At 52.6% G+C, this 57671-nt stretch carries 49 protein-coding genes and 5 tRNA genes (1 of these 54 cut by a window edge); 31 read left to right on the top strand and 23 right to left on the bottom strand.

Annotated elements, in window-relative coordinates:
- Positions 1-45 precede the first annotated feature (45 nt).
- The 5 genes from rhaD to L6H98_RS11440 all read left to right on the top strand — a co-directional run bounded on the left by rhaD (position 46) and on the right by L6H98_RS11440 (position 6761).
- On the top strand, positions 46-897 hold the full coding sequence (gene rhaD, locus L6H98_RS11460) for a rhamnulose-1-phosphate aldolase (protein ID WP_236415168.1): 852 nt from the start codon (positions 46-48) through the stop codon (positions 895-897).
- A 329-nt stretch (positions 898-1226) separates the two neighbouring features.
- Positions 1227-3044, top strand: a complete 1818-nt coding sequence (locus tag L6H98_RS11455) for an APC family permease (protein WP_236415166.1) — start codon at positions 1227-1229, stop codon at positions 3042-3044.
- Between the two features lie 302 nt (positions 3045-3346).
- Positions 3347-4312, top strand: coding sequence for a sugar ABC transporter permease (locus L6H98_RS11450; RefSeq protein WP_236415165.1), 966 nt, complete (start codon positions 3347-3349; stop codon positions 4310-4312).
- Entirely contained in the window at positions 4309-5133 is an 825-nt protein-coding gene (locus L6H98_RS11445) for a carbohydrate ABC transporter permease (protein WP_236415164.1), read from the top strand. The genes L6H98_RS11450 and L6H98_RS11445 overlap by 4 nt, the downstream gene beginning before the upstream one ends.
- 242 nt (positions 5134-5375) lie before the next feature.
- Positions 5376-6761, top strand: a complete 1386-nt coding sequence (locus L6H98_RS11440; RefSeq protein WP_236415163.1) for an ABC transporter substrate-binding protein — start codon at positions 5376-5378, stop codon at positions 6759-6761.
- A gap of 241 nt (positions 6762-7002) precedes the next feature.
- On the opposite strand, the gene L6H98_RS11435 is transcribed toward L6H98_RS11440, so the two are convergent.
- The gene (locus tag L6H98_RS11435) at positions 7003-9606 is read right to left on the bottom strand and encodes a glycine betaine ABC transporter substrate-binding protein (RefSeq protein WP_236415162.1); all 2604 of its coding nucleotides are present in this window, start codon (positions 9604-9606) and stop codon (positions 7003-7005) included.
- Positions 9603-10802, bottom strand: a complete 1200-nt coding sequence (locus L6H98_RS11430) for a glycine betaine/L-proline ABC transporter ATP-binding protein (RefSeq protein WP_236415161.1) — start codon at positions 10800-10802, stop codon at positions 9603-9605. Before L6H98_RS11430 ends, L6H98_RS11435 begins: the two co-directional genes overlap by 4 nt.
- 493 nt (positions 10803-11295) lie before the next feature.
- Here L6H98_RS11430 and L6H98_RS11425 point away from each other — a divergent pair, with 493 nt between their 5' ends.
- A complete protein-coding gene (locus L6H98_RS11425) occupies positions 11296-11871 on the top strand; it encodes a GbsR/MarR family transcriptional regulator (RefSeq protein ID WP_236415160.1) in 576 nt (191 codons plus the stop codon).
- Between the two features lie 49 nt (positions 11872-11920).
- Here the strand turns inward: L6H98_RS11425 and L6H98_RS11420 are convergent, their stop codons facing one another.
- Positions 11921-13537: a helix-turn-helix domain-containing protein gene (locus L6H98_RS11420; protein WP_236415159.1), complete on the bottom strand. Its 1617-nt coding sequence runs from the start codon at positions 13535-13537 to the stop codon at positions 11921-11923.
- Positions 13538-13696: 159 nt separating this feature from the next.
- Positions 13697-14983, bottom strand: a complete 1287-nt coding sequence (locus L6H98_RS11415; protein ID WP_236415158.1) for a DUF5050 domain-containing protein — start codon at positions 14981-14983, stop codon at positions 13697-13699.
- Between the two features lie 239 nt (positions 14984-15222).
- On the opposite strand from L6H98_RS11415, the gene L6H98_RS11410 reads away from it, so the two are divergent.
- Complete coding sequence (locus L6H98_RS11410; RefSeq protein WP_236415156.1) at positions 15223-16236, top strand: Gfo/Idh/MocA family oxidoreductase; 1014 nt, start codon at positions 15223-15225, stop codon at positions 16234-16236.
- A gap of 34 nt (positions 16237-16270) precedes the next feature.
- The gene (locus L6H98_RS11405) at positions 16271-17254 is read left to right on the top strand and encodes a Gfo/Idh/MocA family oxidoreductase (RefSeq protein ID WP_236415399.1); all 984 of its coding nucleotides are present in this window, start codon (positions 16271-16273) and stop codon (positions 17252-17254) included.
- Here the strand turns inward: L6H98_RS11405 and L6H98_RS11400 are convergent.
- The 3 genes from L6H98_RS11400 to L6H98_RS11390 form a co-directional block, all read right to left on the bottom strand.
- Positions 17245-18039 carry a MurR/RpiR family transcriptional regulator gene (locus tag L6H98_RS11400; RefSeq protein WP_236415154.1) on the bottom strand — a complete coding sequence of 265 codons (795 nt, stop codon included), beginning with the start codon at positions 18037-18039 and terminating at the stop codon, positions 17245-17247. The genes L6H98_RS11405 and L6H98_RS11400 overlap by 10 nt on opposite strands.
- A 113-nt stretch (positions 18040-18152) precedes the next feature.
- Entirely contained in the window at positions 18153-18998 is an 846-nt protein-coding gene (locus L6H98_RS11395; RefSeq protein ID WP_236415152.1) for an ABC transporter permease subunit, read from the bottom strand.
- Positions 18991-19902, bottom strand: coding sequence for an ABC transporter ATP-binding protein (locus L6H98_RS11390; protein ID WP_236415150.1), 912 nt, complete (start codon positions 19900-19902; stop codon positions 18991-18993). The genes L6H98_RS11395 and L6H98_RS11390 overlap by 8 nt, the downstream gene beginning before the upstream one ends.
- Positions 19903-20285: 383 nt before the next feature.
- Between L6H98_RS11390 and L6H98_RS11385 the strand changes: the two genes are divergently transcribed.
- Positions 20286-22118 (top strand): HSP90 family protein, encoded by a 1833-nt coding sequence (locus L6H98_RS11385; protein ID WP_236415397.1) that lies wholly within the window; start codon positions 20286-20288, stop codon positions 22116-22118.
- Between the two features lie 7 nt (positions 22119-22125).
- The gene (locus tag L6H98_RS11380) at positions 22126-23187 is read left to right on the top strand and encodes a hypothetical protein (protein WP_236415148.1); all 1062 of its coding nucleotides are present in this window, start codon (positions 22126-22128) and stop codon (positions 23185-23187) included.
- A 165-nt stretch (positions 23188-23352) separates the two neighbouring features.
- Here the strand turns inward: L6H98_RS11380 and L6H98_RS11375 are convergent, their stop codons facing one another.
- Both L6H98_RS11375 and L6H98_RS11370 read right to left on the bottom strand, forming a co-directional pair.
- Complete coding sequence (locus L6H98_RS11375) at positions 23353-25500, bottom strand: beta-lactamase family protein (RefSeq protein WP_236415146.1); 2148 nt, start codon at positions 25498-25500, stop codon at positions 23353-23355.
- A gap of 150 nt (positions 25501-25650) precedes the next feature.
- On the bottom strand, positions 25651-26916 hold the full coding sequence (locus L6H98_RS11370) for an MFS transporter (RefSeq protein ID WP_236415145.1): 1266 nt from the start codon (positions 26914-26916) through the stop codon (positions 25651-25653).
- Between the two features lie 136 nt (positions 26917-27052).
- On the opposite strand from L6H98_RS11370, the gene L6H98_RS11365 reads away from it, so the two are divergent.
- Positions 27053-28885, top strand: a complete 1833-nt coding sequence (locus L6H98_RS11365) for an ABC transporter substrate-binding protein (protein ID WP_236415144.1) — start codon at positions 27053-27055, stop codon at positions 28883-28885.
- A gap of 132 nt (positions 28886-29017) precedes the next feature.
- On the opposite strand, the gene L6H98_RS11360 is transcribed toward L6H98_RS11365, so the two are convergent.
- Positions 29018-30520 (bottom strand): serine hydrolase, encoded by a 1503-nt coding sequence (locus L6H98_RS11360; RefSeq protein ID WP_236415143.1) that lies wholly within the window; start codon positions 30518-30520, stop codon positions 29018-29020.
- A gap of 241 nt (positions 30521-30761) precedes the next feature.
- On the opposite strand from L6H98_RS11360, the gene L6H98_RS11355 reads away from it, so the two are divergent.
- From L6H98_RS11355 to L6H98_RS11330, 6 genes are all read left to right on the top strand, one after another.
- Positions 30762-31994, top strand: a complete 1233-nt coding sequence (locus L6H98_RS11355; RefSeq protein ID WP_236415142.1) for a DUF4367 domain-containing protein — start codon at positions 30762-30764, stop codon at positions 31992-31994.
- A gap of 521 nt (positions 31995-32515) precedes the next feature.
- The gene (gene alr / locus L6H98_RS11350; RefSeq protein ID WP_236415141.1) at positions 32516-33703 is read left to right on the top strand and encodes an alanine racemase; all 1188 of its coding nucleotides are present in this window, start codon (positions 32516-32518) and stop codon (positions 33701-33703) included.
- A 267-nt stretch (positions 33704-33970) separates the two neighbouring features.
- A complete protein-coding gene (locus L6H98_RS11345; RefSeq protein WP_290371439.1) occupies positions 33971-34252 on the top strand; it encodes a ribbon-helix-helix protein, CopG family in 282 nt (93 codons plus the stop codon).
- Between the two features lie 3 nt (positions 34253-34255).
- The gene (locus tag L6H98_RS11340; RefSeq protein ID WP_236415139.1) at positions 34256-34606 is read left to right on the top strand and encodes a type II toxin-antitoxin system PemK/MazF family toxin; all 351 of its coding nucleotides are present in this window, start codon (positions 34256-34258) and stop codon (positions 34604-34606) included.
- A gap of 197 nt (positions 34607-34803) precedes the next feature.
- On the top strand, positions 34804-36993 hold the full coding sequence (locus L6H98_RS11335) for an alpha-galactosidase (RefSeq protein WP_236415138.1): 2190 nt from the start codon (positions 34804-34806) through the stop codon (positions 36991-36993).
- Between the two features lie 295 nt (positions 36994-37288).
- A complete protein-coding gene (locus tag L6H98_RS11330) occupies positions 37289-39490 on the top strand; it encodes a Tex family protein (RefSeq protein ID WP_236415395.1) in 2202 nt (733 codons plus the stop codon).
- A 124-nt stretch (positions 39491-39614) separates the two neighbouring features.
- Here the strand turns inward: L6H98_RS11330 and cmpA are convergent, their stop codons facing one another.
- Together cmpA and L6H98_RS11320 are read right to left on the bottom strand one after the other, a co-directional pair.
- Complete coding sequence (cmpA, locus tag L6H98_RS11325) at positions 39615-39761, bottom strand: cortex morphogenetic protein CmpA (protein ID WP_236415136.1); 147 nt, start codon at positions 39759-39761, stop codon at positions 39615-39617.
- Positions 39762-40028: 267 nt separating this feature from the next.
- Positions 40029-40385 (bottom strand): hydrolase/acyltransferase, encoded by a 357-nt coding sequence (locus tag L6H98_RS11320; protein WP_236415134.1) that lies wholly within the window; start codon positions 40383-40385, stop codon positions 40029-40031.
- Positions 40386-40502: 117 nt separating this feature from the next.
- Here L6H98_RS11320 and L6H98_RS11315 point away from each other — a divergent pair, with 117 nt between their 5' ends.
- The 3 genes from L6H98_RS11315 (at position 40503) to L6H98_RS11305 (ending at position 41285) form a co-directional block, all read left to right on the top strand.
- Positions 40503-40970: a SprT family protein gene (locus L6H98_RS11315; protein ID WP_236415132.1), complete on the top strand. Its 468-nt coding sequence runs from the start codon at positions 40503-40505 to the stop codon at positions 40968-40970.
- A 143-nt stretch (positions 40971-41113) separates the two neighbouring features.
- Positions 41114-41189, top strand: a tRNA-Asn gene (locus tag L6H98_RS11310).
- Between the two features lie 7 nt (positions 41190-41196).
- Positions 41197-41285, top strand: a tRNA-Ser gene (locus L6H98_RS11305).
- Positions 41286-41410: 125 nt separating this feature from the next.
- On the opposite strand, the gene L6H98_RS11300 is transcribed toward L6H98_RS11305, so the two are convergent.
- Positions 41411-42103, bottom strand: a complete 693-nt coding sequence (locus tag L6H98_RS11300) for a metalloregulator ArsR/SmtB family transcription factor (protein WP_236415394.1) — start codon at positions 42101-42103, stop codon at positions 41411-41413.
- Between the two features lie 156 nt (positions 42104-42259).
- Here L6H98_RS11300 and L6H98_RS11295 point away from each other — a divergent pair, with 156 nt between their 5' ends.
- Both L6H98_RS11295 and L6H98_RS11290 read left to right on the top strand, forming a co-directional pair.
- Positions 42260-42910: a flavin reductase family protein gene (locus L6H98_RS11295; RefSeq protein WP_236415393.1), complete on the top strand. Its 651-nt coding sequence runs from the start codon at positions 42260-42262 to the stop codon at positions 42908-42910.
- A gap of 170 nt (positions 42911-43080) precedes the next feature.
- Positions 43081-43752 carry an MgtC/SapB family protein gene (locus L6H98_RS11290; RefSeq protein WP_236415130.1) on the top strand — a complete coding sequence of 224 codons (672 nt, stop codon included), beginning with the start codon at positions 43081-43083 and terminating at the stop codon, positions 43750-43752.
- Between the two features lie 13 nt (positions 43753-43765).
- Here the strand turns inward: L6H98_RS11290 and L6H98_RS11285 are convergent, their stop codons facing one another.
- Positions 43766-44653 carry a Cof-type HAD-IIB family hydrolase gene (locus L6H98_RS11285; protein ID WP_236415129.1) on the bottom strand — a complete coding sequence of 296 codons (888 nt, stop codon included), beginning with the start codon at positions 44651-44653 and terminating at the stop codon, positions 43766-43768.
- 2 nt (positions 44654-44655) lie between these two features.
- Positions 44656-45432 carry a DeoR/GlpR family DNA-binding transcription regulator gene (locus L6H98_RS11280; protein ID WP_236415128.1) on the bottom strand — a complete coding sequence of 259 codons (777 nt, stop codon included), beginning with the start codon at positions 45430-45432 and terminating at the stop codon, positions 44656-44658.
- A gap of 281 nt (positions 45433-45713) precedes the next feature.
- Here L6H98_RS11280 and L6H98_RS11275 point away from each other — a divergent pair.
- From L6H98_RS11275 to L6H98_RS11260, 4 genes are all read left to right on the top strand, one after another.
- Positions 45714-45785: transfer RNA gene (locus L6H98_RS11275), tRNA-Glu, on the top strand.
- Between the two features lie 180 nt (positions 45786-45965).
- Positions 45966-46041: transfer RNA gene (locus L6H98_RS11270), tRNA-Lys, on the top strand.
- A 17-nt stretch (positions 46042-46058) separates the two neighbouring features.
- A tRNA-Leu gene (locus L6H98_RS11265) sits at positions 46059-46141 on the top strand.
- Positions 46142-46337: 196 nt separating this feature from the next.
- Positions 46338-46754 (top strand): helix-turn-helix transcriptional regulator, encoded by a 417-nt coding sequence (locus L6H98_RS11260; RefSeq protein ID WP_236415127.1) that lies wholly within the window; start codon positions 46338-46340, stop codon positions 46752-46754.
- Positions 46755-46859: 105 nt separating this feature from the next.
- On the opposite strand, the gene L6H98_RS11255 is transcribed toward L6H98_RS11260, so the two are convergent.
- The 6 genes from L6H98_RS11255 to L6H98_RS11230 form a co-directional block, all read right to left on the bottom strand.
- Complete coding sequence (locus tag L6H98_RS11255; RefSeq protein ID WP_236415126.1) at positions 46860-47795, bottom strand: urease accessory protein UreD; 936 nt, start codon at positions 47793-47795, stop codon at positions 46860-46862.
- A complete protein-coding gene (gene ureG / locus L6H98_RS11250; protein ID WP_236415125.1) occupies positions 47734-48456 on the bottom strand; it encodes an urease accessory protein UreG in 723 nt (240 codons plus the stop codon). Before ureG ends, L6H98_RS11255 begins: the two co-directional genes overlap by 62 nt.
- A 40-nt stretch (positions 48457-48496) precedes the next feature.
- A complete protein-coding gene (locus L6H98_RS11245; RefSeq protein WP_236415124.1) occupies positions 48497-49192 on the bottom strand; it encodes an urease accessory UreF family protein in 696 nt (231 codons plus the stop codon).
- Positions 49193-49263: 71 nt separating this feature from the next.
- The gene (ureC, locus tag L6H98_RS11240) at positions 49264-50982 is read right to left on the bottom strand and encodes an urease subunit alpha (protein WP_236415123.1); all 1719 of its coding nucleotides are present in this window, start codon (positions 50980-50982) and stop codon (positions 49264-49266) included.
- Positions 50979-51365, bottom strand: a complete 387-nt coding sequence (locus tag L6H98_RS11235) for an urease subunit beta (protein WP_236415121.1) — start codon at positions 51363-51365, stop codon at positions 50979-50981. The genes ureC and L6H98_RS11235 overlap by 4 nt, the downstream gene beginning before the upstream one ends.
- Before the next feature lie 18 nt (positions 51366-51383).
- On the bottom strand, positions 51384-51686 hold the full coding sequence (locus L6H98_RS11230; RefSeq protein WP_236415119.1) for an urease subunit gamma: 303 nt from the start codon (positions 51684-51686) through the stop codon (positions 51384-51386).
- Positions 51687-51943: 257 nt separating this feature from the next.
- Between L6H98_RS11230 and urtA the strand changes: the two genes are divergently transcribed.
- The 5 genes from urtA to urtE all read left to right on the top strand — a co-directional run bounded on the left by urtA (position 51944) and on the right by urtE (position 56804).
- The gene (urtA, locus tag L6H98_RS11225) at positions 51944-53194 is read left to right on the top strand and encodes an urea ABC transporter substrate-binding protein (RefSeq protein ID WP_236415118.1); all 1251 of its coding nucleotides are present in this window, start codon (positions 51944-51946) and stop codon (positions 53192-53194) included.
- Between the two features lie 147 nt (positions 53195-53341).
- Positions 53342-54247, top strand: a complete 906-nt coding sequence (urtB, locus tag L6H98_RS11220; RefSeq protein ID WP_236415116.1) for an urea ABC transporter permease subunit UrtB — start codon at positions 53342-53344, stop codon at positions 54245-54247.
- A 20-nt stretch (positions 54248-54267) separates the two neighbouring features.
- A complete protein-coding gene (urtC, locus tag L6H98_RS11215) occupies positions 54268-55359 on the top strand; it encodes an urea ABC transporter permease subunit UrtC (RefSeq protein ID WP_236415114.1) in 1092 nt (363 codons plus the stop codon).
- Positions 55322-56131, top strand: coding sequence for an urea ABC transporter ATP-binding protein UrtD (gene urtD / locus L6H98_RS11210; RefSeq protein ID WP_236415112.1), 810 nt, complete (start codon positions 55322-55324; stop codon positions 56129-56131). Before urtC ends, urtD begins: the two co-directional genes overlap by 38 nt.
- Positions 56109-56804, top strand: coding sequence for an urea ABC transporter ATP-binding subunit UrtE (urtE, locus tag L6H98_RS11205; RefSeq protein ID WP_236415110.1), 696 nt, complete (start codon positions 56109-56111; stop codon positions 56802-56804). Before urtD ends, urtE begins: the two co-directional genes overlap by 23 nt.
- Before the next feature lie 25 nt (positions 56805-56829).
- On the opposite strand, the gene L6H98_RS11200 is transcribed toward urtE, so the two are convergent.
- Positions 56830-57486 carry a hypothetical protein gene (locus tag L6H98_RS11200; RefSeq protein WP_236415109.1) on the bottom strand — a complete coding sequence of 219 codons (657 nt, stop codon included), beginning with the start codon at positions 57484-57486 and terminating at the stop codon, positions 56830-56832.
- A gap of 62 nt (positions 57487-57548) precedes the next feature.
- Positions 57549-57671 carry the 3' portion of an XRE family transcriptional regulator gene (locus L6H98_RS11195; protein ID WP_236415107.1) on the bottom strand. It continues 81 nt past the right edge of the window, so the window shows 123 of its 204 coding nt (coding positions 82-204); its start codon lies beyond the right edge, outside the window; it ends in the stop codon at positions 57549-57551.

The raw sequence follows: 57671 nt of genomic DNA, 5'->3' as shown, positions 1-57671 counted from the left end.
TGCCGTGAATTTTCATTCGATGAACAAATAAAGGAGAGAACGATCATGAACATGATCTTTAAGCATGACCCCGCGCAAGTTGCCGGCTGGGACATTCCATTTGTCCGCGAAATGGCGGAAATTACGCAGCATATGTGGAAAAACGGCTGGGATGAACGCAATGGGGGCAATGTCAGCTATTTACTTGATGAGGAAGAAGTAGCCAGGTATGTCGATATCCATCAGGTGCTTCGCACGATCAAACCGGCTTTTTCGGTCGAAGAATTGGCAGGAAAATATTTTATCGTTACCGCTTCGGGCAAATATTTCAAAAACGTGCTTGCCGATCCCGAAAGCAATCTTGGACTGCTGCGCGTATCGCAGGATGGACAGCAGCTGGAAGTGCTGTGGGGCTTCAAGTCAGGAGCAAACCCGACGAGCGAATTGCCGACGCACTTTATGAGCCATATCGAGAGATTGAAGGCAGACCCGAATCATCGGGTCGTCATGCACAACCATGCAACCAACGTGCTTGCAATGACTTTTATCCATGAGCTTGACGAGAGCCGATTCACCAGAACGCTGTGGCAGATGTGTACCGAATGTGTGGTGGTATTCCCGGATGGCGTCGGCATCATCCCTTGGATGGTACCTGGTTCGAACGAGATCGGCCAGGCGACTGCGGAAAAAATGAAACAATTTCACGCCGTCATTTGGCCGCAGCATGGCATCTTTGGTACAGGCACAACGATTGACGAAGCGTTTGGTTTGATTGAAACGATCGAGAAGGCGGCACAGGTATACATGCTTGTCGCAGGCCATGAGATCAAACAACGCATCACGGATGAACAGCTTGCCAACCTTGCGAAGGCTTTTGGGGTTACGCCTCGGCCGGGCATTTTGAATGTGGCCCTGTAATCCTCGAGGAACTCGTCTGAACGAAAATTCAGGCGTTCTTCAGCACTCGAACAGCATAGATTTTTCCAGAATGGCAAACAATACGCTAGGATGGTCTTCGGTGAACGCAAAAGCCGAAGGCCATTTTTCATTTTCAGGCAAGCAAACGTCGTTTTGGTCCAAAAAACTCTGATTTGTGCATAAAGAACGGCTTTGTTATTCATTATTGAATCGTAGAATGCATTATCGCGCGCTGGCGAATCCCGGGTGAAATGACATATTGTCATCGGCACGGCGATTTTGCATAATAACAATGCTCCACACATGAAAGACGGAAGGAAGTCATGATTATGTTTGGCAAAATGAAAAGAGTCCTGATCGGCAAACCGATGAAATCCACTGAATTGGATGCGGAAAAGCTCGGGAAATGGAAGGCGCTCGCCATCCTTTCCTCCGATGCGCTGTCTTCCGTAGCCTACGGCACGGAACAGATTTTGCTGGTGTTGATTGCGGCCGGATTCGCCGCCTTATGGTATTCGGTGCCTATTTCCCTGGCTGTTCTCGGACTGCTCGTCATATTGATTTTTTCATATCGCCAAACCATATTTGCATATCCAACGGGCGGCGGCGCCTATATTGTGGCCAAGGATAATCTGGGCACAACGCCGAGCCTGATTGCAGGGGGATCGCTGCTTGTCGATTACATCCTGACGGTGGCCGTCAGCTCGTCCGCAGGCACGGACGCCATTACGTCGGCATTTCCTGCGCTGCATGATTACAGCGTGATCATCGCGCTGGTCATGATTTTGTTTTTGACGATCATGAATTTGCGCGGGGTTACGGAATCGGCCTCGGTACTGGCTCTCCCGATCTATCTGTTTATTTTCTCCATCGCGATATTGATCATCTCGGGGGGCATCAAATATTTTACGGGCGGGGTTCATGCGGCCGCTCCCGAGTTTGGAAACACGTTATCCCATGTGAGCCTGTTTCTGCTGCTGAAGGCGTTCAGCTCGGGCTGCTCAGCCTTGACCGGCGTGGAGGCAGTCAGCAATGCCATCCCGAACTTCAAACAGCCTGCCGAGAAGAACGCCGCCGGCACGCTTATGCTTATGGGATGTATACTGGGGGCCATGTTCATTGGCATCACCTTGCTAGCTTTTGCTTACGGAGTGAAGCCTGACCCCAAAGCAACGGTTATTTCCCAAATCGCCGAATCTACATTTGGACGGGGAACGATGTATTTTATCATTCAGGGTGTGACTGCGCTCATCTTGTTCCTGGCGGCGAATACGGCATATTCCGCTTTTCCGCTGCTGTCCTTCATGATGGCCAAGGATAAATATATGCCGCATGCGTTCATGGTCCGGGGCGACCGGTTGGGCTTTTCGAACGGCATCATTTTTCTCAGCGTCATGTCCGCCTTGCTCGTCGTTGGGTTCAAAGGCAACACGGAAAGCCTGATTCCGCTGTATGCGGTCGGCGTATTCATTCCGTTTACGCTGTCGCAGCTTGGCATGATGATCCGCTGGATCAAAGTCAAACCAAAGGGCTGGGGCGTCAAACTACTGGTCAATACGATCGGCATGCTGACCACGCTTTCCATCACGCTGATTTTTATTTTCACCAAATTCACGCAAACCTGGTTCATCTTCATTTTCCTGCCCCTGGTGGTGTACGTGTTCATGCGCATTCATCGCCACTATTGCAACATTGCGGACGAATTGCGAATCAACATTGCGGAGGAGAAACCGATCCCGAAAGGTAACACCATCGTGATTCCGGTAGCCGGCATTACGCGCGTGGTCATGAACACGATTAGTTACGCAAAGACGATGTCGGATAACGTGGTGGCGCTGTACATTGGCTTTGACGATGAAGCGATTCGCAAAATGGAGCGGAAGTGGGAAGAATGGAACCCCGGCGTACGGTTGGTCGTGGTCAAATCCAGATATCGCAGCATCATGGGCCCGCTTAAAAAATTCATTGATACGGTGGAATGGAAAACGGCAGAAACGGACCACATCACCATTCTGATCCCGCAATTCATTACAAAGCATTGGTGGCAAAACGTGCTTCACAACCAGACCAGTTTCATGATTCGCGCATACCTGATTAATTACAAGGATGTGATCGTAACGACAGTGCCATATCATCTTCATCGATAAACATGAGTGATGTCGTAGTTTGTAAAAACGGTTCATTCGGATTCGACCTTGCTGATTTATCTTCCATTTACAATGCAAAACCGCTCCGGCTCTGCTTATTCAGAGCTGGCGCGGTTTTTTGTTCATGTCCGCAGAACACATATGTCCTTATTTTATCCATGATTTAGTAAATGTTACAGTTAGTCGTTAACATGAACTTGATTTAGAAGAAATTGTCCGGTGACATTTTCCTTTTAGACTAAAAAGCGGGGTTATAAGCTTAACTTCATATCGAAAGGAAAATCAAGGGGGAAGACCATCCGATGAGTGAGCTTGACAAACGGATCAGCTTGCCAACGTCCAGATCACGCGTTTCCGAGGCAGCAGAACAGCGGCGCACGGCTTCGCTCCGCGTGCAACGAATGCGTGAGAACCTGCTGGCTTATGGTTTCTTGGCGCCATCGCTGCTTCTGTTTGCGGTGTTTCTGTTTTATCCGATGTTCAAGTCCGTGTATTTGAGCCTTCATTCCACGGATCCGACCGGGCAGATTGCAGCATTTGTCGGGTTGGACAACTTCAAGGCCGTGTTTCAGTCGGGATTGTTCTTTCAAGGAATGAAAGTAACGCTGTTGTTTGTTCTGTTGACCGTACCGACAGGCATTTTTGCTGCACTTGTTCTGGCGGCTCTTACGCACAACCGCTTTAAGGGCATGCGCATGTTTCAATTCGTTTTTTCGCTCCCGGTAGTACTGTCCGTAGGTTCGTCTGCGGTCATCTGGAAGTTTCTGTTTCACCCGACGCTTGGCATGCTTAACTACCTTCTTGGCAAGGCAGGCATCGAACCGATTCCGTGGTTAACCAGCCCGGACTGGGCGTTGTTCTCCATTTCCATCATGACCATCTGGATGAACCTGGGCTTCAACTACATTATCATTTCCAGCGGATTGCAGGGCATTCCGGACGAGATCTACGAAAGCGCCAAGATCGATGGGGCCGGAGCGCTGCTCACGTTTAGGAAAATATCGATGCCGCTGCTGTCGCCCACGCTGTTTTTCGTGACTGTAGTATCGATGATCGGTGCGTTCCAATCGTTTGGCCAGATCAACATTCTGACCCGTGGCGGTCCGATGGACAGTACCAACGTATTCGTATATTCGATTTATCAAGAAGCCTTTATCAATTTCCGTTTCGGGACAGGCAGTGCTCAAGCGCTCATTTTGTTTGCCGTGATCATGCTGCTGACGCTGATCCAGTTCAAGTGGGTGGAAAGGAAGGTGCATTACCAATGAAAGCGTCGTGGACGACCAGAACGCTGCTGTACATCGTGTTGACCATCTGCGCTGCGTTGGTGCTGTATCCCGTCATGTACACCTTTTTCATGGCCATCATGAGCCCGGAGGATGCCAGTGCGTATCCGCCGCACATCATTCCGCAATCTGTGGATTTGTCCAGTTTCGCCGAAGTGTTCGAGATCGTGCCGATCGGTTCGTTTATCGGAAACACGTTTCTCGTCTCCGGTGTTACGATGCTGGGACAGCTCGTTACGGCGAGCATGGCGGCTTATGCTTTTGCCAAAATGCAATTCAGGGGCAAAAACATCATGTTCAGCCTGTTCGTGGCCACCATGATGATTCCGTGGGAAGTGACGATGATCCCCAACTATCTGACGGTCCGCAGCTGGGGCTGGCTGGATTCGTACCAAGGATTGACCGTGCCGTTTCTGGCTACGGCGTTTGGCACGTTTCTGCTCAGACAGTTTTTCATGCAGCTGCCGAAAGAATTGTTCGAAGCGGCCAGAATGGATGGATGCGGCCATGTTCGTTATTTCATTTCCCATGTGCTTCCCTTATCGCGTCCGGCACTTGGCACGCTGGCAATCTACTCGTTTCTGAACATGTATAACTCATATTTGTGGCCATTGCTTGTCACGAACACTCCGGAAATGCGCACCGCGCAAATCGGGATCTCCATGCTGGAATTTCAGGAATCGACGTCATGGAATCTGGTGTTTGCAGGAACGGCATTGGTCATTCTCCCATCGTTATTGCTGTTGATTTTTGGCTTGAAGCAGCTGGTACGCGGAATGGCCGCCGGTGCGCTCAAGGGTTAATAAAAATAAAAAAATGGGACGTTCAAAAAGGTGCGGCTATAAGCCAGGAGTAGTGGAGAAAACGAGATCGATTCTGAAGAAGCGCGAGCGTTCGTCTTTGTCTCCGAATTTCATGCCGAAGCAGAAAATAAATCAGGGAAATCTGGAGACAACAGCGATCGGAAGAACGATTTCGATTCGGAACGTCTACTCGTGCTGGCTTCCAAGCTTTGATTTTGAACGGGCCCAAAAGGAGAGAGAACATGAACAAGAACGTACGTATGAAAAAAAGAGGAACGTTTGCACTCATGCTTGCAGCACTCATGTTGGTCATTTCCGCATGCGGAGGAAAAACGGATACAGCCACCACCTCCGGAGGTGCCCAAGTGGATACGGTTGCGGCATCTAACAACGAGCCGATTCAATTGACCTGGTGGCATTCCATGTCGGGTTCAGGGGAGAAGGCGATCAACCAGCTCGCCTCCGATTTCAACGCCAGCCATCCGGACATTCAGGTCAAAGCGATTTATCAGGGCAAATACGATGAAAGCTTGAACAAACTCAAAGCGTCGTTGGGGTCGGACAGCGGTCCGGACATTATCCAGGTGTATGAGATCGGCAGCAAATTCATGATCGATTCCGGCATGATCACGCCGGTGCAGCAGTTCATCGACAAGGAAAACTTCGATCTGTCCAAGCTGGAACCCAATATCATTCGCTATTACACCATTGATGGCAAGTTGAATGCGATGCCGTTTAATACGTCCAACCCGATTCTGTATTACAACAAGGATGCCTTCAAAGCAGCCGGATTGGACCCGGAAAATCCTCCAAAAACATACGAAGAGTTCGAACAGGCGGCCAAAGCGCTGTCCCAGAACGGCAAGCCCGGAGCTTCCATGGCGATCTACGGCTGGTTCATGGAGCAGTATTTTGCCAACCAGAATGCAGATTATGTTAACAACGGCAACGGCAGAAGCGAAGCTGCAACCGAATCTTTGCTGAATTCCGAAGCTGGTGTAAAAACATTGACTTGGTGGAAAAAAATGATCGATGACAAAACGCTGGCCAACCTCGGGCGCAGCACGGATGATACGTCAGCGGCCTTTGCCGCGGAGCAGATCGGCATGACGCTGGACTCAACGGCTTCCTTGCGTGGTATTGTGGAGAAGGTTGGAGGCAAATTTGAACTGGGAACAGGCTTCCTGCCGCGCCCATCTGATGTAAAAGAAGGCGGCGTTGTCGTTGGCGGAGCCAGCCTGTACATCATGAACAACAAATCCGAAGCCCAGCAGCAAGCGGCATGGGAGTTCATCAAGTATTTGGCAACACCTGAAGTGCAAGCGAACTGGAGCGTGGCGACAGGATACTTCCCCATTACGACAGCAGCCTACGACCAGCAAGTATTAAAGGATAATATGGCGAAGTACCCGCAATTCCAGACAGCAGTCGACCAACTTCACGCTTCCGTGGATTCGACGGCAACTTCCGGCGCGGTGATGGGCGTTTTCCCCGAAGCCCGTCAAATTGTCGAAGGCGCGATCGAAGCCGTGTTGAACGGTCAAGGCACACCTCAGGAAGCATTGGATACGGCGGCGAAGCAGATTACGGAGAAGATTGCACAGTACAACGCAACGGTGAAAAAATAAGCAGATTGGAAAGAAGGATGGATGTGGCAGGCAACAACAGGTTTAATCCGCTTGCGGGGGCAGCGCGTGCGGAAGTGGTTACGCTGCTGATGTCTGCAGCAGAAATGCAGAATTAACCGTAAGTGAATTTAGAATGTACCGATATAAAGTCGAACGATGCAAAACAAGCTGCTCCTGAATAGGAGCAGCTTGTTTGCGTAATCAACGAAGAATATATGCATAATGGCTTCCACATAGCGGACTATTGTTTCAAATCTTCAATGGAACTGATGTTCATATAGCTTGGAACGACGAGGCCCGTACGGACGCCGGTCATGTTGGTGCCAAGATCGTCCAACTGGTCTTTGTACTTGGCCCAGTAATCGGCATGCGTCAGCGGCAGCCAGGCTGCCGGGGAAGCGTCCACGTCCCCGGTGGCAACCCCGGTCCACATCGGTCCAGGCTCTACTTGCAGTGCGGTGACTTTATAGCCCAGATCGTTTTCCAAAACGTATTTCAACAGATTGGTGCTGGCGATTTCCGAATCCCATGCAACATATCCAAGGCGGAACGTATCCCCCTTGACGGGAGTCAACCCTTTGGTCCATTCGGCGATTTGCTCAGGATGTTTGCCGGCATAATCCTTTGCTGCTTGCTCAGGTGTGGTGCCGTCCTGGATCGCAATCATCATTTCGCCCATTTGGTCTGACGTCCAATTGAAGCGGGACAGGAATTCGTAGGCAACCGGATGATCGTCCTTCAGGCCTTTGCGGGCAATCGTATGAATTTCTTCAGCATCCCCGTACACTTTATCCGGATCATCCAAATATTTCAGATCATATTGATTGAACATCCAGTGCGGCGTCCAACCGGTAACGATAATCGGCTCCTCGTTTTTGTAGGCTTTATCCAGCGTCGCCGTCATAGCGGCACCGGAGCCTTCAACCAGATTCCAACCGGTCAGCCCGTACGTTTCGATCGCGCTGGCGGTAGACTTCATGATGCCTGCTCCCGGATCGATACCGATAATCTGATGGCTGACTGCATCTCCTACATTCGCTGCTATGTCCGCATTGGCAGGAGCGGAGGCGGAGCCGGACGAAGCGGCTCCTGTCTCCAGATCTTCAATCGAATTGACATCGGTCATATACGATGGGACGACAAGGCCGGTACGGACGCCAGTCATGTTGGCGCCAAGGTCGTCGACCTGGTCTTTGTAACGCGCCCAATAATCGGCATGGGTGAGCGGCAGCCATGCGGCAGGCGAAGCATCGACATCTCCGGAAGCAACGCCGGTCCACATCGGTCCTGCTTCGACTTGAAGCGCATTGACTTTATAGCCGAGTTTGTTTTCCATGACGTATTTCAGCAAATTGGTGCTCGCGATTTCGGAATCCCAAGCGACGTAACTCAGTTTGAACGAATCTCCATTTACCGGAGCAAGGCCTTTCGTCCACTCATTAATTTGATCGGCATGTTTCTCTGCATAATCTTGCGCCGCTTGCTCGGGAGATGTGCCATTCTGAATGGCAATCATCATTTCGCCCATTTGGTCCGAGGTCCAATTGAAGCGGGTCAGGAATTCATAGGCAACCGGATGATCATCCTTCAGGCCTTTGCGGGCAATGGTATGAATTTCCTCGGCATCGCCAAACGATTTTTTCGGATCTTCCAAGTACTTCAGGTCGTATTTATTGAACATCCAGTGCGGTGTCCAACCGGTAATAATGAGCGGTTCTTTGTTTTTATACGCTTTGTCGAGCGTGGCCGTCATGGCAGCACCCGATCCCTCAACCAGCGTCCAGTCGGACAAGTGGTAATCCTCGATCGCTTTGTTCGCGGATTTCATGATGCCTGCCCCAGGGTCGATACCGATAATTTGGTAATTAACCTCGTTACCAACCGTGTTAGCCGATGTATTCCCCCCGGCAGACGTATTTCCACCAACGAAATATTGGGAGAATCCGGCAATGAGCACGACCGCTGCGGCAGCTACCGTTATCCACGCTTTTTGCTTCGACGATACGCGGGAAGACTTCTTCCGGCCAGGCATAAACAGGTTTTGTGTAAATCGGTCCAGCACGATGGCCAGCACCACGACGGCAAGCCCGGCTTCGAAACCTTTACCGATCTGAAGCTGCGTCACGGCCCGGTATACCTCTGCACCGATGCCTTGCGCACCGATCATCGAGGCGATCACGACCATGGACAGCGACAGCATGATCGTTTGGTTGACCCCCGACATCAGCGTAGGCAGTGCCAGCGGAAGCTGCACCTTGAACAGCTTTTGCCCGGAGGTGGAACCGAACGCATCGGCCGCTTCCACCAGTTCGCCAGATACTTGGTTGATCCCCAGATGGGTCAAACGAATCGTTGGCGGAATGGCGAAAATGACTGAAGCGATAACCCCTGGAACGACGCCCAGGCTAAAGAACGTAACAGCAGGCAGCAGGTAAACGAAGGCAGGCATCGTCTGCATGAAATCCAGCAGCGGAGTGATGATGCGTGCCGCCGTTTTGCTGTATGCCAGCCATATTCCGATCGGAACGCCCAACAGGATCGAGATCAGGCCCGAGGTAATGACAAGCCCCAGAGTGTCCATCGATTGGGTCCAATACCCGAGGTTTTCGATCAGCAAGAAACCGATGATGGTGAAAAGGGTAAGCGGCAGACGGCCTACCAGATAGGCCAATACGGCCAAGATGGCAATGAACAGCAGCGGATGCGGGAGCAAAAACAATCCCGAAAAGAAATCGACAACCGCTCCGATTACCGTCGATATGACATTGAACAGGCCGGAGAGCGAATCGCTCATCCAGTCGACAATGGCTTCAATCCACGATGCCAGTGGAATTTTCGGTATCATTCTCCGGGCACCTCCTCTTTCGTTACTTCACCGCTCAACGCACCAAGCAGGGCTCCCCGAACGATGACGCCTTGCAAGCGGCCGTTTTCGTTCACGACGGCAAGAGGCACCTGGGAAGAGCTTGTAATTTCAAACAGCTCGTGAATCAACGTTTCCGGCGCAACCTGCGGCCCGTCGGTAATCAGAATATCATTGAGCGTTTTGTTTTCGCGCATGGCACGCGAAGCGTCCTCCGCGGTAATGACGCCGAGCAGCTTTTTCGCTCGGTCAATGACGAACAGGTTGGAAATGCCTCGTTCGCGCATCAATTCGAGTGCAACGCGCGGACCGCGGTCCGGCGTAATCGTTTCGGGTCTGCGCATGACGTGGGCAGCCGTGAGGACTTTGGACAGATCCACGTCTTCGACGAAGCGGGCCACATACGAGTTGGCCGGTTGAATCATGATTTCTTCCGGAGTACCGATCTGTACGACGGCGCCGTCTTTCATGAGGGCAATCCGATCGCCGATGCGCAGCGCTTCGTCCAAGTCATGGGTGATAAAGATGATCGTTTTTTTCATTTTATCCTGAAGCTCAATCAATTCATCCTGCATATCCCGGCGAATCAATGGATCGAGTGCGCTGAACGCTTCATCCATGAGCAGTACTTCCGGATCGTTAGCGAGTGCGCGAGCCAGACCGACACGCTGCTGCATGCCGCCGCTCAACTCATCGGGCATTTTGTCTTCCCAGCCCTTAAGGCCAACCAGCTCCAATGAGGTTTTGGCTTTCTCGCGGCGTACGCTTTTGTCCACCTTTTGGACTTCAAGGCCGTACTCCACGTTTTCCAGCACGGTGCGATGAGGGAAGAGCGCGAATTTCTGAAATACCATGCTGATCGTCTTCCGGCGTACTTCGCGAAGCTGTTCCTTGTTCATTTTGCGCAAATCCTTGCCATGAACGAGAATCTCTCCCGACGTCGGTTCGATCAGACGGTTAAACATGCGAACCAGGGTGGATTTACCACTCCCGGACAGTCCCATAATGACGAAAATCTCTCCTTGGTTAATCTCCATGTTGACCCGGTTTACACCAACCGTAATTTGTTTCTCTTTAGCCAACTTTTCCTTGCCCCAACCTTGTTCAAGCAGTTGCAATCCTTGTTCGGTGTGGGGACCAAACAGTTTGCTTACGTTCCTTACTTCAAGTATGGTCAATTGCCTTCACCCCTTCTGATGTGTTGTGCACTTCGAATGGCCTGCAGCTATACGCAAGCCCATACACTTGCGAGCCTAGCCACGAAATCCGGTTTTGCTTTGGCTTCCCGTCTTTCTGGGTAACGTTAATATTCTAACAAATAAACAAACTGTATATCAAACGAACAAACAGTACATAATGTTTGTACAGTAAAAACTGTACAAAGTTTCTCTCCGAAATGCTCCCTGATGCTCATTATTATGGCAAATAAGGCTTCTTTACATTTGATAAGGCAACTCCTACAATAGACAATGAGCTGAATCTAAGCTTTTTTTGGGGTTATACAATAGTCATGGGCACAGCAATATGGAAATCTGCCCTTAACATGCATTCGGTATTGTTGCTTCTGGCATATAGAATGTCCTGTCGAATGCATTCCCATGTAAGCTGGATGATTTCCGACATTGCATTGATTTTGCCAAGACTGGAATGTTCAGAATGGAGGTTGCAAGCATGAGCTTGGACCATTTGCAAGAAGAACAGCAGGCAACCGTTCTTAAAATTCGTAAGCGCGTCATTGAAGCCATCGGGCGCAACATGGATTTATACGGCGTTACGCTGTCCACGGGACACTTGTATGGATTGCTTTTTTTTGCAGACAAACCGATGACCCTTGATGATATGGGCCGAGAAATGGAAATGAGCAAAACGAGCATGAGCACCGGCGTACGGAATCTGCTGGATCTGAAAATGGTAAACAAAGTGTGGAGCAAAGGTTCGCGAAAAGATTTGTATGAGGTCGAATATGATTGGTATCAAACATTTACGGATTATTTCGTCATTAAATGGAGAAAAGCGGTCGAGAGCAACCTGCAGGTGTTTCGCAAGTCGATCGAGGAATTGAACCGGCTCGCGGATACGCTGAACGAAGAGACGGATGCGGAGCTTCTGCGTATTCTGGAACAGGACAGGGGCAAAATGCTGCAAGCGGAAGCTTATTATAAATGGTTGGATCGCCTGATTGATGCCATGGAGGATGAAGAGATATATAAGCTGGTTCCGCGTGAGGAAGTCAAAGATCGGTCCTAGCGCACACGAAAAAGGCACTTTCCGTTCAAAGGAGAGTGCCTTTTTTCATTTAATAGGCCTGAAAGAGTGCTACATGACGGTCAGCCAATTGTTCAAGTTCGTTTAGAATTTGCTGGCGGCCCGAAGGGGTTCGGCTCATTCGCATCCAGTCCTGGATCTCGTGTACGCTCCCCTGAAGAACGGCTGGAGATCGGTTCCAGGCTGCGGTTTGCTTTAAGCGTCTGAGCATTTTCTCGCTGCCCGCCTGTTCAGGAGAGCGGAGCAGCAGCAAATGGTCTGTGTCCAGCAAAGGAATACTGTCGGCCGTGTATTCAACCCATGAATGAATGTTGGGCTGGGTTAAGCTTGCAGGCTGCAGGCAAAGCTGATGATACAGCAGTTCGTTTAGCGGGTGGCGCAGGCCACCCAGGATTCGAATGCAATAGGGCGTGATTTGCAGCAACGTTACACGTTCCCTGCCGAAATGCTGGCGGAGCCTTTTGCTCACATCCAGTGCGCGAAATTCCAATTGTTTGAGATTTTGCAGCGCTCGTTCTTCTTGCCCCGCCAATTCGGCGATACGCCAGTGGGTTTCCTTCCAATCCAGTGCCGGGTCGATGAACACGGTAGGCGCGATCATTTTCAGTCGATCCCGAAAGAAGCTGTGGTTATGGTCTGCGATGATCAGATCGGGTTTGGTCCGACGCAATCGATCAAGCAGCCCAATAAGCTGACGAGATTGATCGACGTCGCCTTGTTCCCGTTCCTTTGAGACGCCGAGGGCTGCTGCCGCTTCCAGTCCAAGGGAGGAAAGATGATCCTGGAGATGGCTGGTGGAGACCGTGGCTATCTTCAATTGTCTCCTCTTCATATATAAACTTGGTGCCATGCCGAAGCTCTGCTTGAATTTGCGGCTGAAATAATATTCATTGCCATAGCCTACGGACTCGGCCACGTCCTTGATGGTCTGTTTGTCCTGGCTCAATAATCGTTTGGCCTCGTCGATCCGCATCCGGTTCAGGTAGTCGGTGGGAGAAATGCCTTTGGCCTTCTTGAAGCTGCGCGAGTAGGAGCTGGCGGTCAATCCTGCCATTTTGGCCAGTTGATCCATGCTGATTCCTTCGCTCATATATCGTTGCATATATGCAATGCTGCGTTCCAAGGAAAGATCAACCTTCTCAAGGTTGTCTTCCAAACGGTGTTCCGACAAGTGCTGCAGCAATTCATGCAGTTGGCTGTGGACGCTGATGCAGTGCTCTTGTTGCCGTGTCCCGCGATAAGCTTCATGGAGCCGAATGAAACGCTGCACGGATTGGGACTCATGACGCACGCGCAGCCTCCCGGTCGGCCAGTGAATCGGAAACTCGGGATGGGGGAGCATATGCCATTCACCGCGTACCTGCTTCAGCCTTACGGTGTTCATGCTCAGCAAAATGCACTCCATCGGAGTACGGGAAGCTGCTTCAATCGTTGTGCCTCTTTCCAGGAAAAACAAATGGTTGGCCTGAACCGTATGTACCTTATCATTCAATACCAGAAGACCTTCTCCTTGCAAAACAAGGCAGAGCATGGGCCGGGTTACGGCTTGTTCGCGCAAACGGAAATTCTCCCCACGGCGTACACGGCACATGGATGAGAGAAGCGGCAGTGATGAGGTTTTGGAAAAGAAGGGAAACTGTTCAGTCATACGGACCATCCTTTGATTTCATTTTCTTAATGATAACAATTATCATTCTCAAATGGAAGGCGTTTTTTAGTTTTATTGCCGAACTTAGCCCCGGAAAAACAAAAATACCCTGAACACGGATGGTTCAGGGTATCCTTCATGGATCGAGATCAGCCTTCTTTAGTTAGGCGTTGCCAACAAAATGCGGTCGGCGTACACTTCGCTGAGCACTTTTTTGCCAGTGCCGTTCGCTTGCACATGGTAAAGACGGAACTGATCATCGGCATTCAAGTAAAATACGCCTGGAACTTCGTTGCCGAATTGATAATAATCCCATTCTTCCCCGGCCAGCTTGGTGACTTTGAGCGCCGTATTTACGGCGTAAATGCCATTATAGTTGGAGATGTAGGCCAGCGTTGGCGAAGCGTTCGTCAGTTGTGAACCGAGAGAGTTCACGCCGCTGAGGTTGAGGTTGGCCGTTTTGGTGACTTTGCTGGCCGATACCGTTTTGCCGTAGGCTTTTTTGTCCGCATCGATAATGATGACTTTGTCCGTACCGACCATCGTTGTTTCACGCACGCTTTTGCTGTGGAGCTGCATCGTTTTACCCGCCGTGGTCAGTGCAAAGGCTTTGCCTGTAGCATAGTTGTAATCCTTGTTGCTGTCCAGCTTGATGCCTTTGTTGTAAACGTAAAGATTGCCTGCCCAACCGCCGGAATAAGCGGCATTAACGTCCAGCTTCGCCTTCGGATTGACGGCTTTGCCTTTGCCGGTGCTGTAGTTGACGGAATACATAACGACGGCGTTGGTCGAGTAGACCGTTTCGTACTCATCGGTATTGACCATCATAAGCAGTGCGTTTTTGGTTGAGTTGATGAAATAGCTGTCTTCCACGGCGCCCGCTGCAATGGATTGAACGGAACCGCTGCCGTTTGTAGCTTTGGAAGCAACGTACGTTTTGCCGTTAATTACTGCATTGTAGTAGACTCTGCCTTTGCTTACATATAACAGAGGGAAGTCCGTATTCGCCCGGTCGGCGATTTTTTGGACCGTGGATGGAGCGCTGTTTCCGTTGGTACGGTAGATGGCACCCTTGGAATCAAGATAATAAATGAAGCCGTTATCCGTAGCGTAGTCGAGCACATCCTCAGCAAAAGTTTCGCTCTCGTCCTGCGAGCCGTCATTTTTCACCCGGTGCAGCGTCGTGGACGTTGCAGTTTCCGTGTAATAGAGGTAGGAGCCGGCTGCTTGAAGCCCGGATCCTTTAAAGTCGAGCAATACTTCCGTCGTGCCGGAACCGTCTCCGGATACTTTGTAGAGCACGCCATCCGAATCGTAATATACCGTTGATTGGCTAAGGGATGCCGCTTGCGCTTTACCTCCACTTACCAGTGCTGCTGTGGCAAACAGGGAAACCATCAGCACGGCACACATCGTTCGTTGCAGTCGCAAAGACCATTTTTTCATAGACCCATCTTCACCCTTCGTTCGCAATGTATGTATATAATACCTTAAAATATATCGGTAATCTATGGAAAAAATGTTAGAGCAACGCGGGAAATGTTTTTGGAATGAAATTCGATTTCATTCTGTTGGACACATATAGAGAATCTATGCACGCTGCGGCCAATACCTTCCGAAAGCATTCCCCGAACCGACCCCGTGCTGGTACCATGGCGATATCAAGCGAATAAGGAGTGAAGCGAATGATGAATATCGCCATGATTGGGTTCGGAAACGCGGTCGTAAACTACCATTTGCCTTACTTGGCAGGGAGAGAAGGGATTAAAGTAAAAACGATCTTCCGCCGGGAGGAGGACCGCGTCGGGGATATGGAGCGTGAAGCGTATTATCCGGATATTGCATTCACGAGCGACTTGAACGCCGTATTGTCGGATCTGGACATCGAATTGATCGTTGTGGCGACCCATGTGGACAGCCATTTCGAATATGCCAGACTGGCGCTTGAACATGGCAAGCATGTGCTTGTGGAGAAGCCTTTTGCCTCCACCTCGGGAGAAGCGCGCCGTATTTTTGAGCTTGCAGAACGGAAAAACCTGATTGCCATGGCCAATCAGAACCGCAGATTCGATGGGGATTTTCTCACGTTGAAAAAGGTTATGGAGAGCGGCAAACTCGGCCATATCGTTGAAATTCAATCGCACTACGATTATTTCAGGCCAGCCTGGGTCAAACCGGGATTCACGATGCTGCACGGATTGGCTGTGCATCCCATCGATCAGCTGATCTCCCTGTTCGGCAGGGCAGACCGGATCGATTACGATGTCCGCAGCCTTGCTTATCCGGGCGAGTCCGATGATTACGTGGACATTGATTTTCGCTACGGCAAAGCCAAAATGACCGTCAAGTGCAGCATGCTCGTCAGCATCGAGCATCCCAAGTTCGTCGTTCACGGCGACCGGGGCAGCTTCGTCAAATACAGCAGCGGCCACCAGCACAAGAACGAGCATGGACCGACCGTCGTTTCGTTTGAGCCGGAGGACGAAGCCAATTGGGGAACGCTCCGTTATGTCGACGATGATGGGAATTCCCGCACGGAAAAGGTTCCGTCGGAAGTAACGGATTACGGCATCCTGTATGAACAGCTTCTCGTGGCAATACGGCATGGGACAGACAAGCCGGTCAAGGATGACGAGGTTCTGTACGTCCTGGACATTTTGCAGCAAGGGGTAAAAGTGGCCAAACAGGCTCAAGCATAAATTATTATGAATGATCAGGAGTGAAGAGAACATGATGAACATTGCAACGATCGGCACCGGAAGCATCGTGGATGCCATGTTGGCAGCGATCAGCGAAGTGGAGAGAGTAACTTGTACCGCGATGTATTCGCGCAAGCGGGAGACGGCTCAGCCTCTGGCCGACAAGTACGGGGTGGATTCTGTTTATACCGATCTGGAGGCGCTGTTTGCTGATACAAATGTGGATGCCGTATACATCGCTTCGCCGAACAGCCTTCATTATGAACAAGCATACCGGGCAATGGAGCATGGCAAACACGTCATTTGCGAGAAACCGTTTGCGTCCAACCTGGCCGAAACGGAATCGCTCATCGCCCTTGCCAAACAGAAAAACCTGTTCCTTTTCGAAGCGATCTCCAACATCCATTTGCCGAACTACGCGGCGGTGCAGGAACAATTGCCCAAGCTGGGCCATATCAAATTCATTCAATGCAACTACAGCCAATATTCCCGAAAATACGACCAGCTGTTGGCAGGCGAGACGCCGAACGTATTCAATCCGCAATTTTCCGGCGGGGCGATCATGGACATCAACATCTACAACATTCATTTCGTCATGAAAATGTTCGGTGCTCCGGAATCCGTGACCTATACGGCGAACAAACACGCCAACGGGATCGACACGTCAGGCGTAGCCGTGCTTCAATATCCCGACTTCATTGCGGAATGCGTGGGCTGCAAGGATACGAGCAGCATGAATTTCGTGCTGATTCAGGGCGAGAAGGGATATATCCAGGTCGTCGGCGGCGCCAATGGGTGCCGGGAAATCAAGGTGCAGATCGGCGAGAAAACCGAAGAGCTGAACCGCCAAAACCGGAAGAACTGGTTTTACTACGAGTGGGAGACGTTCCGGGACATTTACGAAAGCGGAGATCAACAGCGCTGCCATGAACTGCTGGCGCACAGCCGATCCGTCATGAGCGTGCTGACGAGTGCGCGCAAGGACGCAGGCATTCGATTTGCAGCCGATCAGGCCTGATTATCGGACTCGTCGATGCTGCACATGTACAGGATGTCGAAGATGTACATGACGGAAAGCATGGAGGACATCTTGCTAAGCCGCAGTTGGTCGCTATATGCGTAAGTAAGCAGCGTTTCATCACATTGCTTTGCCAACGTCGAATCGTTATTGCCTGTCACGGCAATGACGTTCATCCGTTTGCCGCTCAGAAGGCTCGCCGCTTCAATCATGGCAGGATTCTCGCCGGTGTGGGAGATGACAAAGGATACCGTAGCCGATCCGGCGTGCACGGTATTCAAATAGTGCCTGTTCGGCGTATTGTGGGCAATGGCAGGCAGGCCGAGTTCATTCCATTTGGTACAGGCCTGCCGCGCCACGTCATAGTTCACGTCGCTTCCGTAAATATCGATCCGGCTGGACTGTTTCAGCGTCCTCACGATGCGCTCGATCACGGCGCCGTTCAACATCCGCCGCGTCTCGGCGACGGCTTGCTGATACAGGTATGGCACGGATTCGATCGCGGTTTGCACGTTCCCGAACCCCGGCGTCTGCAGCCCTGGCGATGCGATGGCGGAAGGGGCCTGCACGGTTTCGAGCGCCAGCTTCAACTGAAAGTCCGGGTACCCTTTGGTACCCAGTTTTTTGCATAAGCGGACAATGGTCGATGAGCTTGTAAAGGTTAAATGAGCCAGCTCCTGGGCCGTGGAATGGAAGACGGCTTCGGGATGCTGGAGGATATAATCCACGATGTGCTTTTCCTGTGTCGTTAAATGCTGCGCGTATTTCATTTGAAGAAGTAACATGGATTCCAATCCTCTCCGTCGTCTTGCCGTCTCCAGCTTCATGTCTCCTTATCATACCGTGCCTCATGCAGTTTCTCAATCAAGTCCAGGCGCGGGACATGTCGGTCCCGAAGTCAGATCTGGCTCTCTGCAAGCTGCTGGCGACGATTCCACATTGAGACAAGGCGCAGCAGCACGAAGCAAAGACACAGCAATACCGCACCGATGACGGCGAGCAGCCAGGGACGAAGCAGCAGCATGCCCGTAGCCTGGGCACCGATCAGGGCGAGCAAGGGGAGAACGACGATGCCCCCCAATTGGTAAGCCTCCTGGAACCCCCGTACTTTGGCCGAAATCAGCACATTGAGCAAAATGACGACCAGGCTGCACAGAGGAATCACCCATAAGATCAGGAGGATCCAATTCAGGTTGGGGAACATGATCTGTCCAAACATCGGATACATGATCACATTGGCGATCACGCCGAAGATCAGAAAGGTTGCCCATGATAAAATAATAGAAGGAATCAGAGCAGCCAGCACCTTTGCTGTAAATAACGTGTTCATGCTTACAGGCGTGAATAGAAGTCCTTCCAGCGTTTTACGCTCCTTCTCGCCGGCAAAGCTGTTCGCCGTCAGAATGCTGGACGCCATTACCGGAATGATGAGAAACAGCGGGGCAAACATATAAAGGGCCAAATAATAGACGATCCGTTGATTATCGGTCGCCATATGCGCGAGCTGAGGGATCTGTCCCGAAGCGGTCAAGGCATCGAGCGTGTCCAGGACCGCCCCCATATTACCCATCTCGCGCAGATCCAGGCGCGAAGCCAGCCATAATAGAGCTGCGGGCATCGTTACTCCAATGATGAGAGGAATGATAATCATCGGCAGCCACAGTTGGACACTGGCGGTAATAGCGCGTATGTCTTTACGGACCAGTGCGCGGAGCGCCCGGTTTTGGTGAGAGTTTCTATTCATGACGGTGAGCCTCCCTTATGGAAAAATAAACACTCTCAAGGTCGCTGTCCATAATCCGGGACTGATAAACCTCGCCAATTCCGGTTAACGTTCGCAGCAATCGCGGTATTTGTTCGCGTGACTCCAATTGGAATATGGCTTTACGAGGCGTCAGGATTTCAAGAGAGTACCCCGGCAAGTTGAATGCTTGCCACCCGCCTGGCAGGTCGGCTTCGATTTCCACTTTGGGCCGCCCCAGATAACGTTTTACGATGTCTTCCTCCGTGCCTTCCTCTACTTTACAGCCATTCTCCATGAAAATGTAATGATCGCATACGGCCGACAACTGGGTCAGTACATGGGAAGACACGAGGATCGTGATGCCTTCCTCCCGGTTGAGGCGCCGGATGATGCCCAGCACCATCTGAATTCCATCCGGATCGAGACCGTTCGTCGGTTCGTCGAGAAACAGAATGGAGGGGGAGTGGAGCAGCACTCGGGCCAGTCCCAGCCGTTTTTTCATGCCTGTGCTGTACGTGCCTACTTTCCGATCTACATATTCCGAAAGCTCGAAAAGAGCAACAAGTTCATCGATACGTGCGGCGGCCTGTTTGACGCCGAAAACCTCCGCAAAAAAAAGCAGATTATCCCGGCCGCTCATATTTTCGTACAATCCGCTCTGTTCCGTCAGCGTGCCGCACATAGCCAGCACCTTCTCCGCATCGATTGACGGGTCCAAACCGCCAATGTTGACTTTGCCTGTGGATGCACCGAGCACCCCGTTCATAATGCGAATCAGTGTAGTTTTACCCGATCCGTTGGGGCCGATGAGCCCTGTCACACTGCCCTGCTTGATCGTGAAACTGACATCGTTCAGCGCCCGATGGATCTCGAATTGTTTGGAAATATTGCATACCTCGATCATGATGTCACCGCCGTCTTCCCGACCTGCCCGATGGTTGTGTTGGTTTTGCAAGAACATAATCGGGTATGATCTGAATTTTAAAATAGTACGTTTAGGACCCGATTTTCGTTCAAATGGAAAAAAAGATCGACTTTGTCCTTCTATAGTCCCAAAAAAGCGAACATTTGCACGTATTTTCCGGCGCGAAATCGGGTCTCAAGTTCGTTTTATACGGGTGCCGTACCATGTATCCTTGTTATAAGAGGCATTCTTCATGTTGGTGGGCATCCATTTGCTTTGAGCGCTTCATGAGCATAAGAGACGTCTCAAAACGAATTATTTCGTCTAACACATCGGTTTAAACATGGATGCATCGGTGTGGAGGATTCGGGAAGGTGAATCGTATGGCATCATCCAATGAGTACCGCTTTCAGGTCAATCTGAGCGGCATGATCCAGATTTTATCGAATCATTTATACAGCAGCCCCAAAGTGTTTCTGCGCGAACTCATGCAAAATGCGACCGATGCGATTACGGCACGAAGCGAGGCGGAGCCGGGCCATCGGGGCGAAGTCAGCGTGGAACTGACCGGAACGGGAACGGAGCTGACGATGACGGTGCAGGATAACGGAATCGGGTTGACCGAGGCCGACATTCACGAATTTCTGGCCATGATCGGGCAGTCGTCGAAGCGTGGCCGCCAAGCGCTGCTGGACGGGGAAACGTCCTTTATCGGCCGTTTCGGCATCGGACTGTTGTCATGCTTCATGGTGAGCAACGAAATCGTGATGCTGACTCAGTCCGCAAAGGGCGGGCCTTCCATGGAATGGCGTGGCAAGCCGGACGGCACGTACACGATTCGCCGGTTAGACACGTCATTGTCGCCAGGGACGAAAGTGTATCTTCGGTGCACTCCCGAAGGGGCAGCGTATTTCGATGCAGAGTACGTCAAGGAGTCGCTATTTTATTATGGGGCATTGCTGCCTTACCCGGTTACCTTGCAGCATGAAGGGCAGCGGCATGTGATCAACGCCGAATCGCCCGCATGGCTGGCGAACCCCGGACTCGCTGCAGGACGCAAATCCGAGGTGCTTGCATTTGGCCAACGTTTGCTGGGGGAACGGTTCGAGGAATTCATTCCGCTGACAACAGCGTCCGGACGCACAGCCGGCATTGCATACGTACTGCCGCATGCCGTAAATCTGAACGCCAAACGTTCGCACCGTGTGTACCTGAAACGAATGCTGGTATCGGAGAAGGCGGAGAACATTTTGCCGGATTGGGCCTTTTTCGTCAAATGCCTGATCTGGACGGATGAATTGCAGCCCACCGCTTCCAGGGAGCATTTCTACGAAAACGATCAATTGGAACAGGTGCGTTCGGAACTCGGTGACGCGATTCGGGCAGGCCTTGCGAACATGGCTGCGAACCATCCGGAACGGCTGCAGAAGCTTATTCGTTTGCATGCGTTGTCCATGAAGGCGTTGGCGGTGCAGGATCAACAATTTTACGCCATGGTCCATCGCTGGCTGCCATTCGAGACAACAAGGGGACACCGGGAACTCGGTGAACTGTTGGACGAGGAAGAGACGTTGTATTATACCGGGTCCGTGGATGAATATCGCCAGATCCATCATGTGGCGGCAGCACAATCCATGCTGGTCGTGAACGGTGGTTATATCTATGACAGCGACCTGATGGCGGCCCTGCCTTTAGCGGTACCTTCCGCGCACACGGAGCAGCTTCAGCCGGACGAGGTTTCGATGAAATTCATCGACGTGCCTCCGCATGAGCGGGACCGATATTACGACGCTTTGCGTCTTGCCGATGCCGCTTTGCAGCGTTTCCGGTGCCGGGCAGAAGTCAAAGGCTTCAAACCGAGCGACCTTCCCGTCCTGTTCACGCTGTCCAAGGAAACTTCAACGCTTCGCGCATTGGAAAAGGCGAGCGAGGAGAGCACGGACTTGTTCTCTTCGGTGCTGGGCTCATTGTCTACAGCGATGAATTCGGCGGGGTACTCCACGCTCTACTTGAACGTGAGCAATCCGGTCATCCAGCGTGTGCTTACGTCGCCTGATCCCCAGATGACACCGCTGGCCATTGAGATGTTGTACGTGAATGCGCTCATGATGGGCCACTACGCGATGAACCGGCAAGAGCATGCCGTGCTTAACCAAGGCATCATTCGCTTCATCGATTGGGGTTTGCAGGCCAACACAAAAGATAAGGGAGAGTGAGTCGGCGATGAGTCTGGAAATGGACATGGATTTCGAAGATTTGATGATGGAGGCGCACGGTTTGCCGAACGGTGCGGCCAAGCTTGGGCTGTTGGAGGAAGCGGCGAGGATCGCGGATATCAACGGCATGGAAGAAGAGGCATACGAAGCGCGAGCAGAAATCGTGGAGACGGCTACGTTCTGCGGTTATCCGATGAAGGCGCTGATCGCTTTTTCCTGGCAGCTGGGCAAGTTCGACGGCGACCCGGAGCGTTACGACGAGGAAGAACTGATGTGGTCCTACAAATGGATTCTCGGAACGATTTCCAACTTCCCTGAAATATCGCGCGAAAAAATCATGGAGCTTCTGGAGGATTTCGGTCGCCGTTTCCGCTCTTTCGGTTACAGCGAACGATCGTACCTGTACTATCGGTTCATGTTGTCCATGGATTTGGGCGACTTGGAAGAAGCTACGCGCTGCCTTTCCAAATTCACGGCGGCCGACAGTGATTACATGAGCGATTGCGCGGCCTGCGAACAGAATGAAATCGTACGATATTGGAATTTGATGGGTGACGACGAAAAGGCAATCGAAGCGGCGAAGCCGATTCTGTCGGGCAGAATGTCTTGTGCCGAGATTCCGCATCTTACATTGTCGCGCCTGTTGATGCCGCTGTATCGCCTGAACCGTCAGGGAGAAGCGGACAAACACCAGAAAAAAGGCTATCGTCTGACCAAAGGAAACAAGGATTTCGTGAAGTGTTTTGGCGAGCAAATGGGATACCTGGCACGTACCAATCCTGCGGCAGGCATCGACGTGCTGGAACAGACGGCGCCACTGGCGGTGGATCACGAAGATCCGACGGCCAGAATGATATTTTACGCCAATGCCGCAGCGCTGCTGAAGCGCTGGGCCGATGAATCCCAAGGCTATCGCCTGCGCCTTCCGACATCGTTTCATTACGATGGCGATGCCTCCGATTTGCAAGGATTGGCTGACGTATTCGCCAAGGAAGCGGAGACCATTGCGGACAAATTGAATCAACGGAACGGAAACCGGCATGTATCCGCATTGATCGCCAACATTTAATTTTACCCTCGAGCGGGGCAGCGTATGCCCTGATCATACAAGAGAACAGGCTTGTCGAAGGACGACGGTTTCGCCCTTCGAACAAGCCTGTTTGGTCATGTTCTATACATCGTTTGTTCCCATTTCTATTGCTAAGAGCTGGCACGCAGCATCTGCTTCCTGGAATCAGGAAGCAGCGGCCTCTTCGGCCGGCTGCTGCTGTTTCATCAGCTCGGACACGATCTTGTCGGTCGGCTGCGTGAACAGCTGGTACATGATCGCCGCTTCTTCCTGACGGATCAACGGCTTGCGGGGAAGGACATCGACCGATCCATCCTCCAGAACCTTCACTTCCGGTCCGTGAAGGCCCAGCGCAACCATCATGCGGATGGCAGGCGCAGCCCATTCGTCGATATGTCCGGCCAGTCGGATATCTTCAAACAGTTCGGCAGGATATTGCTTTTGCAGCGAGCGCCATACCATGACCATCGCTTCCTGACGGGTAATGGCCTGGTCCGGCTTGAATTGCTTCGAATCGGCTCCGGTGATCATGCCGGCCTCATAACCAAGCTGAATGTAACCTGCTGCCGGATGGGTAGCCCAATCGCTGTCTGCAGGAGGGGCCGTTTTGCTGGCAGACAAGCCGCTCATTTTCAGCACGTCTTCGATGAATTCGGCGCGGGTCACCGTATTTTTCGGTTGGAAAGCCGCGTTTTTGTCATTTTCGTAATGTCCGAGGGATTGCAGGCCATAGATCGCCTCGGCGTAAGGGCTGTCCGGACGGACATCCCGGAATCCTTGGGCTTTTTCGCCTTTTTTCTCATAACCCATCGGGTTGAGGTAGGGCTCTTTCATATAAACGGTACCGTCAGCATTCTCCTTGAAGGCGGTAAATTGCCCGGTGATCTCGTCCTTGAACAGATGGTCTCCGACCTGAATTAGCGTGCGCGGCCCGAGGAATGCATCCGAGATACTCAGTTTTCCAGCCTCCTCGCCCCTGCCGTTCAATTTGCTGACGATCGTGCTGAGACGAAGGTCGGCATACAGACCGGTAAAGCGCTGCAGCTCTTCGCCCGATTGCGGCGTAAACGGTTCAAGCTTGGCCGGTTCGGCGTACTGCGGGAAGAATGCTTGGATAAAGGCCGGGTAGAACAGGTTGCGCAAAGCTCCGGTTTGATTGTAAGTCAGGAAGACACCCGTATTTTGCTCAGGAATAAAGAAGAGATAAGAGCTGAAGCCGGGCAGGTCTCCTGCCTTGGTGATGATTTTGGAACTGCTCCCTGCTCCCGGAAGCTGAAACGGCGCTTCGAATCCGTAGGTCGTATTAGGCAGCAGCGGATGAATCGACGAGCGGTATTGCTCCATACTGTTGATGGTGGATTCTTTCCATACGCGCTGATCATCCTTGATCCCGCCGTTCAGGAAAGCGATCATGAAGCTGCCGATATCCTCGGCCGTGGACAGCATGCCGCCTTGCGGCAGCGGCGTCGGGGAGATCGTGTACATGTCAAGCGGCTTGCGTGCCGCGTCATAGCCCGTCGCCAGTTGTTTCTGGCGTTCGCCATTCAGCAGGAAGCTGCTGTGATCCATGCCGAGCGGCTCGAAAATATGCTTTTGCATATAAGTCTCGAACGGTTCGCCGCTCACGTTCTCCACGATCATGCCGAGCAGCAGGAACGAAAAGTTGTCGTACATGTAGGAGCTCCCCGGTTCGCGAACGACAGGTGGCATGTGCTCTTTGGCATAATCCTCCATCGATACGATTTTCTCGAAGTCCGCGTGAAGGTCTTCCTGCTGAGGATCGCGAATCTCGAAACCTGTTGTATGGGTGAGCAGATGTTCGACGGTTACGGGTTTGTCGAACGGATTTTTGAACTCCAGCCCTTTAACGTAAGTCTGAAAATCAGCCTGCAAATCGACTTTCCCTTGCTCCGCCAGCTGCATTACCGCTGCTGCCGTAAAGGTTTTGGAGACGGAGGCAATCCGGAAAAGCGTGCTCTTCGGATTAACGGCCGTTTGGTTCTCGGTATCGGCGTAACCATACCCTTTTTCAGCCAGAATTTTGCCGTCCTTTACAACAACGACGGATGCTCCGACGTATTGGGCCTGTGCTTCAGGCGATGCAAAAAACTTGTCTAAAAACGAGGTTGCCGATTCCGCCGTCAGCGCGGTGGCTTTGTTTTGCTGGGACGCTGCGGTGGCAGCCTGTCCCGGCGTTTGCGCGGTTTCCGCGTGAACCGCTGGCGTCCATAAGCTGAATGAAAGCATTGCAGCCATGAGTGCGCTGGTCAGTGTAGTGGCTTTGAAGCGATTCCTTCGTGTGGATTGATGCATACAAACACTCCCTTGAATTGGTTTGGGAAATAGTCCCTTCATGTGTATTACGTCTAAATGCCGGGATTGGTTCACGTAAATTGTCGGGCGAAAATCAATCGTTGTGCAAGAGTGCGCGGCTGGCGTCCACAGCGTGATTCTTTTTTGCGTTTATGACGCCATCGTTCCGGACGATGAATTGCCTGAATTGCCTGAAGTGAACGTTTGGCGATCCAGCGAACTTCGGAATAAGCAGAGCGCTCCCAGTCCCATCAGCAGATACAAGCAAGCCATCGCGTAGGAGGGCAGAATCGCGCCGATGGACAAACCGATGCTTCCCATTAAGGCGGCAGCGTTGTAACTCATGCTGTCGGCGGCCATATAGGCTGCACGGTTCGTATCGGGGATCATGCCGGCCAAAAGGACTTTTTGGACGGGCGAATACATCAGTTCGCCGATCGTGTAAACCACCGCAGCCGCAATCAGAAGCATCGCCCAGTTGCTGACGGCGAGCAGCGCGAAGCCCAACGTATACAGCACCATGCCAACCGTCATGACAGACCGGGAAGAATAGCGAAGCATCCACTTGGAAAAGGGCAGGGCGATGAGCGCTACAAGGACGGTGTTGATGGCCAAAACGAAGCTGAACATTTGCAGTCCCGTGATGTCCCATTGAAACAGCTGGGCGCTGAATTCATTTTTCAGGCGCACGGCGATATACTTATCCAATTGAAATTCAAGGGCTACGGCCAGTACGGTTGCAGCAAAGAATGTCATGAAACGCCGATTGCGGAGCACATCTCCATACGTGGAGAACATGCTGCTCCGTTTGCGCGAAACGGGAACATTGGAATGGGAGTGTGTTTCCATCGTTTCGTGAATCAAGGTGACAAGAATGGCCAGCGTTGCCACGCTTTCGGCGAGTACCAGCCCGAACAGCAGGAATCGGTTGGTTTCGAACAGCAGGCCGCCCATCAAAGCGCCGAACGTGATAGCCACGTTCGTGGTCCAATATTGAAGGCCGTAAACATACTGGCGTTCCCGTTCGCTGCTGACATCCACGATCATGGCATTGGCAACGGGAATGCTAACGCCCGAACTTACGCTGCTGAATGTAAACATGATGCATGTCAACCAGACGGAGTCCAGCCAAGGCGAGTTGGCTGCCGCCATCCAGAACAGGGCGAAAACCTGTATGCATTGGGCGGAAACCATCAGTTTTTTACGTCCGATCCGGTCGGACCAGTACCCAGCCCCCAGGCTCACCAGCATGGATAGCAAAATATTGGCGGTGAGCAATAGCCCGGCCCAACTCGCTCCCAGTCGAACGCTCAGGTATATGGCCATGAACGGCAGGATGGATTTTTGCGTCAGATCGGTAAAAAAGTCGGTGATGATGCGAATTCGGATGTTGCGATGCAAAGCGGAGTACTTCATGGTATGCGTTCCTTCCTTGGGTCATATTGATTTCCCGAGTATAATGGATGAAAACCTGAAGAAAAACCGTAAAAGCATCGAGTTTAATTTCGTATTTTATTTGAGTCAGGGGAAAGGCAGGAAACGTTCAGTGGACATGATCGATCATTATCTTCGGTTGCGTTTGAAGTTTTCGAATGTAGCGGATGGGGAGAGTTGTGCGAGTACGACTGGAGAGCTTGCCGATTGCTTGTGCTGCACGATGCGCAATATGAACTTGATCATGAACAGGTTCATGCGGGAAGGATGGGTCGAGTGGAGCCCGGAGCGAGGGAGAGGCAAGAAATCAAAGCTTGTGTTCCGCTATCCTCTGCGGGCGGCCGCAGGAGAGAGGTTTGATCGACTCATGCAGGGCAACAGGCTCGATGAAGCCTATGAGCTGGCGTCGCGTCTGCCTTTTGCGATTCGAAACGATGTCCTGCAGCGACTCGGCGATCACTTTGGCTTTCGATCTGCGGTGGGTAGCGAAGGCAGAATGGATACGCTGCGCATTCCCCAAGAAACGCCGTTCGTGACGCTTGATCCAACGCAAGTGGCCATGTGGGCGGAAGCCGGAATCGTGGGAGAGGTGTTTGACAGGCTGGTACGTTACAATGCCGAACGCGAGCGCTGCGAACCGAGCCTGGCCATTGCCTGGGAGAGCAATGCGGCTGGGACGGAATGGACCTTTTATTTGCACAAGGGCGTGCGCTTTCACCATGGCAAGTCATTGGATGCAGAGGACGTAAAATATACGTTCGAGCGGATTGCGGCAGACCGCAGTAATCCGTGCAGATGGTTGTTCGGGGATATTGCCGGCATTGTTGCCTACGACGAGCTCACGGTACGATTCCGGTTAAGCAGGCCCCATTTCATGTTTCCGGACTTGATGAGCAGCATCGCTGCCTCCATTTTGCCGAGAGACGTAGATTTCGATCCGTTAAATCCGGTTGGAACCGGTCCGTACCGTTTGGTTCGCAACGATCCGCAGCTGCTGGCGTTAGACGTGAATCCTTGGTATTTCAAAGGGCGTGCTTACATAGATCGGGTTGAGTTATGGCAGCTTCCTCGGCTTCCTTCAGGGGGGCCGTTGGTGGAATCGGCCATTAAGCGGGACATGTTTCCCGATGGTCAGGGGAGAGCCGTGCAGTATGAAGCGCAGGGCGGAGTTTTTATGACGTTTAACATGCGCAAGCCCGGGCCGCAGCAGGACCGCAGGTTCAGGCTTGCGATCAGATATTTGTTAAGCCGGCAAGCGTTGAATAACGAGATGGGGGACAAGAATACCCGGATTGCATATAGCCTGTTCCGCGGCCGCTCTGAGGAACAGTCTGCATTGAGTCCCCTGGATGAAGAAGGTATGGATGGATCTTTGGCGAGGGCGACAACGTTGCTGCGTGACAGCGGTTATGCGGGGGAAACGGTGAGCGTCTGGGTGGAGGATGGCCATAAAATGCAAATCGACATGGCGTGGTTTGCCGATCGGTGCGAACGCGTCGGACTAAAGATAAACATCGAGCCCGGTGATGTGGTCAAGGCGGTCTACCACCACGATTTCGGAGAGCATGACCTGATCTACACGGGGGAGTTGTTTGATGAACATGTCATGTTAAGCCTGCTGACCATGTACACGTTTCGAAACACGTTGTTCCTGATTGCGATGGACGATGCGTGGCGGGCAGCACTGGCGTTTCAATGCAGCAGGGTCGTCGGCATTCGGGACGAGGACGAGCGAATGCAAGGATGGATCGAGCTGGAAGAAATGCTGATCCGCGAGGCACTGCTGCTGCCCATGTACAGTTTCCGGGAAGAGCACACCCACCATGCATCCTTGCGAGATTACAGGGTGGTCGGTTACGGGATGCCGGACCTGAGGCGATTATGGGTGAAGCGCAGCCCGGATGCCGAAAGCAGGCAGGAGAGCTATCCGGCGTATATCCCGTTATGGTAATGAATCACTGGATGGATACCCCGCTTATGATTTCGGTTGTGGTTTATTTGAAATATGAAACCAGAAGTACATACATGGATGATTTTGGGCATCAAAAAGGGGCTCGGCCAGAGCCCCATCGTTTTTCGTGGTTCAGGATTGCTTAGGCTGTTTGACAAATACAATCGGCTTCGTGCCGGGTTCCATCAGCAAGGGAATAGAAACCGATTGTACATGCCCGTCCTCGCTCACTTCGAACGTCGCTGTCACCGTTAACCCCAATAACGGAAGCTCCACCGAAAATGTTTCGTTTCCGGAATAGGTCATCGGCATTTCCAGTTGGTTAAAATAGGTTTCCAGTCCGTCTTCCCGACGGCGAACGAATAGCTCGCCATACCCGGGGTTAACATAAACGCCTTCATAGGCAGATCCATGCCGTTCAAGGGTGAACGATGTTGGCGTCTCCTCTTTGTCGGTTTGTTCCGGCTCCTTGCTTGTGGAAGTGATGGTACTAGGAGCGATGGCATCCGTATCCTGTTCGGCCGGTTCGCCGCCCATGATTTTTCGCATTTTGCCGCTCCAATCGACGGTATCCAGTTGAAGCAGTAAATCCACGACGCGGAACGACGCCGTGTAAGGCACCACGCTGCCTTGCGTATTGCTGAGCGCAACGATTCCGATGTTTTGTTCCGGCAGAAAGGCCACTTGGGAAGCAAAGCCGTCAATGGCTCCGCCGTGATGAATCATCATATGTCCGCGATAAGGCTCGATGAACCAACCGAGACCATAGGTACATACAGGCATTTCGCTGCCTTGGAATGGAGAGTCGCATGGCATGTGCGGCGTGTGCATGACGGCAAATTGCTCTTTGGAAATTAAGGACTGGCCGTCGAATTGTCCCTGGTTCAGCTGGAATCGCAGCCAGGCGATCATGTCATTCAGGTTGCTGTTAATGGAGCCTGCAGGGCCAATAGCGTCGATGTTGCGGAACGGCATGCGCTCTAACTTCCCGTCTTTCTCTATATACGGATAGGCGTAGTCTTCCTTTTGCTGCATGTCCTGAACCGAAAATACGCTGGACGCCATGCCTAACGGATCCAACAAGTACTGCTGAGCGAACTGTTCCCATTCGGTTTCTTTGATGTGTCCCACGAGATAGCCAGCCGCCATATAGATCAGGTTCTGGTACTGCCATTTGTTTCTGAAATCTTCATTGGGTTCCAGATACCGCAAAGCGTAGATGAGTTCTTCTCTCGTACGGCCCGAATTGTACCAAGCCATTTCATGTCTCGGCAGGCCGGAGCGGTGGCACAACATATCTCGGATGGTCATACGTTCCGCAGCCATGGTATCAAACATTTGGAATTCTTCCATATACGTTTTAACGGGGGTATCCCATTTCATCAGCTCCTGATCGACAAGCTGTGCTGCCGTAGCTGCGGTGAATGCTTTGGTGCTTGAACCGATGGCAAAGAGTGTTTCAGGTGTAACCTCACTTTTGGATTCTACGTCGCGGTAACCGTAGCCTTTTTTCCAAATGATTTCATCGTTATGTATGACGGCTATGGCCAAACCGGCCGTTTTCCATTCCTGCAGCTGTTGGATGATATATTCGTCCAATCCGTCGAGCAATGTGGAGTTCGTTGCGATAGACATCTCGAATCCCTCCGTTTACATGAATTTGTTCCCCACGTCCACTATGCCTCTTCCCATTGGAAATTGCATCCTTCCCGAGACCGATTTGTGCCTGATCACCGACAATACGAAAAGGGATGAAGGCTTGTCAAACCAGTCCGCATAAATCGAACAAGTCCCTCATAGACATGTACTAATCAAGTAGGGGTTCTGCCGAACGCACAATCCCGAAGTGAAAACATGTGCTAAAGGGGATGATGTCATGCGCCGAATATCATGGATGCTTGCCATGGTATTGGTTTTCTCGGTCTTGCTTGCCGCTTGCGGGAAAAAGGATGCGGCAGCCGTGGTCAAAGATTTGAATGAAGTCGTGGGTGAGATGAAAAGTTATCAGGGATCAGGCGTCATGACGCTACATACCGGAGACACGCCGCAGCAGTACAAGGTCGAGGTATGGCATCAGAAACCGTCGTATTATCGCATCGCGCTCACCAACGCCAAAAAGGATATTACCCAGATCGTGCTCCGCAATGACGAAGGCGTCTTCGTGCTGACGCCAAGCCAGAACAAAAGCTTCCGTTTCCAGAGCAATTGGCCGGACAACCAGGGACAAGTCTATCTGTATGAAACGTTGATTCGCAGCATTACGGGTGATTCGACCCGTCAGTTCTCCGATGAAAAAGAAAGCTATGTTTTTGATGTGGCGGCCAACTACAACACCCAAGCGCTCGTCCGTCAAAAAATATGGCTCCATAAAGGCGATTACGCGCCACAGCAGGTGGAAGTGTCGGATGCCAGTGCGAACGTCGTCGTAGACGTCAAATTCGACAGTTTCAAATTCGGAGCCGAATTTGGCAAGGACGCGTTCGACATGCAGCGCAACATGACGGCTGCCACGGGAGAGAAAGGACAGAACGGTACCAGCACCGGCGGCACAACGGAAACGGAAAAAGGTAAGACTCAGGATGGCCAGAACACAGGTAACGAGCAGGCTAATCCGCAAACGGCACCTGGCGAAGGTGCGGCATCCGAATCGGGAGGAACGTCCGTGGATGGTCAAACCGGCGTCTCCGAAGGAAATCAGGCAGGAGCCCAACAGCCGTCCACCGGCAATGCAGGCGCGGAAGAAACGACCACTGCTCTGCCGGAAGACGCGGGAAGCTTCGGCGTCATCGAGCCGACATATGCTCCGGAAGGCGTCAAGTTCAAGGACGATCAAATTTTGGATGAGTCGGAAAATTACTCGGTCATGCTGCGTTACGAAGGAATGTACAATTACACCATTTTTGAAGCAAGACCGCAGGACCGGGCCGTATCGCTCGCGCCATCGACGCTTATTGATCTCGGATTCACCGTCGGCATGTTAAGCGGAGATGCGCTGCAGACGCTGACATGGATGAATGACGGCATTGAATACCGGATTACGAGCAGTGACCTGCCTGTTCCTGAGATGGTGAAGATCGCCACGTCGATGCAGGACCAGTCGGGTAAATAGGTCTGAGGGTATAGGAGATTTGTCATTAGGCATGCTAAGAAGCATCGGGGAGTGGTTCCCCGGTGCTTTTTTTGGGTTCATAATATAGACTTCGTCCGGATTTTTTTGAAAGTGTGACATGATGGAGAAAAGGTATTCATCCGCTTAAGACAGAAATCGGTGCCATTTTTTCCTGCAGGCCACACTTGCGATCCGAAACCCGCATATAATTGAAAGTATGGGTGTATTGAAACCAGCATCCCGGTTAAAAGCAATTGGGGAATCATGAACATGCTCTGGAAAAAGGAAGGACCGTTCCGCATTGAAGCAGGCACGCTTACGAGCAGCCAGAAACGGGTATGTGTATAAGGTAGAGGGCGGATAAAACGCAAGCAGGCGAGAGGCGCCCGTCCTGTGAAACACCACCCGTTTTCAGCCGTGCTGCCTTCGTATTCCGTCGTTGATTTGACAGTCACATGCTTGGGCATTACGATGGAAACTGACATGAGGCGGATTAAGAAGATTGGAGAAGGTGAAAGAACGTGCAACGACAATATCGGCCGACCCAAGCGGAAATTAACTTGGACCATCTGGACAGCAACGTAGAAGCTTTCCGCGCGGCATTGCCGCAAGGCATGAAGCTGCTGGCATGCGTCAAGGCAAATGCCTATGGCCATGGTGCAGTGGAAACGGCCAGAGAACTGGAACGAATCGGCGCCGATTATCTGAGCGTTGCTTTTCTGGACGAAGCGCTTGAATTAAGGCAGCATGGCATTACATTGCCGATTCTTGTATTGGGATATACTCCGCCGGAAGGCATCGTGGAGGCTTGGAAGCATAACGTGACTATCACCCTGTTCAGCAGGGAGGTGCTCGAGGCCATTCGCAGTCTGGATCCGGGCCTGAGCGACCGCAGGCTCAAAGTGCACATCAAGATCGATAGCGGCATGGGCCGATTGGGCTTGCTGCCTGGGGAAGAAGCGGTGGCTTTCGTTCAGGAAGTGGCCGATTTGCCGCAGGCAGAGCTGGAGGGCATGTTTACCCATTATGCCAAAGCAGACGAAGAAGACAAAACGTATACCCTGGAGCAGTATCGACGGTTTCAAGGCGTGGTGGATGCGCTGCGAAATCAGGGATGCACCATCCCGATCTTACATACGGCGAATAGCGCTGCCGCGATCGATTCTCCCGGACTGTCCTATGACATGGTACGGGTCGGAATCAGTCTCTATGGGCTGTATCCATCCGCCGAGGTGAATCATCAGGCCGTGAAGCTTTCGCCGGTATTGACGCTGAAAACCAAAACGGTTCTGGTCAAAACGCTGCCGTCCCATTGGGGCGTCAGCTATGGAACCCGTTATGTAACGCAGGACAATGAACGAATAGCGACACTGCCGATCGGTTATGCAGACGGATTCTCCCGAATGCTGACGGGCAAGGCGCAGGTGCTTATACGCGGTCGCCGCGTTCCCGTTGTCGGCACGATCTGCATGGACCAATGCATGGTGTCGCTGCAAGCTTTCGCGGAAGAAGCGGAAGACATTCAAGCCGGCGAAGAGGTTGTTCTCATCGGCCATCAGCATGGGGAGACCATTTCCGCAGAGGAGGTCGCTTCCCAACTCGGTACCCTCAACTACGAGGTGATTTGCATGCTCGCGCATCGCGTTCCGCGCGTATATACGCGCGGTGGAACAGAAGTTGCCAGCATCAACCCCCTTTTGACAACCTAATCATTCGCAAGGTTTATATTTCCAGCAAAGTTTTTTCCGAATCGGCAGGAATAATGTCATCCCGTCCCGAAATCTTATCTTTGGAACGATCCGAGGATGTAAATCCTGTAAAAGGATGTCTGACCTGTACGAATAATGCCTGCCCGGTTTATAATGGAGTACAGCATACTTGATATACTGGGGGCATATATATTCCTTTGTATAAAAGTTCTGGAAAAACGCAATACTGGAACACAATGGCGAATGGTTTTTGGGGGTGGAAGAAAGGTGGCCAACTTGCAAAACACCAAGCGGATCATGATCAGTCTGCCTGATCATCTTCTGCAGGAAGTGGATGGCATCGTCGCGATGGAGAATTCCAACCGCAGCGAATTGATCAGGCAGGCCATGAAGCTGTATTTGACAGAGCGGAAAAAGCGTTATATTCGCGAGTCGATGCAGCGCGGGTACATGGAGATGGCGAAGATTAATCTAACCATGGCATGCGAGGCCTTTCACGCGGAGGAAGATGCGGACAGCACTCTGGACCGCTTAGTTAGCGGGGTGTAGACATTGATCGTAAAACGCGGTGACGTTTTTTTTGCGGATCTTTCTCCCGTTGTTGGTTCCGAGCAAGGCGGGGTCAGACCGGTTCTGGTGATCCAGAACGATATCGGCAACCGATTCAGTCCAACCTGTATCGTGGCGGCCATTACCGCCCAGATTCAGAAGGCGAAGCTGCCGACGCACGTCGAGATTGATGCGGAGGCGCACGGGTTTGATCGGGACTCGGTGATTTTGCTCGAACAAATACGGACCATTGACAAGCAAAGGCTGACCGACAAGATTACCCATCTTGACGAGGAGACCATGAAGCTGGTCAATGAGGCATTGCAGATCAGCATAGGGCTGATTGATTTTTGAAATGCGGTTCCCAGGAAGAACACTATCATAACCGCAGTTTGTTAAGGGAGCGTACGGCCGTCCTAGAGGGGGCTGTGCGCTCTTTGCATGTCCAGCTTCATCAAGCGTTGTGAAAGCGTAGAACAATTAAAGGGTTTTCGCTATAATGGTACCGGAGAAACCGTTTACGAGAAAGATATACAGAGTGGAGGAAGCATATGAGCATTTTGATCAATCCGGACAAGCTTCAGTTTCATCTGCAGACCCGCAAGGCAAGCTACGTATTTCAGGTCATGCCTTCGGGGCATTTAGTGCATCTGTATTACGGCAAAAAATTGCGAGACACCGATCTGGGCTGGCTTCACGTTCGCACGGAACGGGCATCGTTCAGCCCTAACCCCGTGCCGGAAGATCGCACCATTTCATTCGATACATTGGCGCAGGAACTGCCGGTATATGGAACGAGCGATTTCCGCCACCCGTCCGTGCAGCTGCAGCTGGCCAACGGATCGATGATTACCGAGTTTACTTATGTCGGTCATCGATTGGAGCAAGGCAAACCCGTGCTGGAAGGCTTGCCGGCCACTTACGTGGAATCGGCCGATGAAGCCGATACGCTTGTGATCGAGCTGGAAGATCGCGTGGCAGGCGTGCGCATCGAGCTTTCTTACACGGCATTCGACAAGTTCAACGCGATTACGCGTTCCATGCGGGTCATTAATGACAGCGCTACCGCGGTAAACCTCGTGCGCGCGCTCAGCATGTCCGTTGACTTTCCGCATGACCGATACGAACTGCTTCACCTATCCGGTGCGTGGACGCGCGAGCGCGACGTGGTGCGCAGAGCGCTGGCTTCCGGCATGCAAGGCGTGGAGAGCCGCCGCGGTGCGAGCGGCCATCAGCAGAACCCGTTCTTGGCGCTGCTGACGCCGGGCACCGACGAGGATCATGGCGAGGTGTACGGCTTCAGCCTTGTCTACAGCGGAAGCTTCACGGCGCAGGCTGAAGTGGATCAGTTCAAAACCACCCGCCTGTCCATGGGCATCAACCCGTTCGATTTCAGCTGGAAGCTGGACTCCGGGGAAGCGTTCCAGACGCCGGAAACGGTGATGGTATATTCGGATACCGGTTTGGACGGCATGTCTCAGTCCTTTCATGAGCTTTATCGCGAACGACTGGCGCGCGGCCGGTTCCGCAATGCGGAGCGCCCGGTGCTCGTCAACAACTGGGAAGCGACTTATTTCGCTTTCAATGCGGACAAGATTGAGCAGATCGCCCAAGCGGGCAAGAAGCTCGGCATTGAGTTGTTCGTCTTGGATGACGGTTGGTTCGGCCATCGCGACAGCGACAATTCCTCGCTGGGTGACTGGTTCGTCGATAAAAGCAAGCTGCCCGCCGGCCTGGAGGATCTGGCCAACAGGGTAACCGGATTGGACATGCAGTTCGGGCTCTGGTTCGAACCGGAAATGGTATCGCCGGACAGTGAGCTGTATAAGGCCCATCCGGATTGGTGCCTGCATGTTCCTGACCGTCGCCGCACCGAAGGCCGACAGCAGCTCGTGCTGGATTTCTCCCGCCAGGACGTGCGTGACGAAATTGTTCGCATGCTCAGCGACGTTCTGGGCTCTGCCCCGATTTCCTACGTGAAATGGGATATGAACCGCAACATGACCGAAGTGGGTTCCGCATTGCTGCCACCGGATCGCCAGCGCGAGACGGCTCACCGCTACATGCTTGGATTGTACGACGTTATGGAACGCGTCACGTCTTCGTTCCCGCACATTTTGTTCGAAAGCTGTTCGGGCGGCGGCGGCCGTTTCGATCCGGGCATGTTGTATTACATGCCGCAAACATGGACCAGCGACAACACGGATGCCATCTCGCGTTTGCGCATCCAGTACGGAACGAGCCTCGTATATCCGGTAAGCTCGATGGGATCCCATATTTCTGCTGTTCCGAATCACCAGGTGAACCGGATCACTTCCCTGGAAATCCGCGGGCATGTAGCCATGTCCGGCAACTTCGGATACGAACTCGACCTGACTCGCTTCACCGAAGAAGAGAATGAAATCGTGAAGGCACAGGTCGAGTTGTACAAGGAAATTCGCGGAACGATCCAGTTCGGTACGTTCCGTCGTCTCCTCAGCCCGTTCGAAGGCAACGAAACGGCCTGGATGTTCACGTCGCCGGACGGAAGCGAGGTTGTCGTCTTTTACTTCCGCGTGCTGTCCGAGCCGAATGCGCCGCTGCAGCGCCTGAAACTGAAAGGGCTTGATCCGGAAGCGGATTATCGCTTGAAAGGCGGGTCCGAAACGTTCACCGGAGATGCGCTGATGTATGGCGGCATTGCGGTTGGTGCAGCCAAAGGAGATTACCTGAGCGAAATGTTCCGCTTCGAACGTGTTTGAGGCTTAAATTAAACCATCCGATCCTAACAGGGCCGAAATGCATTGGAAGATGTGTTTCGGCCCTTCTTTGCGGTCGCCGGGAAAGGGATTGGGGTTGGTTCTGAGCTGTAAGAACTTGCTATGCGCACGATTGCTGGAAATCTGCACGGAATTTTGTGATAATATAAAAAAGGGAAACCTGTTCAAGTGGCAGGTTACATATGGGATTACAGCAGCGCGGCTGCCCCGAACATAGCCTGATCTGTACGATTCAGGAAGGAAAGAGGGATTGGATTTGTCTGAACAGGAAACGGTTATGGAAATGAATGAAGAGAAAATAAAGGCTGAACGCCATGAACGTATTGTAAAACAAGTTGCGAAGGAACTGTCGTTATCGCTCAAACAGATCCGTACAACCACGGAGCTGCTGGATGAGGGGAATACGATTCCGTTTATTGCCCGTTACCGCAAAGAAATGACGGGCGAGCTCGACGAAAACCAGCTGCGGCAGATTGAAGAACGCATCGTATACCTGCGCAACCTCGAAGACCGAAAAGTCGAAGTCATCCGCATCATCGAAGAACAGGGCAAACTGACCGAGGAATTGAAAACGTCCATCACGAAGGCGGTCAAATTGCAGGAAGTGGAAGACCTGTACCGCCCTTATCGCCAGAAACGCAAGACACGTGCCAGCGTGGCGAAGGAGAAAGGTTTGGAGCCGCTCGCGGCCTGGATCTGGGCTCAACCGAAACAAGGGAACGTGGCGGAGGAAGCCGCACGTTACGTGAATGCCGAGCTTGGGGTGGACGACGCGGATGCCGCACTCCAGGGAGCCAAGGATATCCTTGCCGAGAACGTGGCCGACGATGCAGCAATTCGCGCCTGGATTCGCAGATATACGCTTGATCATGGCATGTTGACTTCCGAAGCGAAAGATGCGGAACAGGAATCCGTGTACGAGAACTACTACAGCTATCGCGAGCTGGCCAAAAAAATGCCGCCGCACCGGATTCTGGCCATTAACCGCGGAGAGCGCGAAGGCATTCTCAAGGTCGGGCTTGAAGTCCAGCCGGAGTCGGCCCATCGTCACATGGAAGGCCAGATCATTAAAGGCGCTTCCGCCGTGCAGGATATTTTGCGCGCCGTCATCGAAGATGCCTACAAACGGCTGATTGCTCCTTCAATCGAACGCGAAGTCCGGGCAGAGCTGACGGAGAAGGGCGAGGCCCAGGCGATTTCCGTCTTCTCGGCCAACCTGCGCAACCTGCTGCTGCAACCGCCGATCCACGGCAAAAGCGTGCTGGGCGTGGACCCGGCATACCGGACCGGCTGCAAGCTGGCCGTTGTGGACGATACGGGCAAACTGCTTGAGGTTGCCGTCACGTACCCGACGCCGCCGAACAACAAAAAACGCGAAGCTGCGGAAGTCTTCCATCGCATCATTAAACAGTACGACATCGGTCTGATCGTCATTGGCAATGGTACGGCATCGCGCGAAACGGAACAGTTCGTTGCCGAGATCATTCAAGAGAACGGGGACGACAACCTGGTATACCTGATCGTCAACGAGGCTGGAGCGAGCGTATACTCCGCTTCCAAACTCGCCCAGGAGGAGTTCCCGGATCTGGACGTGGCCGAACGGAGCGCGGCCTCCATCGCTCGCCGGGTACAGGATCCGCTGGCTGAACTGGTCAAAATCGATCCCAAAGCGATCGGCGTCGGACAGTATCAGCATGATGTTTCCCAGAAAGTGCTGGAGGAGAGCTTGAAAGCTGTCGTCGAATCGGCGGTCAACCATGTCGGGGTCGACGTCAATACGGCTTCGCCTTCGCTGTTGTCCTACGTGGCTGGCGTGAATGCGACCATCGCGAAAAACATCGTGAAGTTCCGTGAAGAGAACGGGCGCTTCTCGAACCGCCGCCAGCTGCAGAAAGTGCCGCGTCTGGGCGCGAAAACGTATGAGCAGTGCGTCGGCTTCATGCGCATCGGCGAAGGAGACAATCCGCTGGACCGCACCCCGATTCATCCTGAGTCCTACAAGGTGGTCGACCAGTTGTTCGCCGAGCTGAACATCGGTCTGGACAAGCTGGGCAGCAAAGAATTGTCGGAATTGCTCTCCCGGCAAAATCCGGAGCAATTGGCTGCCAAGCTGGGCGTTGGCGTGCCTACGCTGCGCGACATTTTGGACAGCCTGCAGCGTCCGGGCCGCGATCCGCGCGAAGAGATGCCGCTGCCGATTTTCCGCACGGACGTCCTGAAAATCGAAGATCTGGTTCCAGGCATGGAACTGCAAGGTACGGTGCGCAACGTGATCGATTTTGGCGCCTTCGTAGACATCGGCATTAAGAGCGATGGGCTTGTCCACATTTCGCAGCTTAGCAACGGGTACGTCAAACATCCGATGGATGTCGTATCCGTAGGCGATAATGTGACGGTGTGGGTACTTCACGTGGATGTCAAAAAAGGCCGCGTTGGGCTGACCATGAAAAAGCCGGCTTCGGCTCAGCAGTCCTCATGATCGGCACACCACGCACAGAGAACAGCCTTCCCTTTCCGGGGAGGCTGTTTTTGTCATGTATGGGCTTCGTTGTGTTCCGCGACCGGTCCGAACGAAAAAGCGGGCTGCGCCCGTGAAGGGCTCGTCACATTTCACTGTCTGCGCTGCGAGATACGCTGCTATTGCTCGGTTTGTTCCGATAAAAGAACCAGCATTCGTTCAGGAGTTTGATCTGGCGGCTATCCTTTTTGTGGAATGCCCGCATCAGTTGATTGCAAAGCCATTGGGGCAAGGGTATCTCCTCCTCTTGCGTTTTCATCTGTACGTTAGCATATGTGGCTATAGCCTGACCCGTGCGGAATAACCCGGGCATGAACGTTGGAAAATTCAATGCCAGCATAGCTCCTCATAGCTGCTCGGTTCAGGTGAAAGCTTTTCTTGGAGTTCATGCATACAAGATGAGCGACGTTGGGCCATACAGCGCAAAAAAGCGCATCCTCCGGTTGGGGAAAATGCACTTTCAGGTTGGGTATTCTGCCTATGGGTGTATACGAGTCGATCAGAGCGCTTCGGCTTCTTCCTCGTACCATTGCTCCAATTGAGCTTGCAGCGCACGAATTTCGGTGAGAAGCGCAATCAACGGGTAATGGTTCTCTTTCAGACTGGCAAAACTCTGCTCCAGCGCGTTGATGTAATCCATCCCGGAAACGATCACCCATTGCTCGCTCAGCAAATCAAGATTGTCGCATTCCGCAACGGCCCGAGGCAGTTCGGGTACATCTGCAGCCGTGAGTTTGTCGATTTCCTTGTGCAGGCGCAGATTGAGCGCACTCAATTGATAGGCATAATCGGCCGGCATCTCCACAAATTGCAGGTGCCCTGCCTGTTGCAAAATGACGTAACGCATTTTCGGCATAACGAGTCGTAGCTCCCCTCATACATTCTACTTGACAGTGTAGCCCACGAAACGGTTACAATTCAAGGGTATGCTTGCAAACAAAAAGATTGGCCTGCACCAAAGGAGAGGAAATCAGTGGAGAATGACGAATTGCAGCAATGGATCGAGCAGGTGTCTCTGGAGCACTTTGGAGTCCCGTTTACGCATGAGGCGCTATTCAATCCTCGTTTGTCGACGACGGGCGGACGATACATGCTGAAAAGCCACCGGATCGAGATCAATCCTCGTCAGCTTGAAGTGCACGGACGGGAAGAGGTCGAAAAAATTATCAAGCATGAGCTGTGTCACTACCATTTGCATATCCGGGGGCGTGGTTATCGTCATCGGGATCCGGAGTTCAAGGCATTGCTGCAAAAAGTGGGAGGTTCCCGGTTCTGCCAGTCCCTGCCGGACGGGATGGGGAGAAAGACGCTGCCTTATCGCTATAAACTGGTTTGCAAAAGCTGTGGCACCGAATACTTGCGTAAACGCAAAATGGACCCGAAGCGTTATCGCTGCGGACGCTGCACGGGAAAGTTGGAGCTGCGCGACATGTCGTCATGATTGCAGAGCGCGTATACGGACACAAGAAGAAGCGGAAGTTGTCTCATAAGAGAAAAATGCTGCAAAAAAATGTTTAAAACAGTGTCAACGTTATTGACTTGGCAAGCCAATCATGTTAAATTATTTTTATCCACTAAAAATATTCCCTGATAGCTCAGTTGGTAGAGCACTCGACTGTTAATCGAGTTGTCACAGGTTCGAGTCCTGTTCGGGGAGCCATTTCTTTGGAGAGATACCCAAGTGGCTATAAGGGGACCCTCTGCTAAGGGGTTAGACTGCGTAAGCGGTGCGAGGGTTCGAATCCCTCTCTCTCCGTATGAATAATCTTCATTGCCAGGGATGAGAACCCTAAAGGTTCGTCGGAGCAAAATATGAATCCTCTTCACGTGAATCGGTTAACGATTCCAGTGAAGAGGATTTTTTAGTTTCTTATTTTTGATTCACAATACGATTCCGAGCATGTTTGACAAGCCTTGTTTACCTTCTTCCGTCACTTCGACGGCACGGCTGCCTGTTTTGCGGCGCGTCCATCCAAGCTCCGCCAGTCGCCGTTCCAGTTGATCACCGAGCAGGCCGGAGATATGGAACCTGCGTTCGCTCCAATCCAGGCACTTGCGTGCGATTGCTCTGCGCGTTCCGGATCGATGCGAAAGGTCGATTCCGAACGACTCAAACCATTCATATCCTTTCGTTGGAATGTGATAATCCTTGTTCTGGCCATCGTCCTCGATATAGCCTTTCTGCAACAAGGCGTCGCAGAGGGCGATACCCAACTTTCCGGCCAGATGATTGTAACAGGTGCGGGCGGAACTCAGCTGTTGCAGCTGATCGGATTGTTTGAGGGAACGTACGGAGACAGGGGGAGCGATGCTTGCCATCGTTTCGATCAAAAAGGCAATGTCATGACTGGCCAGGCGATAATACCGATGCCTGCCCTGACGTTCCACAACGAGTAATCCGCCTTCTACCAATTTGGCCAGGTGGTTGCTTGCGGTTTGGGGAGTCACCCCCGCCATATAAGCGAGTTCGCCGGCAGGCAATGCTCTCCCGTCCAGCAAGGCTTCCATAAATACGGCACGACTGGGGTCCGCGATTAATGATGCAATCGCTGAAATATTAGGGTATGCATTCATACTTCGATGATAACTGAACAATTGCCGTATTACAATGCAATCAGGCACGAAAAATCTGCCCCGAAGGTCGGATGCATGTCGTCGCTATGAAAGAAGTCGTTTTTGAAGGATGGAATGGAGGAAGGATACATGGGACATCGCTATCTGAAGGATCATATGGAGCATAACAACAGCTGTGAAACCAGGACTTTTCATGAAAAATCGGTGGAGCTTCATGAAGTGATCCGCCCGAATATTTTATATTATGGCACACCCGTGCTGCTGCTCAGCACGCTGAATGAGGACGGGTCAACCAACATATCCCCGTTATCGTCGTCATGGGCTCTGGGAGATTGCGTCGTGCTTGGGTTAGGCGTTCAAGGGCAGGCTTTCGATAACTTGAGCAGGCATAAGGAATGTGTTATTAATTTGCCGGATGCCACCTTATGGAGACAGGTTGAGCTTTTGGGAAAGTATACAGGCAAAAGTCCGGTTCCTGAGGAAAAAGCGGAAATGGGATATCGATTCTGCTCGGACAAGTTCGAGGCTGCGGGGTTTACGTCACAGCGTTCGGCAGAAGTTCGTCCTGATCGGATCGCCGAATGCGCGCTCCAAATCGAAGCCTCGGTGCAGCATATTCGCATACCCCAACATACGCCGTTTATGGCGATTGTTGAAGCTAAGGCGCTAATGGTACATGCCCATCCGGGGATCATCTCTGCTCAGGACCATATTGATCCGGAAAGATGGGATCCGCTTATTTATAATTTTCGGCACTACTACGGACTCGGGGAGAAGCATGGAGAGAGCTTTAGGGCGAGGAAGTGATCGGACGTAAGAAAGAAGAGAGGGCGGGGGCCGACGAAGGTCCTCGTCTTTTAAGTATTTTGAAAATGGGGTAATTAGTAAAGGATAATGAATGTAAGCATATACATACTTGAGATGGGATGTCCGCCTTGTTGGCGTTGTTTCGAGATGATACGAAAGGATGGATGGCGATGGAATGGGAATATTTGATGCGCGTGGTCCTCGCCGGTCTGTGCGGTGTGTTCATTGGATATGAACGGAAAAATCGGATGAAAGAAGCGGGGATCCGCACGCATTTTGTCGTTGCTGTAGGTGCAGCGCTGATGATGGTTGTATCCAAATACGGATTCCAGGATCAATCCGGCTGGACCAACCTGTCGCTGGATCCTTCCCGGATTGCGGCACAAGTGGTAAGCGGGGTCGGATTCATCGGCGCCGGCATGATTTTTACGCAGCGCCAAACGGTGCGTGGACTCACCACGGCCGCAGGCATTTGGGCAACGGCTGGCATGGGTCTGGCCATGGGCGCGGGATTATATTGGACGGGTGCCGGAGTGACGCTGCTCATCATCATTGCGCAAATGCTGCTCCATCGGCAAGCGCGCTGGCTCGTATCCGCCAGGTCGGAAACGTTGACGATCCGTTTGGATCAGGAAGGGGCTGCGCTCCAGAGCGTCTTGTCCCTGCTGGGGCAAGAGGGGATTGCGGTGACGGGTTTCCGGGCAGAAAAAGAAACAAGCGCAGGTCTCCTTGGAGAGACTACGCTTGAGTTTGTCGTTAAACTGCCGGGTCCTTATCAGGGAGAACGGCTGCTTGCATTGCTTTCCGATGTGCCGCATGTGCGTTCCATCGAGCTGAAATAGCCGGGGTTAAAGGTTAAATGACGGTTTCGGGACGGGAAATCGTTTTGCCGTCAAGCACGCAGTGAATTGCATGCGCAACGCCGTTTTCCACGTTGGTTAACGTTATGGCATCGGCCAGATCCTGAACTTCGGCCACGGCATTGCCCATGGCAATGCCAAGCCCGGCCATTTCGATCATGGACACATCGTTGAAGTTGTCGCCGATGGCTGCCGTGTCGCTCATGGAAACGCCGAAGTGCTCGGCGAGCTTTGCCAAGGCATTTCCTTTGGAAACGTCGGGATGCTGCATTTCGAAGTTGTGTTCGGCCGACACAACCATGGCTACGTCCGATCGGGAGGCGAAGTGCTCGCGTCCTTTTTTCAATTGAAGCGGGTCAAGCGAGAAGGCCATGATGTTATAAATGAAAGCCTCAGCCGGAATGTCCTGATGAGAATTGACGCGGAAATGGTCCTTTTTGGCATAGTGTTTTTTAATGCCGGAAATCATATGTTTAAGGTTTTCGTCAGGAGTCGTGTCGAGCAGGCGTTCCATGTCGGCCATGATTTGCGCATGGTGGTTGGAAGGGGCGTAGATGCCCTGTTGGGTAGAGGCTTCGTAATAAATTTCGTTCTCCTCCAGCCATTTCATGACCGATGCTGCCGTTTCGCGGTCCAGCGGAAGATGGAAAATGCGCTCGCCGTTCTCGTCATGGATGGTGGCGCCGTTGGATCCGATGACAGGGGTTTTGATGCCGCCATCACGGCTAATGTTGATCACGTCGGAATAGACGCGGCCGGTAGCAATCGTAACTTCAAGCCCTTCTTGCTTGGCGCGCTGAATCGCAGCCGCATTTTCGGGACTCACCTGGCTATTGCGGTTCAATAACGTTCCGTCCAGGTCGGTTGCAAACAATTTGATCATACTTACAGCTCCTTTTCTTTGATGGGTTCAGGAATGAGAATCTCGACTTGTTGTTCTTCGAGGAAAGCCAGCCAGTCTGCGGAAGGCCATTGATTCGTGATCAGCACGTCCACGAGGGACCAGTCGGCAAAGCGGTATCCGTATTGCCTGTCAAATTTCGAATGATCGGCAAGCACGATCACCTGTTTGGCTGCCTGCATCATCTGGTATTTGATTTTGCCTTCTTCTTCAGAGGCGCTGAAGCCCTGCATGGTAAGGCCGCCAATGCCGATGAAAGCTTTATCTACATAATAGCGGGATAACGTTTCGATCACGGAGGCGCCATAAACATAGCGTTGGTCCTTGTTGATCTTGCCGCCGAGCAGGCGGATATCCACTGCGGCATGGTTGGAGAGCAGATCGGCCGAGTGCATGGAGTTGGTGATGACCGTGCAGGATTTGCCGTTCAGATTCTCCGCACAGGCCTGAACCGTGGTTGAAGAATCCAGAATGATAATTTCGCCTTCGCGCACAAGCGCTGCCGCGAGTTTGCCGATGGCGCGTTTATCCTCGGAAACATGGAGCAGGCGTTCCTTGTAAGATTTGAATTCGAGTGGAGGCGAGGGAAGAATTGCGCCGCCGCGCGTGCGGATGATGGCCTCCTGCTCTTCAAGCTTGATCAGATCCCTGCGGGCCGTATCTCGGGATACGTCGAACAGGGTTACGATCTCGTCCGCGGAAATTCGGCTATGCTTGCGAAGATGCTCGATAATGAGCTGCAGGCGTTCTTCTTGAAACAAACAAGATGCCTCCTTAATGGGGATGACTAATTTATATGATAGCTCAATTATAAGTTTTCGTAATGATATTTGCAATGTTATAAGCTATTATAAGTGATTGTAAGGTTTTTTAATAAGGTTTTTACATATTAAGTGGTTGCGGATAACACTAATGTGGATTGAAGTAGAGCGAATATGTTTGTTTTATTTCATTAAAATTTATTTTTCAAAAAAAGTGTTGCACACCTCTGAAATTCTATGATATACTCTATCTTGTCGCCAAGAACGACAGAGTTTAACAAGGCCCGTTGGTCAAGGGGTTAAGACACCTCCCTTTCACGGAGGTAACAGGGGTTCGAATCCCCTACGGGTCATTGCAATTCCATTGCAACACAAGGGGTGAGAACCCCAAAGGTTCGTCGGAGGATAAGCCTCGTTAGCACAGACTTCGCAGTCTCGAACGAAGTGAGAGTATCCCCTACGGGTCATTGCTTCACAAAAGGTCATTGCTTTTCCATAAGTGATATGGCGCATTCGGTGAAGTTTTACAGCAAGAGCCATTAGCTCAGTTGGTAGAGCACCTGACTTTTAATCAGGGTGTCGAAGGTTCGAGTCCTTCATGGCTCACCAGTTTTACATTTGAATATGCGGTCGTGGTGGAATGGCAGACACGCTATCTTGAGGGGGTAGTGGGCGTACGCCCGTGGAGGTTCGAGTCCTCTCGACCGCATACATAAGTATTAACGAAGACAGGTTTTCATGTTTATACATGAAAACCTGTCTTTTTTATTTTTGTACAACATGCTTAGGGGTGGGCTGAGTGATCAGGCAGATTGTGGTATAATATTGTTTAATGTGTGGCCCATGAGATGATGGAAAGCAGAACAGAGGGATTCATGATTACTAAGGTTGGAAGGCGGTCTTGTATGCAGTCGATCTATGAACGAATTGAACAACTGATTGCCGAAAGGGGAATGACCAAGAAGGCGTTCTGTCAGCAGCTGAAGATCAGCACGGGCAATCTGGGGGATTGGAAGCGCGGCAAGTCTATTCCGAGTACGAACAAGTTGATCGAGATCGCGTCGTTTTTCGATGTGAGCCTGGATTGGCTTATGATCGGACGGCCGTCGAAGGAAGCGATGGTGCGGGAGAAGCGGGAGGATTATTTTTTTGACGTATTGCGGCAACTGGATTGCCAGGACAACGAATTATCGACTGAAGAACAGTCTTTCATCAGCGAATATATTGAATTTACCCGGTATCGCAAGGCCAAAGAAGGTCGTCATTCCGGGGATGGCTTCCTTGAAAAGAAAGAGGATCGAACGGAAGATGAATCGATCTGAATCATAAAACCTCTGAACAGGTCAACACGACGTTGATGCTGTTCAGAGGTTTTTTCGCTGTTCATGCCCGGATGCGTATCTGCCTGTCGCATCCTATCATCCGAGTTATTTGCGGAAAGGAGGCATTTCGCTGCCGAGCAGCACCGGGCGAACCGCATTCCAGAGAAGCAGGCATTGCTCCTGCAATTCCCAGGCGGCCATGCCAAGCATGCGGACGCCGATTCCGCCGGCAAGCATGCTCGCACCGACCAGGATGCGGCTTCCGTGCGGCAATCTCTGCCTAACCAGTTCTAATTCAGCAGAGCCGAGTCCGGGAGCGATCATCCACAATGCGGCCGTATGGGTGTAATGCATCAATGCGGCGGACTCGGTTGGATCGTCCCGCTCCGGGGCGAGGCCGAATCGGTCCCAGACGACGATCTGCTTGCCCAACCGGATATCGGTCAAGCTGTCGTAACGTTGGAATTGGAACAGTTCCCCGCGATGAACGCGCCCGGCAGCCCAAATATCCGCATACGCCAGAACGGCGTTTTCTCGCAGATCGAACCTGGTGGTAAGTGTGGAAGAACTGCCTTTGAACGGAATGACGCCTTCCGGAAAGTATTCCAGAACGGCCCCTTGTTCCAGCGTGAAATGATGCTTCACGGAGGATGGCAATGAAGGCGTGGGGTGCAATCGGGTTGCGGACGTGCTGCTTAACATGACGTGGGTACCTTCCCCGAGATGCCATTCCGAATGGTATACGTCCCCGTTCAAAACGCCAGGCGAGACATCCGATGTATACACGCATAACCCGTTTCCGCCTCCGTGAGGGCGGAAGGAGCGGCTGAACCGGAGCGGGGCGCTGTAATAGCGGTCGATCATGACCGTTCTCCCGCCCTGAAGAGCAAAGCCGGCCCGGAGCTCGCTGCGGCGCGTGATGGCGCCTGTTATCGGCTGCGCTGGTTCGGGCCCGGTTGCCTGCATCTCCGGAACGGGATCAATGAGTGTGTGCCGAACCGTGGTCATGGCTGTGCGAATGCAGATGCGCAGCGGCAGCATCGTCATCCATGTATTGGTGTTCGAGCCAATGCACGATCTCGGATACGCCTTCGCCGCTCATCAGATTGGACATGACATAAGGGCGGCCTTCACGGACGCGTTCGGTATCCTCTTTCATCACTTCGAGACTGGCGCCGACGTAAGGAGCGAGGTCTGTTTTGTTGATCAATAGCAGATCGGAACGGGTAATGCCCGGACCGCCTTTGCGAGGCAGTTTTTCCCCTTGCGCCACATCGATGATGTAAATGAATACGTCGGCCAGTTCCGGACTGAATGCAGCCGACAGGTTATCTCCGCCGCTCTCGATGAAAATCAACTGCAGGTCGGGAAAACGTTCGATCAGTTCATCCACCGCCTCGAAATTCATGGAAGCATCTTCGCGGATCGCGGTATGCGGGCAGCCGCCTGTTTCGACGCCGATAATGCGCTCGGGTGCCAAAGCGTTCTGACGCAGCAAAATTTCCGCATCTTCCTTCGTGTAGATGTCGTTCGTGATGACGGCGATGCTGTAACGGGTGCGAAGCGCCTTGGACAGTTTTTCCACAAGCGCGGTTTTGCCCGATCCTACAGGACCTCCGATTCCGATTCGCATGGGACGGCTGCGATCAAAAGCTTTGCGCTCCCACTCCGGATGGTGCGTATGATTTGCTCCTCCACACATAACTGACTCCTCCTTGGATAATGGATATGGATAAAAGATTTCAGGACATGAACAGACGGGCAGGCAGTGTTTCATGCTGCATGGCGTAAATTTCCTGGGCGATGCCGAAGCTGTGCATCTGCTCGGGAGCCTCGTGCCGGAGCTTGCTCCATTCGGATTCAATGTCGTTCAACAGCTTGTGAATGAGCGTCTGCGCTTCGGTCTGGCCGATCGGCAGGAGGCGCAAGGCGCTGTTAACGTATGCGTTGACACTGGTGTACAAATGCCCCGTCACTGCCTCGTCCAACCCGATTTCCAATCGATGGTTAATGTACCCGTGAATCGTTGTGATTCCGCAATAGGCGCCATGGTCCCGCACCGCTTCGTCGATCAGGGAAAAGTCCATCCACGGGTATAAGGATCGCGCCAGCTTCAACAAGCGTTTGCCCATTTTATGCCCGCTTTCTCGTATCTCGCGCGGTGCGCGTTGGGCGTGAACTTGTTTGTCGATCAGGGCGAGCAAGCCGGAATCCTCCAGATCGATCGCCTGATATACGCCTTTGATGGCAAGTCCGTCAAACCTGACGAGGCTGGAATGCAGCTGGCTGCGAATGAATTGTTCCAGCTGGGCCGTCGTTTGAATGGTGCCGTCGTGCGTGTATGCTTCCAGGCCGAACGAGTGGGAAAAACCGCCGATGGGCAATGCGGAATCCAGCAGTTGCACATAACGCAACAGTTTGGTGCCGTGATGCATCATAAGTCGATGCCCTCCCCGAAAGTAACGTTTCATCTATTGATCCCGCCAACCTCCGTGTATGCGCGTGAGAATCAGAACATGAAATATCGCTGTGCCATGGGCAGTTCTTCCGCCGGTTCGCATGTCAGCAGCACCCCGTCGGCCCGTACCTCATAGGTTTCGGGGTCCACTTCGATGACCGGGGTCACATCGTTGTGGATCATGTCCTTTTTGCTGACCGAGCGGCAGCCTTTGACCGCTTCCACGCGTTTGTTTAATCCTAGGGCTTCTTTGATGCCGGCCTCTGCTGCTGCTTGGGAAACGAACGTGATCGAGCCTTTGGCCAGAGCGCCGCCGTAGGAACCGAACATCGGCCGCCCGAATACGGGCTGCGGTGTCGGGATGGAAGCGTTCGGGTCGCCCATTTGGGCAAAAGCGATCATGCCGCCCTTAATGACCATTTCCGGTTTGACTCCGAAATAGGCAGGGCTCCAAAGGGTGAGATCGGCCAGTTTTCCGGCTTCGACGGAACCGACAAGGTGGCTGATGCCGTGGGCAATGGCCGGGTTGATCGTATATTTGGCCACGTACCTTTTGATTCGGTCGTTGTCGGAAGGCGAGCCTGCGGATAATTCCAGCTTGCCGCGTTGTTTCTTCATTTTGTCGGCGGTTTGCCAGGTGCGAATAATGACTTCTCCGACACGTCCCATGGCTTGGGAGTCCGAACTGATGATGCTGAACACGCCGAGGTCATGCAGAATATCCTCTGCAGCGATCGTTTCCGGACGAATCCGCGAGTCCGCGAAAGCAACGTCTTCCGGAATCGACGGGTCCAGATGGTGGCAGACCATCAGCATGTCGAGGTGTTCCTCTACCGTATTGCGTGTGTAGGGACGTGTTGGATTGGTTGAAGAGGGGATAACATAAGACTCTCCCGCTGCCCGGATGATATCCGGTGCGTGCCCGCCGCCGGCGCCTTCTGTGTGGTAGGTATGAATGGTTCTGCCTTTGATGGCTGCCAGCGTGTTTTCCAGGAAACCGGTCTCGTTCAACGTATCCGTATGGATAGCGACTTGCACGTCGTGCTTGTCTGCGGCCGTAAGGCAGGCGTCGATGGCGCTTGGCGTCGTTCCCCAGTCCTCATGCAGCTTGAGCCCGATGACCCCGGCTTCGATCTGTTCAACGAGCGGTGCGATGCTGGAGCTGTTTCCTTTGCCCAGAAAGCCGATATTCATCGGAAAAGCTTCTGCGGATTCGAGCATGCGATGAATATGCCATGCTCCAGGCGTGCACGTTGTCGCTTTTGTGCCGGTTGCTGGCCCCGTCCCGCCGCCGATCATCGTGGTTACTCCGGAAGAGAGGGCGGTTTGGATTTGCTGGGGGCAGATGAAATGGATATGGGTATCGATGCCTCCTGCCGTCACGATGAGGCCTTCTCCGGCAATGATTTCCGTGGAGGCCCCGATCATCAGGGATGGATGGACGCCGTCCATCGTATCTGGATTGCCGGATTTGCCGATGGCGCAAATCAGGCCGTCCCGAATGCCGATATCGGCCTTGACGATGCCCCAATGGTCGATAATGACGGCGTTGGTAATGACGGTATCCGGCGTGCCGTCAGTGCGCAGTGCCGAGGCGGACTGCCCCATGCCGTCGCGGATCACTTTGCCGCCGCCGAATTTGCTCTCGTCGCCATAAACGGCGTAATCGTGTTCAATCTCGGCCCAAAGCTCCGTATCCGCCAGACGGATGGCATCCCCTGTTGTGGGGCCGAACATGGAGGCGTATTGTTCCCGGCTCATTTTTTTCAAGAGGGATCGCCTCCGTTGTTCGCAGGGTCGGCAAAGGTTTGCAGGAAAGCGTTGAGCTTCCCGGGATCGGGGGGACACGCCAAGTAGCCTTCGGTCAACCCGTTAAAGCCGTGAATATGCCGTGTGCCGCCAAAGGTAGTGAGTTCGACGGGTTTTTCTTCTCCGGGTTCAAACCGGACCGCCGTACCCGCCGGAATGTGAAGCCGATGCCCGAAGGCTGTTGCGCGGTCGAAGTCCAGGGAGGCATTCACTTCATAGAAGTGTACATGCGAGCCCACTTGAACGGGCCGGTCGCCACGGTTCAATACGATAAGTTGGAGCGTCGGGCGGTCGGGATGACACACGATGTCGTCCTGCCTCAATCGGTATTCACCAGGAATCATGGCATTCTCCTGCCTTTCTCAACGTATGGGTTCATGCACGGTAACCAGCTTGGTTCCGTCGGGGAACGTGGCTTCGACCTGTACCTCGGGAACCATGTCGGGCACGCCTTCCATGCAATCCTCGCGAGTCAGGATCGTTCCGCCATACCGCATCAACTCGGCTACGCTCATCCCGTCCCGAGCGCGTTCCATCAGCTCGGAAGTGAGCAGTGCAATGGCTTCCGGCACGTTCAGCTTCAAGCCGCGGGTTTTGCGTTCGCGGGCGAGGTTGGCAGCTACGGTTATCAGGAGTTTTTCTTTTTCCTGTTCTGTCCAGTGCAAGGCAATCCGACCTTTCCCTTGATTATTTCTGATGTGAACGAAATGATATCGTGTTAAATATACTCACACAGGTGGTGTTTTTTGTCAATAACCTTCTGGAAATCTTAGAAATATGCATGAAACGGAACGGTTGAAATAAAATTATGTTAGATTTATTGACATACGAAGTCGGAGCAACCATAATTTGGAGCAACGAACATTTTAGAGCTGTGAGTCCGTAATGTTCGTTAATAGACCAAAAAAGGGAGTGCAGGCTATTGAAAAAGAGTTCGTTCAAATGGTGGGGCATGTTGCTAGGGATGGTCATTGCTTTGACGGGATGTGTAGAAGGGGGAAAACCTCAACAGTCGGCAGCGACCTCCGGAACAGGCGAAGCGGTATCCGCGGAGGATACGATCAAAGTAGGCATTCTTCATTCTTTAAGCGGAACGATGGCGATCAGCGAGGTGTCGGTGAAGGATGCCGAGATGCTGGCCATCGAAGAAATCAATGCGGCAGGCGGCGTGCTTGGAAAGCAGATCGAGCCGGTCGTGGAAGATGGCGCTTCGGATTGGCCGACGTTTGCGGAGAAAGCCGGAAAGCTGCTGCAGCAGGATAAGGTGGCTGCCGTGTTCGGAGGGTGGACTTCCGCCAGTCGCAAGGCTATGCTTCCGGTATTTGAACAGAACAACGGCTTGCTGTTTTATCCCGTGCAATACGAAGGTTTGGAATCTTCCCCTAACATCTTTTATACGGGGGCCACAACCAATCAGCAGATCGTTCCTTCGGTTACGTGGCTGCTTGAGAACCGGGGCAAGAAGTTTTATCTGTTAGGCTCGGATTACGTATTCCCGAAAACGGCCAATCAAATCATTAAAGCCCAGCTTGAAGCCGAAGGCGGTGAAGTAGTGGGTGAGGAGTACACGCCGCTGGGGCACACCGACTACAGCACCATCATTAGCAAAATCAAAGCGGCACAACCTGACATTGTATATAACACGCTGAATGGCGATAGCAATGTGGCGTTCTTCAAACAATGGAAAGATGCCGGAATGACGGCCGACAAGATGACAACGTTGTCCGTGAGCGTGGCTGAAGAGGAAATTCGCGGCATCGGCGCGGATGTGCTGAAAGGTCACTTGGCGTCATGGAACTATTATCAAACGACCGATACGCCGGAAAATGCAGCGTTTGTGCAAAAATACAAAGAGAAGTACGGACAGGACCGGGTCACCGCCGATCCGATCGAAGCGGGTTACGTTGCCGTTTATTTGTGGAAAGCCGCCGTTGAAAAAGCCGGAAGTACGGATGTGGAGAAAGTCAGAGAAGCTGCCAAAGGGTTGGAATTCGATGCACCGGAAGGGAAAGTGACGGTGGATGGCGAGAATCAGCATATTTACAAAACGGTGCGCATCGGAGAAGTGCAGGAAGATGGACAGTTCAAGGAACTGTGGAATTCAGGCGATCCTGTCAAACCGGATCCTTACCTGAAAACGTATGAATGGGGAGCTTCGCTCAGCAGCCAATAACATTAGAGTAACTGATTATTGCCTTCTTTAGTGTGGATGAGGGTGATAAATACACCCTTATTCCGCATCAAATTAAAGCGGTGTCGCGTTATTCAAGAGCGGTTCACAGCCATTATGGAAAGCCTTATCGCATGGGGAGTGAGAAGCATGGATATGTTTATTTTGCAACTGTTCAACGGCCTGAGCGTGAGTTCGATCCTGCTGTTGATTGCGCTCGGGCTGGCGGTTACATTCGGGCTCATGAACGTCATTAACATGGCGCATGGCGAATTGATCATGATTGGTGCCTACGCCACGTACGTGACGCAAAATTTGTTTGTGTCCTATGCCCCTGCAGGGTGGTTCGAGGCGTACTTTATCGTGGCACTGCCTTTGGCGTTCGGCGCTGCCGCCTTCGTCGGCTGGCTGCTTGAAGCGGTGCTGATTCGCCACTTGTACGGGCGGCCTCTGGATAGTTTGCTGGCGACCTGGGGCGTGGGCATGATGCTGCAGCAGCTTGCCCGAACGATTTTTGGAGCGCCTAATGTCGGGGTGTCAAGCCCATCCTGGCTGAATGGCGGGTGGGTTGTCTCGGAAGGTATCGTATTTCCGTACAAACGGCTGTTTATCATTGCGTTGGTGATCGTTGTGTTGCTCTGTATGTATCTTTATATTTACCACACTTCGTCGGGGCGGCGCATGAGAGCGGTGATGCAAAATCGAAGCATGGCGGGCTGCCTGGGCATATCGACCAGACGCGTGGATGGATTGACGTTCGCCATAGGCTCTGGAATTGCGGGCGTTGCAGGCTGCGCATTGACGCTGATCGGTCCGATCGGACCTTCGCTGGGCACCTATTACATCGTCGATGCTTTTATGGTCGTCGTGTTGGGTGGCGTGGGCAAATTGGTCGGCACCGTACTCGGCGCGCTGGGGATCGGGGTGTTCAATACGCTGTTCGAGACGTATACTTCGGCTTCGATCGGCAAAGTGCTTGTCTTTGCATGTATTGTTGCTTTCCTTCAATGGAAACCACGCGGCTTTGTTGCAGTGAGAACCCGGAGCTTGGATTGATGCGAAAAGGGGGTTAACTTATGCAGGTACTTCTCAAGTCAGGCAACGCGAAAATGAAGATCGTCTGGGCAGTCGCATTGCTCCTGATGTGTCTTGCACCGCTCATTTCAACCGAATTTCGGCTTAGCCTGCTGGCTAAGTTTCTGGCGCTCGCCATTTTGGCCATAGGGCTTGACCTGATCTGGGGATATGGCGGAGTGTTAAGTCTGGGGCATGGGGTGTTTTTCGGGCTTGGCGGATACGCGATGGCCATGCACCTTAAACTTCAGGCGAGCGGCACGTCGCTGCCTGACTTCATGGGGTGGAGCGGGCTGCGCGAGCTGCCTTGGTTTTGGGAACCGTTCCGGTCATTTCCGGCGGCGGTTGCGCTAGGGATTTTGCTCCCGGCCTTGCTTGCCTTTGTGCTCGGCTGGTTCACGTTTCGCAACCGGATTTCGGGTGTCTATTTTACGATTCTTACTCAAGCGTTGGTATTGATCACGGTTACTCTTTTTGTGGGCAAACAGGAGTGGACGGGAGGCACGAACGGCATTACCGGATTTTACTCGATCTTTGGGTTCGTGCTGCACTCGCCAGGAACGACGATCGTGTTGTATTATGTCACACTTGCGGTGCTGGTGCTGGCCTACGTGCTTTGCAGGCGCGTGGTCAACAGCCGTTTTGGCCAAGTGCTGGAGGCGGCGAGGGACGGAGAGAACCGGGTGCGTTTTTTGGGATATGATCCCGCGGGTTACAAGACATTATCCTTTGTGTTGTCAGGGGCGCTGGCTGGCATCGCCGGAATGCTGTTTGTGCTTCAGGTAGGCATTATCTCGCCTTCCATGATGGGCATTGTTCCTTCCATTGAAATGGTGCTATGGGTAGCTCTTGGCGGACGGGGGACGCTGATCGGAGCTGTTATCGGGGCAGTGGTGCTGAATGCGGCCAAAACCGGGATCAGCGAGGCTTATCCGGAAGGTTGGTTATTTGTTCTCGGTGGATTATTCGTCACTGTTGTTCTGTTCATGCCGAATGGGTTGGTGGGCGTATATCGCCGCCTGGCCCGAATGATGAAGCGGAGAGGAGAGGTTGCTCATGTCCCTGTCAGTCAGGAAAAGCCGGAAGTCTATTGAACCGGCAGCCGTGCTGGAAGCCAAAGATGTCACCGTTGCGTTTGGAGGTTTCGTGGCGGTTAACGGCATGAATTTGAAGCTGCATGAGCAGGATTTGCATTTCTTGATCGGACCGAACGGGGCGGGCAAAACGACGATGCTTGATGTCATCTGTGGCAAAACCAAGCCGGTTTCCGGAGGTGTCACCATGCATGACGGTACGGAATTGACGCGGTTGAAAGAACATCAGATCGTCCGCAAAGGCGTCGGACGCAAATTCCAAGCACCGTCCGTTTTCGCGGGGTTGACGGTTCAGGAAAATCTGGCGCTGGCGGCTGAAGTGCGTCGTTCACCGTTACAGGCTTTGGGGATTCGGCGCCATGGGAAGATGAAACCGGCGATGGAACGAGTCATCTTGCAGGTAGGGCTGCAGGATCGTGTCCATGCCCGTGCCGGAGCGCTGTCCCACGGAGAAAAGCAATGGCTGGAAATTGGCATGTTATTGCTGCAGGAGCCTCGGGTGTTGTTGTTGGATGAGCCTGTTGCCGGCATGACGGATGAAGAAACGGATAAAACGGGTCAACTTCTGAGGGGGATTGCACGCGAGCGTTCAGTGGTCGTGGTCGAGCATGACATGGAGTTTGTGCGGAATTATGCGGCGAAGGTGACGGTCATGCATGAAGGCAAGCTGCTCAAGGAAGGTACGATGGAGGAGGTGCAGGCAGACCCGATCGTGGCTGAAGTCTACCTGGGCAAAAGGAGGGATGAGCATGCTGTCTCTGCAACGCATTGAATCCGGCTATGGCGAGTCGAATGTATTGCGAGGGGTGAATCTTGAGGTTCGACCCGGACAGGTCGTGTGTCTCATGGGGCGGAACGGGGTGGGCAAAACCACGCTGATGAAAACGTTGATGGGCTTGCTCAAAACGCGGAAGGGCAATATCCTTTGGCAAGGGAGGGACGTGACCTCTTTGGATTCTGCGAAAAGGGCGAAGGCTGGCATCGGCTATGTGCCTCAGGGGCGCGACATTTTTCCGCAATTGACCGTTAGGGAGAATTTGCTGCTGGGGCTTGAATCGGCCCCTGGCAGAAGGAAGGAGTTCCCGGAAGATGTACTGGCCATGTTTCCTGTGCTGGAAACGATGTATGGCCGCCAGGGCGGCGACCTGAGTGGAGGCCAGCAGCAGCAATTGGCATTCGCCAGAGCGTTGGCATCCAGGCCGGGCTTGCTGCTGTTGGATGAACCGACCGAAGGCATTCAGCCTTCCATTGTGGAAGATATCCGCCAGGCTATACTGGGGATCAGGGAGAAAGGTGACATATCCGTGTTGTTGGTCGAACAGAGCATCGACTTTGTCCGAGGCGCCGCGGATTATATTTACGTCATGGACAAAGGCATGATTGCGCTGCAGGGTTCTCCGAACGAGCTGGATATGTCCCAATTCGAGCACCATCTGTCGGTATAGGCTGAGGGTTGGGGAATCCCGGGTGTCAGGAGAGTCTGTTGAGTCTGTTCATGTACTCCGGATATAGCCGCCGGATGCAGTCGGGGCAAATGTCGTGGGTGAATTCGGCGTGGGTGTGCTTCTCCAAATAACTCTCAATGGAGTTCCAATGGTCCTGGTCATCCTTGATTTGCTTGCAAACGGCACAGATGGGCAACATCCCCCGCAGTGTACGTACTTCCGCCAAGGCTTGCTTCAATTGCAATTCCGTCTGTTTATGTTCAGTGATGTCTGTGTGTGCGATCAGGGAGAGATCGAGGCAGCGTGAAACAGATGTCTGAATGAGAGGGGTGAGTTCCATGCGAAACCACCTCTTCTTTGCGTCCCGATGTACGGGGATCTCGTAAGCGATGCTGCTTTCCGCAGCCTGGCGAATGTGCTGCAAATGCCGAATGATGGCCGTTATGCGTATCGATTCTTCCTGAGGGGCCGAAGACCTTAACCATTGAAGGTAGTGCGGGAGCTTCTCGGGATGCCTCCGGTTGGCGGATGAATGCGGCTTGGGTCCGTTTCGGTGTTGTCCGAGGTCTTGAAGCCACGCTTCGTTGCAGCTTCGGATGTTCCAATGCTGGTCCACGATGACAAGCTGATGGCGCATGGACTGGAAAGACAATCTTTCCAGTTCGGTGACGGTAAAACTCATGGGATAAGACCCTCCTTGTAATATAGGATAATGGCATTGATTGGAGAAAAAGGTCGATAAGGTCAGCGCAGCTCGTCCGGAATTTGCAAAATGTCTGCGACCTGATGGCGGAATCGGGTTGCTTTTCGCGTTCCGTGAATGAGATTGGACAGGCGGTATGGCGGGATACCGTGTATTTCGCAAAA

This window comes from Paenibacillus sp. JJ-223 (assembly GCF_927798175.1).
Taxonomy (GTDB): Bacteria; Bacillota; Bacilli; order Paenibacillales; family Paenibacillaceae; genus Paenibacillus; species Paenibacillus hubeiensis.
This window is presented reverse-complemented; position numbering and strand designations above follow the sequence as displayed.

Excerpts from the sequence above, each read along its gene's own strand:
- L6H98_RS11390 (WP_236415150.1), bottom strand. The coding sequence starts at position 19,902 with ATGATCGAGGTATGCAATATTTCCAAACAATTCGAGATCCATCGGGCG.
- L6H98_RS11335 (WP_236415138.1), top strand. The coding sequence starts at position 34,804 with ATGAGCATTTTGATCAATCCGGACAAGCTTCAGTTTCATCTGCAGACC.
- L6H98_RS11410 (WP_236415156.1), top strand. The coding sequence starts at position 15,223 with ATGATGAATATCGCCATGATTGGGTTCGGAAACGCGGTCGTAAACTAC.
- L6H98_RS11365 (WP_236415144.1), top strand. The coding sequence starts at position 27,053 with ATGATCGATCATTATCTTCGGTTGCGTTTGAAGTTTTCGAATGTAGCG.
- L6H98_RS11285 (WP_236415129.1), bottom strand. The coding sequence starts at position 44,653 with ATGATCAAATTGTTTGCAACCGACCTGGACGGAACGTTATTGAACCGC.
- L6H98_RS11380 (WP_236415148.1), top strand. The coding sequence starts at position 22,126 with ATGAGTCTGGAAATGGACATGGATTTCGAAGATTTGATGATGGAGGCG.
- urtC (WP_236415114.1), top strand. The coding sequence starts at position 54,268 with ATGCAGGTACTTCTCAAGTCAGGCAACGCGAAAATGAAGATCGTCTGG.
- L6H98_RS11445 (WP_236415164.1), top strand. The coding sequence starts at position 4,309 with ATGAAAGCGTCGTGGACGACCAGAACGCTGCTGTACATCGTGTTGACC.
- L6H98_RS11355 (WP_236415142.1), top strand. The coding sequence starts at position 30,762 with ATGCGCCGAATATCATGGATGCTTGCCATGGTATTGGTTTTCTCGGTC.
- L6H98_RS11260 (WP_236415127.1), top strand. The coding sequence starts at position 46,338 with ATGCAGTCGATCTATGAACGAATTGAACAACTGATTGCCGAAAGGGGA.
- rhaD (WP_236415168.1), top strand. The coding sequence starts at position 46 with ATGAACATGATCTTTAAGCATGACCCCGCGCAAGTTGCCGGCTGGGAC.
- L6H98_RS11405 (WP_236415399.1), top strand. The coding sequence starts at position 16,271 with ATGAACATTGCAACGATCGGCACCGGAAGCATCGTGGATGCCATGTTG.
- L6H98_RS11255 (WP_236415126.1), bottom strand. The coding sequence starts at position 47,795 with ATGCTGCCGCTGCGCATCTGCATTCGCACAGCCATGACCACGGTTCGG.
- L6H98_RS11295 (WP_236415393.1), top strand. The coding sequence starts at position 42,260 with ATGGAGCATAACAACAGCTGTGAAACCAGGACTTTTCATGAAAAATCG.
- L6H98_RS11425 (WP_236415160.1), top strand. The coding sequence starts at position 11,296 with ATGAGCTTGGACCATTTGCAAGAAGAACAGCAGGCAACCGTTCTTAAA.
- L6H98_RS11435 (WP_236415162.1), bottom strand. The coding sequence starts at position 9,606 with ATGATACCGAAAATTCCACTGGCATCGTGGATTGAAGCCATTGTCGAC.
- L6H98_RS11290 (WP_236415130.1), top strand. The coding sequence starts at position 43,081 with ATGGAATGGGAATATTTGATGCGCGTGGTCCTCGCCGGTCTGTGCGGT.
- L6H98_RS11360 (WP_236415143.1), bottom strand. The coding sequence starts at position 30,520 with ATGTCTATCGCAACGAACTCCACATTGCTCGACGGATTGGACGAATAT.
- L6H98_RS11455 (WP_236415166.1), top strand. The coding sequence starts at position 1,227 with ATGTTTGGCAAAATGAAAAGAGTCCTGATCGGCAAACCGATGAAATCC.
- L6H98_RS11330 (WP_236415395.1), top strand. The coding sequence starts at position 37,289 with ATGGAAATGAATGAAGAGAAAATAAAGGCTGAACGCCATGAACGTATT.
- L6H98_RS11320 (WP_236415134.1), bottom strand. The coding sequence starts at position 40,385 with ATGCCGAAAATGCGTTACGTCATTTTGCAACAGGCAGGGCACCTGCAA.
- urtE (WP_236415110.1), top strand. The coding sequence starts at position 56,109 with ATGCTGTCTCTGCAACGCATTGAATCCGGCTATGGCGAGTCGAATGTA.
- L6H98_RS11200 (WP_236415109.1), bottom strand. The coding sequence starts at position 57,486 with ATGAGTTTTACCGTCACCGAACTGGAAAGATTGTCTTTCCAGTCCATG.
- L6H98_RS11235 (WP_236415121.1), bottom strand. The coding sequence starts at position 51,365 with ATGATTCCTGGTGAATACCGATTGAGGCAGGACGACATCGTGTGTCAT.
- L6H98_RS11385 (WP_236415397.1), top strand. The coding sequence starts at position 20,286 with ATGGCATCATCCAATGAGTACCGCTTTCAGGTCAATCTGAGCGGCATG.
- L6H98_RS11245 (WP_236415124.1), bottom strand. The coding sequence starts at position 49,192 with ATGATGCATCACGGCACCAAACTGTTGCGTTATGTGCAACTGCTGGAT.
- urtD (WP_236415112.1), top strand. The coding sequence starts at position 55,322 with ATGTCCCTGTCAGTCAGGAAAAGCCGGAAGTCTATTGAACCGGCAGCC.
- L6H98_RS11395 (WP_236415152.1), bottom strand. The coding sequence starts at position 18,998 with ATGAATAGAAACTCTCACCAAAACCGGGCGCTCCGCGCACTGGTCCGT.
- ureG (WP_236415125.1), bottom strand. The coding sequence starts at position 48,456 with ATGTGTGGAGGAGCAAATCATACGCACCATCCGGAGTGGGAGCGCAAA.
- L6H98_RS11400 (WP_236415154.1), bottom strand. The coding sequence starts at position 18,039 with ATGTTACTTCTTCAAATGAAATACGCGCAGCATTTAACGACACAGGAA.
- L6H98_RS11450 (WP_236415165.1), top strand. The coding sequence starts at position 3,347 with ATGAGTGAGCTTGACAAACGGATCAGCTTGCCAACGTCCAGATCACGC.
- L6H98_RS11300 (WP_236415394.1), bottom strand. The coding sequence starts at position 42,103 with ATGAATGCATACCCTAATATTTCAGCGATTGCATCATTAATCGCGGAC.
- L6H98_RS11415 (WP_236415158.1), bottom strand. The coding sequence starts at position 14,983 with ATGAAAAAATGGTCTTTGCGACTGCAACGAACGATGTGTGCCGTGCTG.
- urtB (WP_236415116.1), top strand. The coding sequence starts at position 53,342 with ATGGATATGTTTATTTTGCAACTGTTCAACGGCCTGAGCGTGAGTTCG.
- L6H98_RS11420 (WP_236415159.1), bottom strand. The coding sequence starts at position 13,537 with ATGACTGAACAGTTTCCCTTCTTTTCCAAAACCTCATCACTGCCGCTT.
- L6H98_RS11370 (WP_236415145.1), bottom strand. The coding sequence starts at position 26,916 with ATGAAGTACTCCGCTTTGCATCGCAACATCCGAATTCGCATCATCACC.
- L6H98_RS11375 (WP_236415146.1), bottom strand. The coding sequence starts at position 25,500 with ATGCATCAATCCACACGAAGGAATCGCTTCAAAGCCACTACACTGACC.
- L6H98_RS11440 (WP_236415163.1), top strand. The coding sequence starts at position 5,376 with ATGAACAAGAACGTACGTATGAAAAAAAGAGGAACGTTTGCACTCATG.